Here is a 57671-nt window from a genome sequence, read left to right as displayed (position 1 = left end):
GACATGCAAGACCTATCTTCTCCAGCAGGGAAAATTCCTCATACTGCTTGAAGTCTTCATAGGCGCGTGCATACTTTTCTATTTCGGATTCCTTGTTCATATGCCGGCGGGCAATGTCGCAATAGTACTTATTGCTTCCGTCCTCGGTATATTGGGATCTTACAGTGTTGCATGGTTCGGCATCAGGATGAACACCCTTGCCAACAGCCGTATGGCCTTTGCATCCCTTGAAGGCAAACCCAGCAAACTTCTCAACATACCCCTTAATGCAGGAATGTCCATAGGCGTTCTTCTCATATGCGTTGAGCTTATCATGATGCTCATAATCCTTCTTTTCCTCCCAAGCGATGTTGCAGGACCTGCTTTCATCGGTTTCGCAATCGGCGAATCACTCGGCGCAAGCGTTCTCAGGATCTGCGGCGGTATATTCACAAAAATTGCCGATATCGGTTCCGACCTCATGAAAATATTCTTCACAATCAAGGAAGACGACCCGAGAAACCCCGGTGTTATTGCTGACTGTACAGGCGACAATGCCGGCGACAGCGTTGGTCCAACCGCCGACGGTTTTGAAACATACGGCGTTACAGGCGTTGCGCTTATCAGCTTTATACTGCTCTCAGTTCTGCCCGACTATCAGGCTGAAATGCTTATCTGGATATTCATTATGCGTGTTCTCATGATCATAACCTCTATCGGATCCTTCCTGATCAACAAGATCCCCACCAATGCAATCATGAAGGATAACCAGGAAGAGGCCGATTTCGAAAAACCCCTTACAGTTCTCGTATGGATTACATCAATAGTTTCCATATTAGTAACATTCGCAGTAAGCAACTGGCAGCTCAGCAAATATGGGAGCGGACTGTGGTGGAAGCTTTCCATCATCATCAGCTGCGGAACACTTGCTGCTGCTATCATTCCCGAACTTGTCAAGGTCTTTACAAGCTCCAAGTCAAAACATTGCGACGAAGTAGTTACGGCAGCCCGCGAAGGCGGAGCGGCACTCGATATCCTTTCCGGTTTTGTCGCAGGTAATTTCGCTGCATTCTGGCTTGGCTTGGCCATCACCGTTCTGATGTTCATTGCATACATAACAAGTACTGCTGGTCTTGCTGATTTTATGAGCTATCCTTCAGTCTTTGCATTCGGCCTTGTCGCATTCGGCATGCTAGGTATGGGCCCGGTAACGATAGCCGTTGACTCATACGGCCCGGTTACCGACAATGCACAGTCTGTTTATGAACTTTCTTTGATCGAATCAATTCCGAATATAGAAAAAGAGATCGAGAAAGACTTCGGCTTCAAACCGGTCATGGAAACAGCGAAGCATCACCTCGAAGCAAACGACAGTGCAGGTAACACATTCAAGGCAACGGCAAAGCCGGTTCTTATCGGCACGGCTGTTGTCGGTGCAACAACGATGATTTTCTCACTCATCCTTCTTCTCAAGAAGGCTCTCGGAGTTGAGCCGGAGATGATACTCAACCTCCTCAATCCTTATACGCTTATCGGACTTCTCTGTGGCGGTTGCGTAATTTACTGGTTCACCGGCGCCTCCACCCAGGCTGTTACGACCGGAGCATACAGAGCTGTTATCTACATCAAAGACAATATCAATCTTGATGAAAATGCTTCATTAAGCGCTTCCACTGAAAACTCAAAGGAAGTTGTCAAGATATGCACGCAGTATGCACAGAAGGGCATGATCAATATCTTTATTGCGATCTTCTGCTTTGCACTTGCCTTTGCATTCCTTTCAGCACCGACCGCAACCGATAACAATACGGTCAGCTTATTTGTCAGCTACCTGATATCGATTGCCATTTTCGGTCTGTTCCAGGCAATATTCATGGCCAATGCCGGCGGATGCTGGGACAACGCAAAGAAGGTCGTTGAAGTCGATCTCAAGGAAAAGGGAACAGAGCTTCACAAGGCAGCTGTTGTCGGCGACACGGTTGGCGACCCGTTCAAAGATACATCTTCTGTTGCTCTTAACCCGATCATCAAGTTCACAACACTGTTCGGGCTTCTTGCAATGGAAATAGCCATTGTTCCGACCCTTCAGGGTACGGCTCAGTACATCGGCGTTGCCTTCCTCGCCATAGCGGTAATCTTTGTTCTTAGGTCATTCTACGGAATGAGAATTCCGAAGGATGTCAAGTAATCAGAATTACTGAAAGAACAAAAAAAGGCGGGCAAATGCCCGCCTTTTTTTATCCCTAAAAAATTTGTTTTATTTCTTAATTGCTATTGCCTCGATCTCAACAGGATAATCTCCTGGTATTGCCTTTACCGCAATGCAGCTTCTTGCAGGCGGTGCAACAGGAAAGAAGGTCTTATATGCTTCATTCATTTCATTAAAATCCGCCATGTCCTTCAAAAAGACTGTCGTTTTAACAATCTGATCTATCGAACTCCCGCACTCGGCAAGGGCCTTCTTTATATTATTAAGAATAAGTTCGGTTGCCTTTGAAACGTTTTCTTTTACAGAAATATTATTTATCGTATCAACTGGAAGGGTTCCTGACACAAACAGAAAACCTCCTGCCTCAACAACATTCGAATACGGACCGACATGAGGCAGTCCTTCAATCATATAGGTTTTTTTCTCCATACTCTCTCTCCCGTGGCTATTTTTTCTTCTTGTTCATGGCTGCCTGAAGCTTTGCCGCAAGCGGGCTCATAATTTTTGTTTCGGACGTATATTGCTTCCAGTCCTCATCAGATTCACCCGCAGGCGCTAACGTTATCTTCCTCTCGCTTGCATTTATCTCTTCCGCCCTGACAATAATCTTCTCTCCTGCGGAAAGCTTCTCTATCACTGACGGGTCCGGCGCCTTGTCTATCCTCGATTTAGGCATAAGACCCGTAATACCTGGTTCAAGCTGAATGAACCATCCGAATCTTTCCTTTTTCTCGACAATGCCCGTAAAAGGCTTGCCAATAGGATATTTATCGTCGATACCTATCCAGGGGTCACCCTCGGCGTCTTTGATGCTGAGTGATATCTTCCGGTTTTCTCCATCGATTTCCTTGATCATTACATCGATGATATCACCCGGTTTGACAATTTCGGAAGGATCGTTTACCCGCTTCAGATAGCTCATCTCGCTTATGTGAACCAGTCCTTCAATTCCGGGTTCCAGTTCGACAAACGCACCGAATTTTGCAAGCCTTGTAACCTTGCCCTTTAACTTCTGTCCGTCTGAAAATCGTTCAGAAACACTGTCCCACGGATCAGCAGATACCTGTTTGACCGATAGTGTGATCTTTTCCGGTGTTAGGGTAATTATCCTTGCAGTAACCATATCGCCTTCATGAAGCAGATCTTCCACCTTATCGACACGTGCCCAACCGAGTTCGGAGATGGGAATCAGCCCCTCTATCCCAGGGGTGAGTTCTACGAAAGCACCGAACGGCATAACCCTGACCACGCGGCCGGTGACAGAACTTCCTTCGGCCAGATCCTGCCTGTAAGCGGCCTTCGTTTTCTCCTGTTCCTGCTCGAGCAGGGCCCTTCTTGAAAGAATTATATTTCTGCCTTCCTCGGCAAACTCGGTAATAAGGAAATTGAAGGATTTTCCGACAAAATCCTCAAGCTTCCCGGCATATTTTATATCGATCTGACTTGCCGGACAAAAGGTGCGTCTCTTCATCACCTCGACCTCGAGGCCACCCTTTACTACAGACTTCACTTTGCCCTCGACAGGAATGCCGTTCTCATAGGCCTCTTCCAGCATGTTGAGACCGCCTATACCGGAAAGGGCGCGGGAAAGGACTATGCCCCTCGAACGTATGGACATTACATAAAGCTCAAGCATATCACCAACACTGTAAGGCAGGTTGCCGTTTTCATCCAGAAGCTCCGCAATCTCCACCGTACCGTCTATCTTCATGCCTGTATCGACAAATACCGTGTCCTTGCTGATAGAGATGATCTCCACCTTTACCTTGTCACCTACGTTAAGCCTTTTTTTCTCTTTTCTGTCATATTCCTTCAAGAGATCCGCCATTGTTGTGCTGTTGTTCTCGTCCGACATATTCCCTCCTGTCAGCAGGGATATATATTCAAAGAATTCTCTTGGCAATACGGGAATATAAAAAAACCCGGCGAATTGATATATCCACCGGGTTTTTTATATCTACAGATATTCTTCTTTATTTAAAAATCGTACTGGAAATGTACACCCGCAAGGGTGGTATTTCCGAGGTTGCTGCGGTCCACATCATACCCGTTGTTCATGAACACTATTTCCGGTGCTATCGAGAAGTTTTTCACAAGCATATATGTATAATTTGCAAACATTCCCCAGGTATATATGTGCTCCGTATATCCGTGATCGGTGACACCAGTCTGCGCCCTCTGCCCGCCTAAACCCAGTCTCAGGAGACCGGGGCCTGCATTCACAGCCGCCTGAACCCAGCCGCCAAAGCTCTGATTATTCTTTATGCCCGTCGATAACGTACCATCGGCATAATGATTTCCGACAGGCGCCCCAAATACAGTGGAATCACCTGAGAGATTAAATCTTCTATCATTTCCGAATATTCCAAGGTTGACTCCCCACCAGATCCCGCCGGTCAGTTCCACAATGTTGATTTTGGCATCGGCATTTACGCAAAGACCGAATGTTGTGACATCAATGTCATCATTCACTTCAGAAGAATTGGCCTTGAATTTATAATACTGAAAATAGAAGTTGGGTATAATGGAAATATCATTGTTAATTTTATATGTAATGCTTCCTGCAATAGCGGGAAGTATCTCATTTGCCTCATAAATACCTTCATTGGGTTCTGAAGCCAGTTTGAAATCATCAGGGTCGTTTACCAATGGCTGCTGAATGGCCACCTGTGCAATAATCCTGTTCTGCTTATAGGTATAACGTATCTGAGGATACCTGTCGGACATCACTACGCCGAATCCCTGCATCCCGTTGTCATCATAAAGATACTGCTTGGGCGTAAGCTGGCTGAACAGGCAGTCAGTCTGACCTATCAATATTTCGTTATTTATGTTGAATGTATATTGACCATAGGCATACCTTATCCTTACCGCACCTTTGTCCTGGGGATAGTCGAGGTCCGAGTTATAAACATTTAAATGGGAATTGGAAAGGCCCAGTTCCACATAACCGAGAAGGTTTTCGCTTTTCGCTCTTAAATATATGTTTGTATCAGATGGTATGGTCACGAACATCTTGGTATTGTTGCCTGCCTCTCCGTCACCTACATCCCCCTTGTCGTTATATTGCCATCCCGCATCGAGCCGCGCGCTTCCACCGACACTCAAATCGGTACCACCAAGCCTGAAGTCCACTGCTTGAGAAGATACGGCAAAAACAAGCACCATAAGAAATGCGGCCGGAATAATCGATATCTTTTTCATGTATACCCCCTCTTTGATAAATGGTTTTTTCAGGATTTATTTAAATTCAGATTATAAATCGTGCTGCAATTGGATACTAACCCAACTGCTGTGTTGTTTCAATTATCAAAATAAAATTTCATGCAACAAATTTTAAGTGCCTATTCAACCTCTATACCTATGGGACAATGATCGGAACCCATGACATCCCGCAGAATAAATGCATTTTTTATCTTTGAAGAAAAGGCCTTGTCAGAAAAAAAATAGTCTATTCTCCATCCGACATTTCTGGCCCTTGCCCCGCTTTTCAGATCCCACCAGGTATAGTTACCACCGCTGCTGTTAAATATCCTGAACGTATCAACAAATCCGGTGGCAAGAAATTTATCAATCCATGCCCTTTCCATCGGAAGGAAACCTGATACCTTTTCGTTTTCCCTGGGTCTTGCCAGATCGATTTCAGTATGCGCGGTGTTAACGTCCCCGCAGACAATAATACCTTTTCCTATAGCAAGATAGCTTTTCATTGTTTCAAGAAAGGCATCATAGAATTCCATCTTATAGTCGAGCCTCTCCTGTGACTGCTTTCCGTTAGGGAAATAGACATTGAATATGAAAAATTCATCATATTCCGCGATAATCATCCGGCCTTCGGAATCAAACCTGGGGACACCCATCCCGAAGCCAACGGTAACGGGCAGGGTTTTAGTATAAAGCGCAACCCCGCTGTAGCCTTTTTTTTCAGCCGAAGAAAAATAGCTCGAATATCCAGGTATCTCCCGGATTGCTTTTTCAAGCTGTCCGGGCTCCGCTTTTGTTTCCTGAAGGCATAGGATATCAGGCTGTCCAGAATTAATCCATTCAATGAGACCTTTCTTTGCGGCAGACCTTATCCCGTTAACATTCCATGATATTATTTTCATGAACCCCTCCGTCAGAACATGTGTCCCAGATAAAAATAAAATGCACTCTGTCCACCTTCCGCCCTGCCATAAGCGAGATATATTGGCCCTATCAATGTCTCCAGACCGGCAAATAAGCTGCCTGCTCCTATAAGATCATTCAAGGAGCTGTCGCTCGCATCTTTCCATACATTTCCGGCCTCCAGCGTAAAGCCTGCATAAATATTTCTGCCTATGATCTTGGGCAGATGCCATATCCTGTATAAATACTGGAGTTCGCTGAAAAGCATCTGATTTCCCTGTATCTGATCCGGGTACATACCTGACAGATTCTGGAATCCCCCGAGCGAAAAGAATACGACCCCATCGAGTTCTACATCAAGACTGCGGCAGCTTCCTCCTTTAACAAGCGGCATTATCGTGCTTTTGCCGAATGTCAGCGGAACCGCTATCTTCCCCTCATACATGCCGTAGGAATATTCAGCGCCAAGGTTAGTATCGGATAAAAAGCCGTCGGCCTCGAAATATAGACCGTATCTCGGGAAATTAAGGTTATCTATGGTATCGATCACCAGCTTGCATGAGTACCCTGCATCGGCAATCTGATCATCCGGCCAGTCAAAAGGGGCAATCTTGGGAGTGATATGATAATTTCCCCGGCCTATCCCTATTCTTATTTCACCGAAACGGCCGAACTGGAAACCCAGATCGAATTCTCCGGTAATTTCCCGTGTACGGTATTCAGCAACCTTTTGCGTTTCATCATATATGTAGACCGACGTGTTTTTTGCCTCGAACCAGGGCGCGGCAAAAGGCGTCCACAACTTTGGGCTGAAGGGCTGATAGAACTCGGTGAAAAAACGGTTAGTCAGTCCGAACTGGGCCTCATTCTTCCAGTCGGCGCCAAAGCGGTTAATGGAGTTCATTGTATAGCCGAACATGACATTATAATTGTCGTTTCCCTCGATGTCGTCTTCGGCCTCGAAACCGAATTTTAAAACATCAGGCTCCCATTCCGTGGTTTCTGATTTTAAAAGCAACCCTTTTTTGCCGTCTTCCTCAATGACCGAAAAATCCACGGTGCTGAATTCCCTGTTCTTGAAAATGATGCGGTTGACCATTCTGGTGTCAATGATTGTCTGGATATCGGTGCTTTTTACTTCTATATCTTCCCTGAAATTCCCGAAAGGGGTTTCCACTTCAATAAATTCGAAAGGAGCCTCGACTGGCCTCCGTTGATTCTTTATATAATTGCTGAAAACACCTTCGGACACGGAATATCTGATTAGTTCGTCCCTGACGTTCAGTGCAGCCTGCTCGCCCCGTTCTATCTCCTGTGAGGTCTTTGAAAAATCCATGTTAGTAAACCCCATGAGATCGGGCACGATCAGGATGTCATCTTTTCCCAGCAGTTCTTTGGCATCGAAAACAGTCCTGTTGGTAAGTATTCTGGAGAGCTGATCGGTGACATCGATTATTGAATTGATCTCGGAGGCCTTCTTGAGTTGAGTACCGACATTGACGGCGATGATGATATCAGCTCCCATCTTCTTTGCGACATCCACCGGAAGCTGGTCGGACACCCCTCCGTCTACAAGTACCTTGCCCTCTATTTCAACAGGATTGAACACTCCAGGAACCGCCATGCTAGCCCTAAGGGATTTTGCAAGGTCTCCATGGGAAAGGACGACGGTTCTGCCGGTTTCTATATCGGTTGCCACCGCTCTGAAAGGTATCCTGAAACTGTTGAAATCTTCAGGGGCCCCGGCAGTCCAGGCTCTCAGCCTGAATTCAAACTTTTTAGCAGGTATCAATGCCTTTGGCATTATGAGGCCCTGCTTATAGTCTATGCCCAGATTCACGAAATAGTTCTTTTCATCGGGTTTTTTCCTGTAAGGAAGTTCAGCCCTCGACTTGTCATTGGAGAAGAGTGTATCCCAAGGAGTATGAAGCACCATTTCCTCAAGCTGCGCCGGGGAATATCCGTTAGCGTAAAGGCCTCCTGCGATTGATCCCATGCTCGTGCCGACTATCATATCGACGGGAACCCTTAAATCTTCAAGGACTTTAAGTACGCCTATATGGGCAAGGCCCCTCGCACCTCCGCCGCTCAATACGAGAGCTACCTTTGGTCTGGAAGGTTTCTGCAGGTCTTCTTCCGCTTCAGCACAAAAAGGCGAGGTGTTTATCAATATAAGAATTAATACAAGAATTCTTGATAAATTCTTGAATAATCCGGCGTTCATTTCTGCCCTGCAAGCGTGAAATACTCATAGCTGTACCAGAGGTCCTCGGTCATGGCTATCGAGTTCCAGAATGAGAAATTGGCCTGGGTCACATGGGAATACAGTGCTAGTTTCTTGAGCTTTTTCTCCCTGCTTATATCAACACGGATTGTCGGCTTTGATTTTTCGGCCTTTGAATCCGACAGGGCGAAGATCATGTTATACTTGTACCTGCAAGGCGTCATGGTGACGTAATAAAGCCTCTGCGCAGCCGACTCATCAAACGCCTTTTTTGTGATATCATTACAGACGATATGGTCCGAATGCCCAGAAAGTCCGAAAGGATCATGAGTAATAATAATTGCCGCATTATTCCTGTTGATCTCATCCAGAACTCGTCCGAGCATAATACCTTTGTCGGCGGGCTCAAGCCCCTGGTCATCATAATCGAGACACACCACACTGTCCGCGCCTAGCACCAGACCTGCAAGATTGAGTTCCTCTTTCCTGAACTTTCCAAGCTGGTCCTTCGTAATGCCGAGATTCTCCTTGGCCTCATCCATGTTGCCGTTTGTAAGGCATACAATATGAAGCTTGACTCTCGGGTCTTTCTTCATCTTGATGAGCGTACCGCCCGTGTAGAATGTCTCGTCATCAGGATGGCTGAAAACCGTAACAACATTTATCCTTCCGTCAGGCCCCGGTTTTACCCCGTCAAGGAGGCTGCCCGTGGGGACATGGGAACATCCCGAAAGTGCAGCCAGCCCTGCTAACACAGCAACAGCGGAAATAATTTTTTTCATTTTTCTCTCCATATGCGGGAATCAGAAAACATTGCCGACCTTCTTAACCCTCGCCGGATGATCGATATCAAGCCCCAGCATCAGACTCGCTTCAATCAGCAGATTCCAGGCTGCGGCCATTTGAACATAACACTCAAAACCCGGCGCTAAAGAAACCGGTATGGTCGGGAAAATGGTCTCTCTATCCGAGATTGCAATGACATTTACACCGATATTTTCTTCAAGCCTTTCTTTGATTACGACCTCTTCCTCTTCGAACGGGTCAATAAGAACGACGAGTTCACCCTTGTCCATTATTTCTTCAATCCCGTGCAGCAGCAGAGAGCCGTTAAGGTACCTGGTCTTTTTACGCAGAATCTCGCCTGCCTTCAGGGAAAGTTCCTCGGCAACCCCATTACTCCACCCGGCAAAATATATAAAAGAAGCCCCGGCCGTCAGTTTGACAATTTCAGGAGATATGTCACGCGAAAGTGTTTCATCAAAAGCGCTTGCAGTTTCCTCGAGACCGTCCAGAGAAACCCCGGCCATTTCAAAAAGCAGGGCATGGTAAAACAAAGCCTGCTCTATAAGACTCTTTGTGGCAGGTATTGCCTTTTCCATACCGCAGGAAAGCATATATGACATGCACGCTGCATCAATGACAGGAGTACCACGGGAATTTGTGATTGCAAAAAGCCCTTTGTGCCCAACTGACCCGAGCATTTTCAGAAGCCTTACTGTCTCTTTTGTCCTGCCTGAATTTGTCGCTGCAAATACGGCGAAATCTTTGAGGTCATAAAAAAGGGCCTCAGTCGAGCCTGCCGAAAAGACCCTGGCCAGACCTTCATATCTCATGGAAAGCCATACCGCATGGCCTGCAGGAAACATTCTGCTGCTGCCCTCGCCTGTAAGAAAGAGCGCGTCATATTTCTCGGCAAGCTTTGCAAAAGGTTTGACGGCTTCCGGATCAAAATTCCTTATGGTCACGGATGCCTCAAACATTTCCTTGATCACGTTAAAAGCCGGGGCATCCTTTTTCATCAGGCGCCCCCGAGCTTTTCTATACGGTTAATGACGTCATCTTTGAACCTGTCGATGAACCTTCTCACAAATACGACGACATCAAGGCCGGGATTGTCTATGAGAGGTTTCAGGTCAATTGCATATGTAAGGGCTTCGGTTGAATCAGGTTTTACTGCATTGTCAAAAGTCGCATTTGCAAGCCTTCTGCCCAGCACGGCAAGATCATACCGCTTGCCAGAACCGATCTGAGATTCGAATATGCCCAGAAGATTCCTGGCAAGCTCCGGCCTGAGCGAAACATCAATCGGTATGCGGTCTTCCGGCAGCAGCCAGTCCAGGCTCCTCCATACTTCGCAGCCATAGATCTCTTCCGGTACGTATTCATCAGAAAGTTGTCTTAGTGCATCAATTGTCCTCAGCATGACAGCAACATGCGTATCATGCATGTCAAATGGATTGTGTGTATAAATGTAATCCGGCTTTGCCCATTTCAGAATATTCGTCAATTCATCCGTTACACCCGAATAGCCTGGCCCTTTAACTTTGCTGCTCGGATGACCCATCAAGACAAGGGCCCCGTAGTCCCCAACCCTGGCCGCCTCTTTCTGTTCTTTGTTCCGTATGTCTACAAGCTCTGCAGGTGATATTCCTGAATATTTACCCTTTCTGGAACTGCCTGCGCCATCTGAAACGATTACACAGGTAAACCACTTGAAAGGATTGTCAAAGCATTGCGATATTATGTCATGCGCAATTATTTCGGCATCGTCCTGATGCGCAACTATCGCCATATGGGTTGTACGGGCAAGGGCAACCCCAGGCTCGATACCGTCCGGAACGTAGATAATAGATTTTTCTGAGATATCCATTTTGAGAATTATATAAAAAAAATAAGTCAGTTAACAGCGGATTGTAATTTTAGTGGTCTTGGCCGGTTCAAACCTTATCGGAAACCGGAATTGATAACAGCATTTCGATGCCGGATTCCCATGATAAGGCATTGAGGCTCCCGCCGTTGTTTTCGGCAATTTTCCGGGCTATGGTAAGACCAAGCCCGGTTCCCTGCTGTGTGCTGCCGGGAACCCTGTAAAAAGGGATAAATATTTTGTTAAGATCATCTTCAGAAAGTTTGCCGCATGTGTTCCTTATCCTTATCTGGATACTGTCAATATCCAATTCGAGCCTTACCGAAACAGGCTCTTTCTTGTCCGAGAACTTGATTGCATTTGCAATCAGGTTGTCAAGAGCGCGGCCTATGTCGTCCCTGATTGCATGAATCATCACAGGAGTTTCGGGAATATCGGAATCAAGCTCTATGCCGGAATGTTCGGCCGATGCATTCCAGCGTCCGAGGAGATCTCTCAATACTTCCGCAATATCAAAATATTCCTTCTGTGCGCTTGCGGCATTCATGTCTAGTTTGCTCAGCCTTAAGATATCTCCTATCATCCTGTCTATCTCGGCGGTCTCTTCCCTGATGCTTTCCAGATAGTACTTAACGTTTTCGGCCTGTCCCAGTTTTTCCTCAAGCAGTTCTTCTGCAACCAGAATGCGCGCAAGTGGCGAGCGCAGTTCATGCGAGATGTTTGCAGTGAGCTCGCGGGTGGATTTTACCATGCGCTCCACATTGTCTGCCATTTTATTAAATGCGTTGGCCAGATCTCCTATCTCGTCGCTGCTATCAACATTTACACGTGCCGAGAGATTTCCTCCCGCAATACCTATTGCAGCAGCTTTCAGTTCAGAAAGGGGTTTTGCAATAAACCTGTAGAGTGGAAACAGCATTATAGCGATTATCGCGCCTATTGCCGAAAGACCGATGGCGAATGTGATGTCATGAGGCCTTCTGTGCGGCTGTTTCATCGACATGTGAAGAACTCCTACACTGCCGTTAGGCAGATTGATGGGTGTCGAAAAGAGCAGCTTCAGAGAAGAACCCTGTTGGTCTCTGATCATATAGCGAATGCCGTAAATACTGCCGGGACGGCTGAACGGGACATCGGAGGAACTGCATATTACACGGCCGCCATGCGTGATCCAGAGTTTCGCGTTATAAACTCTGCCTAGCTCAAAGAACAGTCTCCTGAGTTCAGGATTATCTTCAACAGGAATCCCGGGCGATCTCATGAAACGGCCTTCTATGAGGTTTGTAAGTGTATAGCGGTTTATGTTGGCTATACGTTCATCCATGTTGCGGCTGATAATGAAATGGAAAAAAGAGAATATCAGCATTTCAGTGACTAAAAGGATGGCAACAAACGTCAGGAAAAATTTAAGATACAGCTTTCCGGTTTTCATAGCACCTTTGTAAAGAGGTATCCTGAACCCCAGTGTGTCTTTATCCAGTCCCTGCTGCCTGTCAACTCTTCCAGTTTGGCCCTTAATCTGCTCACGTGAACGTCAATGCTCCTATCAAAAGCCATGAAATCCCTTCCACGCGCCAGGTTCATCAGTTCATCCCTGGAAAGCACGGAGCCCGGCCTTTGAATGAACGCCTCCATTATCTTGAATTCAGTCGTGGACAGTTCCGATTCGTCCCCTTCAAATATTATCTTCTGTCTCTGTCTGTCAAGGGTAAGGCCTCCGGCCCTCAGGATATCTGAAGTTTCAGCAGTATTATCGCTTTCAGTGCGCCTTAGCACAGCCTTTATCCTTGCCAGAAGTTCCCTGGGATTGAAGGGTTTCGGCAGATAATCATCCGCACCCAGTTCAAGCCCGATTATCCTGTCAGAATCCTCACCCCGGGCTGTAAGCATTACAACCGGCACGGTAAATTTCGTACGAATCTTCCTGAGCACCTCAATCCCGTCATCACCCGGCATCATAATATCGAGTATTACGATATCCGGCGAGAAATCTCTGATTGTATCCAGGGCCCTGCTCCCGTCAGGAAGCCAGTTTACATTAAAGCCGAACCCTTCGAGATATTCCCTTAAAAGATCCCGGAGCTTTACGTCATCATCTATAATAAGGACTTTCTTTTCCATATCTACCCATGCTTTTTGCTACGCTTTCATTTGTCATGCAAGAAAATTTACCGGTCTTTGCATATGTTTACAATTTTTTACAATCCCGACATACGTCCTTTACATATCGGGTTTAAACAGTTCCCAACAAAGAGAAAAGGAGACGACTGATGAAAAGGACATTGTTCATCGCTTTGAGCATACTGATAGCGGTATCGTTTCTGACGTTTGCAGGCTGCAGGCAGGGCTTTGGTCCAGGGTGCGGAGGAAAGGGCAATTTCACTGCAATAATCGATAAAGAGCTGAAAGACCTCAACCTTACACCCGCCCAAAAAACAACCCTCGACGGTATCAAAGCCAGCATAGAAAAGGACATGACCGCCCACAGGGAACGCATGCAGGCAATGCATGCCGAAGTTGACAAGGAACTGGCCAAGGCCAGCCCTGATCTAAATGCCGTAGCAGCGGACATAAGGCAAAAGCTCTCGGCAGATGTGAATCCGGGCGTCAAGATGGTCGACTATTTCACCCAGTTTTATAACACGCTGGATGCCAAACAGCAGAAGCAGCTTATTGAAAAGATGAAAGCATGGAGCAAAGACTTCCCGGGCAGATGCATGGGCGGCAAAAAAGGATGTTTCAAACCAGGCAAATGCCCCATGACTGAAAAGTAAAACATGACAGAGACAAACACATAAGCCCAAAACTCAAAACCCCTATAAAAGACTCCTCATTTTATTCGCCCCTTCCGCAAAGGAAGGGGCTTTTTTTTGTCTGAAATCTCATTCATGCCGGTCCTTCTTCAAGAGTTCCAGTCTGTTGCATGCGTCCTCAAGGACATCGTCTTCCTTGGCAAAGCAGAAGCGGGCAAGGTTTTCACCGCTGTCATCGTGGTAGAATGCGCTGCCGGGAACGCATGCCACTCCTGTCTTTTCCAGGAGATACATGGCCCTTTCCCTGCTGGTCGCACCGGGAAGGGATCCTATATCCGCAAAGACATAGTAAGCACCCTGAGGCGGATACGGATTTATGCCAGAGGCTGACAGGGCTTCGCACAGCATCGAGCGCTTTTTTGCGAATTTATTCCTGAGCCCTGTGTAGTAGTCTTCGCCGAAACCTGTAATGCCCGCCGCAACACCCGCCTGGAACGGTGAAGGCGCACATATATAGGCCACATCGTTGAAAAGGCCTATGGCCCGGGCCCATGATTCGTCGCAGAGGCACCAGCCTATACGCCAGCCCGTTACGCTGAACATTTTCGACGCACCGCCGATCATAACCGTTCGCTCCCTCATCCCGGGCAAAGTGATGGGAGGAACGTGGTTGAACCCTTCATAAAGAAAGTGCTCGTATATCTCGTCTGTGAATACGAACAGGTCGTATTTTGCGGCAATACCGGATACCATCTCGAGTTCTTCCCTCAAAAACACCTTTCCCGTGGGGTTGGCGGGCGTGTTTATGAGAATGCCCTTAGTCTTATCCGTAATCGCACTATCCAGTTCATCATAAGAAAATCTCCAGTCCGGGGGCTGCATTCTCACAAAAACCGACACCACATCGAGTGCCTTCAGGGTATTAACATGGTATCCGTAGAAAGGTTCGAATACGATCACCTCGTCACCCGGATTCAGAAGAGAATAGGCTGCGCAGAAAAATGCCCCGGTTGCGCCAGCCGTGACCACTATCCCGGTATCCGGGTCAGCTTCTATCCCGTAGCGTTTACTGTACATCCCGGCAATGGCCGCTCTCAAAAGAGGAAGGCCCGAGTAGCTGGAATATATATTGAAACCGTCGTCCATGGCCTTCTTGACTGCCTCAATCACCGGTTTCGGAGGCATGAGGTCGGAAAGGCCCTGCGAGAGGTTGATGCCCCCGATACGGCTGCATTGAATGGTCATGTTCCTGATCTCGGACTGCATTGCACAGCTGTTTCTTCTGCTCATTTCAAGCGGCATATTGACTTCTCCTGCGGTGTTTTTTATCTCTTGCCATACTTAAGCATACTTGATAAGCCCTTTTTCAGTAATTCCCTTAGGAGAAAAGCCATGTCATTTTCATCTGTGGAAAACGTCAGCAGCGAACTGGAGTCGGTTGGATACATCCCTTCAAGGCGGATATCGACGGTGGTCTATCTGGCCCAGGCAACCAACAAACCCATGCTCGTCGAGGGGCCGGCAGGCGTCGGAAAGACCGAACTTGCAAAGTCTGTCGCCCTTTGTCTCGGCCGCGAACTCATAAGGCTCCAGTGCTATGAGGGACTCGATGAGGCGAAGGCCCTGTATGAATGGGAATATGCAAAGCAGCTGCTGTATACTCAGATGGTAAAGGAAAAGATAGGCGAGGTCATCGAGGGCGCAAAAACATTATCCGAAGCGGTTGACAGGATCGCAGGCGAAGAAGACGCATTTTTCTCAGAGCGCTTCATCTGTTCGAGGCCGCTCTTAAAAGCGATAAGCTCGGAGGAGCCCACCGTCCTGCTCATAGACGAGGTGGACAAGAGCGACCCCGAGTTCGAGGCCTTCCTGCTCGAGCTTTTAAGCGATTTTCAGGTAACCATACCGGAAATAGGGACAAGAAAGGCCAAAAATATCCCGTTTGTCGTACTGACATCGAATAATTACCGGGACATGAGTGATGCACTCAAAAGGCGCTGCCTGCATATCTGGATAGACTACCCCGACCGCGAGATCGAGAAGCTCATTGTTAAGACCCGTATACCGGGCATCGAGGAAAGGCTGCTTAACAGTATGATCGATGCCGTAAGGGAGATCCGTAAACTTGAGCTGAGAAAACGGCCGTGCATATCGGAAACCCTCGACTGGGCAAGGGCTCTCATCGCGCTTCAGGTGGAAGACCTTTCCGCAGACCTCGTGGCCGACACGCTTGGCGCGCTCATAAAGTACAAGACCGACGCGGACAAAGTGAATGAAAACATCACAAAAATTTTAAAGTAATGGATTAGTAAAAAAATAAGTTAATATGGCAAAAGTTAATTATTGACCACGAAGAGCACGAAGGTCACGAAGAAAGAATGAAATTTGATAAGCTGTCAAACAAAGTTATCGGGTGTGCGATAGAGGTTCATAAGAATTTGGGACCCGGGTTGCTTGAAACAACTTATGAACAATGCCTTGCCTATGAGTTACAAATAAATGGTATTGAGTTTAAGTTACAATATCCTTTTCCAGTTGTTTATAAAGACATCAAGCTTGATTGTGGATATAGGGCTGATATTTTAATAGAACATGAACTTATTCTTGAAATCAAAAGTGTTGAACGTTTGATTGGAATTCATGAAGCACAATTATTAACATATATGAAGCTGTCAAATATAAGTAAGGGTTTGCTGATAAACTTTAATGTCAGAGTTTTAAGAGAAGGCATTAAGCGATATGTTCTATAAGTTACAATACAGATTACAAGTTTTAACCTGGCTAAAACTTGTAATAATTCATGATCTTCGTGTCCTTCGTGGTGAATATTTTCTTCTTGTTGTAAGACAACCAATGGCTGGTGACTCTTGCTGAACCTCCTGCTCGATTTCATTTCATGTCTTAAGGCCGGCGAACTCAAGGTTTCCACCGCCGAGGCGCTGGACTGTTCGAGGCATCTGGAGATCATAGATTATCTCGACGAGGAAATGTTCAGGACCACCCTTAAATGCAACTTCGTCAAGACTCACCGTGATTCGAGAAAATTCGACAGGCTCTATGATCTCTTTTTTCACGGACTCCCCGACGAATCCGACAAGTCCAATCCTTTTGATGAAATGCGTGATGTGCTCTCGCATCTCAAGGAAGATGCAGGGGAAAAGGAAAAGACCATAGTCGATTTCGTATCCGGCAATCCCCTTCCCTATCTGGAAGTTCTCAAGAGAATGAAGGAGAATGAACCCCCGTCATTCATGAGGTTCAATTTCGGTCCTCTCGCCAACCGCCTGGAGATACTGCTGATGCTCAACAGGGTTCGTGACCTTGCCCTGAACAGCGCGTATCAGCGTGGCCAGGACGAGTATGCCGACCTCATAAACTCGCGCATCGAGCGCGCATACAGGCTCATGGTCGAAGATCAGGGGCCCGTTGCGGACGGACTTAAGAAGCTGAAGGCCCATGACGAAAAGAAGGGTGCCGGCTCAAAACCTTTCGGAAGCCTGACTGAAAAGGAGATCCAGGAGGTAAGGGAAACTATCGACCACCTTGTGAGAAAGCTCAAGGACATCGTGACCAGGAGATGGGCATCGACGTCCTCAGGCGTAATCGACGTGAAGAAAACATTGAGGGCCGCCCAGAAATATCACGGGGTTCCGATTGAGATCCGAATGCGCCACAAGCCGAAAAGAAAGGCTCGCATCGTAACATTGTGCGATGTGTCCAGTTCGGTCTGGGCTTCCGCCCGATTCATGCTGAATGTCCTTTATTCACTTCAGGAATGCTTCGCTGATGTAAAGAGCTTCATATTTGTAGCAGGACTAGCAGACGTGACGAAAACACTCAAGGAGCATGAGATAAATCACGCCATAGACCTTGTCCTCAAGGAATCCCCGCTTGAATTCAATCAGCCCACCGACTACGGCAGGACCCTTATCGAGTTCAAGGACAAGCACATGGATACACTCGACAAGAAGACGACTCTTATCGTCATGGGAGATGCAAGGACGAATTACCAGAACCCCAGGGACGATATCTTCGAAGAGATGAGGGAAAGGGCGCGCCGCGTTATATGGCTCAACCCGGAGCCGCACTACGTATGGAATACAGGTGACAGCGAGATGAGTACATATGAACCCTATTGCAATGAGCTGAGGCAGGTTAGAACATTGAACGAATTGATGGAGTTCGTGGAGGAACTGGTATTATAGCTGTCGAGCTGATAAGCTCTTTAGCTTGAAAAGGAGAGAAGACAGTTGAAAACCCCCTGCAATGAAAAGATGAGGCGATTTGCCAGTGAACATATAGCGGGACGAAACCTGTGCGAAGGGCCTTTTCCCAGTGATATCTGGGAGATGATGCGCTCGGAGGGCCTTCTTGAACCTTTCATGAGCTATTCTGAAATAAGTTCGGCCGGCGAAGCACTGGTAAAGCACGGTGGCAATATCGGAATTGCGCTGTCCTGGATGCTTCATCAGCTTGCCTGCCGTTTCGTATTCGAGAGGCTGGGCACCGATAAACAGAAGGCCATGCTTGCCGGCGGCAAAACCGTCAGCCTCGCCATGAGCGAACCCAAAACAGGGGCCCATCCGAAGCACATGAAAACCCGGGCTGAATTGACACGGGACGGCTATGTCATCACCGGTGAAAAGGCCTTTATAACCAATGCGCCCATTGCGGACATACTTGTCGTCATAGCAGTCACGGATGAGAAGGAAGGCCGTAAAGAATTCAGCGCGTTGATTGTGCCTGAATCATCCGAAGGACTGAAAGTAGCAGACATGGATCTGCCCTTTCTCAGACCTTCGCCCCATGGAACATTAAAAATTGATTCCTGCACCGTGCCTGAAAAAAATCTCATCGGCAAAGAAGGTAAGGCGTATGAGGAAATCGTCCTTCCATTCAGAGAGGTCGAGGATATCATGATGATGGGACCTCTTGCCGGGGCCATGGGTTTTATCATGGACGGTATCGTAAAAATACTGCGACATACAGGAATCAATGACGAAGACCTGCTCATGCTCGGCAGGATGAAGGCAATAAGCGGGACTGCAGCCTTCATCGCTGAAAAGACAGCTGCTGAGCTTAATGAAAATATTAAAAGCAAACTTCTGCCAGTCATACTTGTTTCTCGGACAATGGCCGCAGAATTTCAGGAACTCGCAGGCAGGATAATTTCAGACTCCAACGATGGGAGCAAACAGCTTTCAATCATGATCGATGATTTCGGTAAAATTATAAGGATCGCCGACGGGGTATCAAAGATCAAGCAGAGAAGACTCGGAAAGTCACTGATCGGACAAGACGGCAGTTGAGTCTTTCAAGTATGAAAAGGTCTTCTAGGCCAGGAAAGAGCTGGCCTCGTCCATTACCTGCCTGTACGCCTCGTTGACAAGGTCCTTATACTTCTCGGTTAAAGGGAAAGGCGTCGCGTGGTTGTATGGAAATTCAAAATCGAGCACGTCCACTTTTGTATTTATATCCCTGAAACCGCCCTTGAGCGTATTCAGTACTTCATGAGGCGGGACGATCTCATCCTTAACCAGAGTTATGGCACGTATGCGTTCAGAAATCTCTTTCAGCCTGTTTTCACGCAATTCCCTGAAATGCCTGTAAGTCAGCATGGCCTTGAAATAGCTCTGCTCGAAATGCAGTCCGCTTAAATAGTGTCCGAGCCTTTTCTTTCCTGCAAAGTTATTATTGAGCTGCTCCTCGTAAAAATTCTGCACGGCTATGCAGGCCTTCATATCCATGATGTATCTTGATATGGGATACATCCTGTCGAGCGTAGCCCCCCCGCAGAATATGAACAGCCGTGATTCGTCAAGGTCTGAACCTGCATCTGCCATCAGAAGGATCAGGGTCAGTATTGAACCTATGGAATAGCTGAAAAAGTCGATCCCTGCATTACCAGAGATACCCTCTACCAGACCTTTTCTTATCATGCGCAAAAGATCAGAAAAGTCCATATATGTCTGAAAACCCGACCAGAAGATCCTTTCGGGATTGGCCTGAAGCCTTTCGCTGATGGCGGCGTTCACAAAGGAGCTCTGAGCATTGTCAGGCTTTAATGATCTTTCTGTCGCGACCTTTCTCATCAGACGGAAATCCGACCAGGCGCTCTGTGCCCGTTCCATATGAAATGCAATGGGAAACATGATTACGGCCTTGCGGGTCTTCTTTACCATCTCATACGACCATGGCAGGTATTTGTCCCAGTTCTTTTCATTCAGCCCGTGAAAGAGAAAGATGACGCCTTTTGAGTCTTCTGAATCCGCATTCCTCATTATATAGTAAGGAAAGCTGATGTTGCTGCTGATATTATAATCATCGATAGCTATTGCAGGGTGGTTGACGGTAATGTCCTGCACGGACTGTTCCTCATCAAACTCCTCACCATGCATCTTACAGAAATAAGAAGGTGCCCCTGGAAGCAGCTTTGCATATGCTGAGACAAAATCCTTTTTCCTGATTGTTATGGACAGATCATCACAGAGGGATTCATCCTCAATCATGCCGAAAGCTTTCTTAAGTTTTTCGTGGAGATAGATATATGACATTTCCTTCACCCCATTATATGCACTTGACAGGTTTGTAAACAGATCAATCCATATCGGTCAGGATGTGATGCTTTAAAAAATTCAGGGCTTTCTCTTGAAATATCCCTCAGTGTATGGCTATCCTGGGTAATGATCAGAATAGGCGCTATTTCGGATACCCATATCATCAGGCCCGAACAAATCATCGATGAAATAATAGAAAAGCATTTTCAGTCAGTCGATATGTTCATTCATACAGGTGATATGGTATGGCCTGGAGTACTGGACGCTCTTTACGCGACCGGCAAACCGGTTCATGCGGTATCTGGCAATATGGACCCCTTAGAGGTTAAAAGCAGGTATCCTGTTAAAAAGGTCATCGAGGTTGAAGGCATGAGGATAGGAATGATCCACGGATGGGGTTCACCTGACGGCATCAGAAAGCGCATCAGGGGTGAATTTTCAGATATCGATGCAATCGTTTATGGCCACACACATCAGCCTTTTTCCGCCTTCGAAGCGGGTATATTCTTTTTCAACCCCGGCTCCCCGACCGACTCAAGATTTACAAAAGAGGGTTCAGCCGGTATAATCGAAGTCGACACGGGAAATATCAGGGGAGAGATAATAAAATTATGAATAATATCTGGGCACCTTGCAGGGGAGAATATATCCTGGCACCGAAGCATGAGGGCTGCCTTTTCTGCAACGCACTGAAAGAGGGTCACAACCTGCTTATCAAAAAAAACTCTTCATCATTTGCCATTATGAACCGCTTCCCCTATAACGCCGGCCACTGCATGGTAGCACCTGCCAGGCATACAGGTGACATTAATGACCTCGATGACAAGGAAGGCGCCGACATGTTCAGGCTTGTAAAAGAGCTTACGGCTGCAATAAAAAAATCCATGCGGCCCGAGGGTTTTAACATAGGAATAAATATGGGTGCAGCTGCCGGTGCCGGGATAGCAGATCATATCCACGTGCATATCGTACCCAGATGGAACGGGGATACGAACTTCATGCCAGTACTCTCGGAAGTGCATATAGTATCCGAACATATTGAGAAGACACTTGCCAAAATCAAAGGAGCCCTCTCTTGATATATATTAAGGTAGCCATCGTTATCGCAATAATTGTAGCCGGCATACTTTTCGGGGTTTCAAATCAGCAGGGGGCAAGCCTTCACTTCTTTTCGCTCACATCAAAAGAATTTCCACTGTACCTTATACTCTTTGTTTCGTTCATAACAGGTACGCTGGTAGCTTTCATATACAATATCCTCTCAGGATCCGAACTCAAAACAAGAGAGAAAAATACCGCAAGAGAGGTCGAACTGCTTGAAAAAAACCTCAGGGAAAAAGAGGCCTTTTTCAAGACAGAGAAAGCCAGAGCTGAGAAAGAAAGGACCACAGCCGATGGAGAGGCTTCCGGCATGGCTCAGAAACCACAGGGAACCCTCTAGCCTCAGAGACGTCAAGCTCAGGCTGAGAAAAGGCGGCCTGTCAACGGTTTGCGAGGAAGCCCGCTGTCCCAATATTTCCGAATGCTTTTCAAAAAAAGACGCGACTTTTCTCATTCTGGGAGACATCTGCACCAGGAACTGCCGCTTCTGCTCAGTGAGTAGCGGCAGACCAGAAGCACCAGATCCGGATGAACCTGCTCTTCTTTCAGAAGCCGCACTGGAACTTGGTCTCAAGCATGTTGTAATAACATCGGTAACCAGAGATGACCTGGCCGATAAAGGCGCCGGCCATTTTGCCGCATGCATCAGTGAAGTGAACAAAAAAATGCCCGGGATCTCAGTTGAAGTTCTTACCCCTGATTTTTCCGGTGATACCAGTCTTCTCGATATCGTACTTGAGGCAAAACCGGACGTGTTCGGGCATAATGTTGAAACCGTAAGTACCCTCTTCAGTGAAATAAAGCCAGGGGCAGACCTCGATACAAGTCTGGCTGTTCTTGATGCCGCAGGAAGGCATGGCGGTGTCCTAGTCAAGACAGGTTTCATGGTAGGACTGGGGGAGAGTAGTGCTGAAATAGAGGATTTGATCCGCTCGGTAAAAGAGGCAGGAGTGGATATTCTGACAATCGGACAGTATTTGAGACCCACTAGAAATCAAGTGCCGGTCTCTAAATACTGGGAACCTGAAGCGTTCGAGACTTGGGCCATGCTTGCAAAAGGCATTGGCATAAGTTATGTTGTCGCAGGCCCCTTTGTCAGAAGCTCTTACAGGGCAGGGGACATACTTAAAGAGATCAGGGTACAAAACCAGAGGAGAAAGGATGCAGTTTGTAAGGATTGACAGGCTTCCACCATATGTTTTCGCTGAAGTCGACGTGCTCAAGATGAAGGCAAGGCGCGACGGCAGGGATATTATAGACATGGGAATGGGAAACCCGGACATCCCAACACCTGAACATATCATAGAGAAGATGGTGGAGGCTTCCCGCAATCCCAGGAATCACAGATATTCAGCATCAAAGGGAATATACAAACTGAGGTCAGCCATCTCCAACTGGTATAAACGCCGATTCGATGTGGACATAGACCCTGACACCGAGGCTATAACCACCATGGGGGTCAAGGAAGGCTTCGCGCACATGATATTCTCCATGATCACTTCAGGAGACGTCGTGTTCGTACCCAACCCGACTTACCCTATACACACTTACGCAACGGTTCTTGCCGGCGGAAATGTAAGAGGCATCCCTCTGCTAAGGGACAGGGATTTTTTCGCCGACCTGCTCACCGCAACCAAACTCACATGGCCGCAGCCGAAACTCATGATACTTTCATTTCCTCATAATCCCACCACCGCTGTGGTCGATCTCGACTTCTTCACCAAGGTGGTCGAGTTTGCAAAGGAACATGACATATTCATCATCCATGACTTTGCCTATGCTGACCTGTGCTTTGACGGCTATGTCGCACCCAGCATCCTCCAGGTGCCGGGCGCCAAGGATATCGCGGTTGAATTCTTCTCGCTTTCAAAAAGCTACAGCATGGCGGGTTGGCGCGTGGGTTTCGCAGTGGGCAACAAGGAGGCTGTGTATGCCCTGGGAAGGATAAAGAGTTATCTTGACTATGGCGTGTTCCAGCCTATTCAGATCGCATCCATCATCGCCCTTAACGAAGACCAGTCCTGTGTAAATGAAATAAATGTCAGGTATCAGAGCAGGAGGGATGTCCTGTGTGACGGGCTTGCAAAATCAGGCTGGGAAATTCCGAAACCAAAGGGTACGATGTTTGTCTGGGCTCAGATTCCTGAAGAATTCAGAAAGATGGGCTCTCTTGAATTTTCAAAGCAGCTGCTCGAATATGGTGAGGTGGCAGTTTCGCCTGGGATCGGTTTCGGAAGATACGGAGATGATCATGTAAGGTTTGCTCTGGTTGAAAACGAGCACAGGATCAGACAGGCGGTAAGAGGCATAAGAAAAGCTCTGGGGTATAATGTATGATGAGAGAGATCAAGATTGGGATTATCGGATTCGGAACAATCGGCGCGGGCGTTGCAAAGACCCTCATCCAGAATATGGGTCTTTTGGAGGAAAGGCTCGGCTTTCCTTTGACGCTCAAAAAGGTGGCCGACATAGACATCGCCAGGGAAAGGGAAATTATACTTCCTGAAGCAATCCTTACAACAGATGCAAACGAGATCATCAATGATCCGGAGATTGATATCGTGGTTGAGCTGATCGGGGGAATTGAACCTGCAAAGACGTTCATAACGAACGCGCTCAAGGCTGGGAAACACGTTGTGACGGCCAATAAGGCCCTGCTCGCGGCAAAGGGAAAATCCCTGTTCGATACTGCGCAATCCTGCGGCAGAGACCTTTATTTCGAGGCGGCAGTCGGCGGCGGCATCCCAATAATCAAAACCTTGAGGGAAGCCCTGATCGCCAATAACTATATATTCATACACGGTATAATGAACGGAACCTGCAACTACATACTGACGGAGATGACCGAAAAGGGCGTATGCTTCAATGATGTCCTGAAAACTGCCCAGAAACTCGGCTATGCCGAGGCTGACCCTACGCTGGACATCGAAGGTCACGATGCCGCACACAAGCTTGCAATCCTGTGCAGCCTTGCCTACGGGACCGCACCCGATCTAAAAGGCATGTATGTGGAAGGCATCTCCAAGCTGGACAGCATTGACATAACCTATGCCAAAGAACTCGGATACAAGGTGAAGCTACTCGGCATAGCCATAGACAGAGGCGCCAGAGTAGAGGCCCGTGTCCATCCCGTATTGATTCCCTTTTCATATCAGCTTGCCCGCGTTGACGGCGTATTCAATGCATTCTATGTCAAGGGCGACATCGTCGACACGACCCTTTTCTACGGCAGGGGAGCGGGTATGATGCCCACCGCTTCTGCAGTAATGAGCGATATTGCCGACATCGCCAGGAACATACAGGCAGGTGTTGCAGGCAGAATTCCCCATCTCGGATACAGAAAAGACCAGAGTCTGAAAAAGAGCTTCATGCCTATCGAGGAGATAAGCACAAACTACTATCTGAGAATAAAAGTGGCGGACAAACCCGGCGTGCTTGCTAAAATTGCAGGGATACTCGGAGAAAAAGACATAAGCATTCTCTCCGTCATACAGAAGCCGGCGCCTGAAGACAAATTCGTGCAGGTGGTCATGATGACACACGAGGCCAGGGAAGCAGACATGATGGAGGCTATAAAAACGCTTTCCCTTATCAAGGAAGTCGGTGGAAAACCCATTGTCTTAAGGGTCGAAGACAATTCCATCAAGAAGAAATGAAGAAAATGCTTTAACGGAGGCGGATGTGAAATATATTGTTATACTTGGCGATGGAATGGCCGACTATCCCATAGACTCGCTCGGCGGGAAAACACCTCTTGAGGCGGCGTCCACTCCGAATATAGACAAGCTTGCATCAAAATCGACGCTCGGCATGGCGAGAACGGTAAAGCCGGGATTTCCTCCGGGCAGTGACATCGCAAACATGGCAGTTCTTGGTCTTGATCCCACACTCTATTATACCGGGAGGGCTCCGATCGAAGCGGTAAGCATAGGGGTAACACTTGCGGAGGACGACACCGCATTCAGGATAAATTTCGTGACCCTTGGCAAGGGTGAAGACGGTCCTGTCATGGAAGACTATTCCGCTGGCCATATCTCTACCGAAGAGGCAGGCGTTCTGATCGACTATCTGAGGCCGGTAATCACAAAACATTCCGGGGTCAGTGTTTACCGCGGCGTTGAATACAGGCACCTGATGGTTATAAACGGATTTAACAACAGCGGCTTGAAGGCAACCCCTCCTCATGACATCACAGGAAAGGCTGTCATGCCTTATCTGCCCAATGACAAGCTTTTAAAAAACATCATTGACGAGTCGATATCAGCCCTCAAAGACCACCCTGTAAATCGTGCTCGCAGGGCAAAAAGCAAGCGAGAGGCAAGCGCGCTATGGCCATGGGGTGAGGGAAAAGGCATGAGGTGCCCCACTCTTATGGATGAATTCGGAATAAACGGGGCCATGATATCGGCAGTTGACCTGCTGAAGGGGCTCGGAAAACTCAGAGGCATGGAGGTGGTAAATGTCCCCGGGGCAACCGGATGGATAGATACCGACTATGAGGCAAAGGCTAATGCCGCGATAGATGCCTTGACCAGACATGATTTTGTATATGTCCATATCGAAGCACCTGATGAGGCCGGCCACGGCGGATATCTGAAGGAGAAGATAAAGGCGATTGAAGATATCGATTCAAGGGTAATGCCGATTGTCCTTGATGGCCTCAACGCAATGAAAGAACCTTACAGACTTCTTTTCATGCCGGACCACCCGACCCCTATAGCAAAGAAAACCCATACGCCTGAGCCTGTGCCGTTTCTCCTCTACGACAGCAGAAAGAACATGTCTGCGCCTAAAAGGTTTACAGAGAAAGACGCGCTGGCATCAGGCCTGTTCATGGAAGACGGATATACTATCCTTAAAATGCTTCTCGGGGTTGCAAGTTAGAAAAGTCTGCGGGTCATACTTTTAATCCCTCTTTTTCAGTCCCGTAAGTAAAGCCTTGCCTAGGATATGGCCTGACATGGCCTTTTGAAGATATTCCCTGCTGACCCCTGTTTGCAGATTAATTTCCGAATCAAGGGCATAAAGCGTTAAGATATACCTGTGGGTTCTGCCGTCGGAAGGCGGGCAGGGACCGGCATATCCAATGCCTCCAAAGCTGTTTGCACCTTTAAGCCCTGCATCAGGACCGCCCTTCGCCTCATCAAGTCTCATTACACCGGGCGGGATATTGAACTGAACCCAGTGCGTCCAGTCGCCTCCGTCAGGGTCATGCATAATAATGGCAAGGCTCTTAGTCCCGGCAGGCACACCTTTCCAGACAAGGGTCGGCGAATAGTTATCTCCCGAACACTGTGGCTTCATGTTATATGAGTACTTTTCCGGAATTGTCTGTGAATTCCCGAAAGAGAGGCTGCTCAGGCTGAAACCCGGTTTACCTTCTATTGTCCGAGGTTTGTTCGGCTCCCGGCTGACCTGCCCGCAATAAGCATCAGTATGCCATGTAATAAGAAAAGCAAGGCAGAGAACAAACAGACTCAATATATTGTTTCTGATCATAGAGTCCTTCTCCTTTCATCTTAACGCCGCATAAAACGGCCTCAACCTCTCGACCTCTATATCCATCCTGTCGGCCAGATACACCATGTCCTTTGCACCAAAATCCTTTTTCACATCCTGAACAGGCAAAAGCAATTCCTGTTCTGCCATAGGAAAAGTGAGCCCCTTGAACGGCGTAAGACCTTTTATATTGCAGATAATATCGGCGATATGGATTATGGAGGCCAGCAAAGGGGCCTGCCCCTTCTCAGGACTTTTATGATGATATAAAACCGCATTTATGGTGTTAACATCGAAACCTGCCCTTTCTAGAACCGCTGCGCCGGTTTCCGAATGCGTTACTTCAAAGATAATGGCTTCAAGCCTATGGTATCCCAGAAGATTCTCCGGATCGTTCAGCTCCCGGATGAACTTTTCAAAAGTGTCAGTCATGAATAATGACATGAACACCTTGCCGATATCGTGAACAAGTCCTGCAAGAAATATTTCAGCACTCAGCTTCATTTTCAGATGCATGGAAATAAGGACAGCGGCCGTTCCCACCGCACTTCCGTGGGCAATAACCTTTTCAGAAAGACTTGACCTGTCCGATGCGAACATCTCATATACGGCATGACATCTTGCAACAGCCATTACCTCTTTAAATCCGATGGCCTGAACCGCCTGAATAGTACTGGCTGCCCTTTTCGAAAGATTGTAAAAAGGAGAATTAGCCGCATTAATTATGACACCGGACAAATCGGGGCTACTGTCGATAATCTCGCATAAATCCCGGGCTGATGCTTTAGGGTCGGCAATAAGGCCTTCAATTCCGGATATATATTCAGGCATTTGAAGGTTATTTCCGGCTTCATCAATTGTGTTATAAACAGTCTGCCTTGATTTATCGATATTCATGGCTATTTTATACCAGTTTTTCTGGCATCTCTCAGCCTGAACAGCCACTTCTCAAATTCGACGGCAAAAAAGATTACAGTACTCAGCAACAGGCTTACCAGCAGATCAACCGGCCCCAGGGCAACCGTCTTGAATATATTCTGAAGGAAAGGCACATATATAAGAACAAGCTGTAGAAGAATCGTAGCCATCACTGCTGCAAGCAGAGGCTTGTTTGACATGAGCCCTATCGTAAACAGCGATTTCCTTTCAGACCGGATCGCCAAGACATGCGCCATCTGTGTAAGGGTCAGGGTAGTAAAGACCATTGTCTGCCATTCAGGATTGTTTGTGCTGAATCCCCAATAGCCCATTCCCACGCATATTATCGCCATTAATACGCCTACCCATAATATATGAAAGCCGATGCCACGCGCAAAAATGCTCTCATTCGATGGATAAGGCGGCCGCTTCATGATATCGGAATCAGCAGGTTCGACACCCAGTGCAAGTGCAGGCAAACCATCGGTTACCAGATTCATCCAGAGTATCTGCAGAGGAAGCAGCGGGAGCGGCATTCCAAAAAAAGGTGCGGAAATCATTACCATCAGCTCACCGGAATTGGTTGCCATAAGATATTTGAAAAATTTTCTTATATTATCATAAATGGCACGGCCTTCTTCGGCTGCGGCCACGATCGTGGCGAAATTATCATCCAGCAGCACCATGTCCGAGGCCTCTTTAGAGACATCGGTCCCGGTAATGCCCATCGCCACCCCGATATCCGCCTTTTTGAGCGCAGGTGCATCGTTTACCCCATCGCCGGTCATGGCCACTATATGACCCTTGTCCTGAAGCGCCTTTACTATATTAAGCTTGTGTTCAGGAGATACCCTTGCATAGACCGAGACATCCTCGACAACGTTTTCCAGATCCTCAATCGACATGCCTGCAAGTTCCCGGCCCGTAATAATCCTGCCGCCATCATAGATTCCCAGTTCCCTGGCAATATGAGCCGCTGTCAGAGGATGGTCGCCTGTTATCATCACAGGCCTTATTCCCGCGGTCTTGCAGGTATGAACAGATTCCTTAACCTCCTGCCTCGGCGGGTCGATCATCCCGATCATACCCACGAAAACCAGGTCTTTTTCAAGCTGATCCGGAGCAGGTTTTGCATCAAATGTTCTGTAGGCAACACCCAGAACCCTCATGCCTTTACCCGCCATATTATTGTTTGCCGCCAGAATGCTTTCTCTGATTTTGGCATCGGCCGGCTCAACAACCCCATCGTTCAATACTGATGTGGTTCCGCCGAGAAGCTGGTCAACTGCTCCTTTCGTGAATGCGACAAATGAAGGCGCCCCTGCATTCGCATGCCAGTTTCTTAGCTCATCCATGATGGTATCTTTTGATGCAGCATGTACAGTTGTCATGCATTTGCGTTCCGAATCAAACGGCAGTTCAAGAACCCTCTGCATGTCTTTCTCCATCTCGGTCTTTGAAAGCCCGGCCTTCATCGCGGCAACGACAATTGCACCTTCTGTAGGGTCGCCGATTGCGCTTATATTGCCAGTAGATTTATCAATCCTCAGTTCCGCATCATTGCACAACGTCCCACCTGCTAGAAGAAGCGCCATGTTATGCACTTTTTCCATTGGTATATCCGGATCATCGAAATCAAGAATAGGGCCTGTTTTCTTCAGGTGTTCTGTAAAGTCAAGAGTGTGCCCGGCTACATCCAGCATGGTTACAGTCATGACATTTTCAGTAAGGGTTCCAGTTTTGTCGGAACATATGACAGTCACCGAGCCAAGCGTTTCAACAGCCGGCAGTTTACGGATGAGAGCCCTTCGCCTGAGCATGCGCTGCGCCCCTAGAGCAAGGGCTATCGTGACCACGGCGGGAAGCCCTTCCGGAACCGCCGCGACAGCCATGCTGACCGCGGTCAGGAACAGCTCCTTTATTGCACCTCTGCCCTCGGTAATCAGCCCTTCAATAAAAATTATACATACAAGGATGGCGGCCAGAAGCGCAAGTTTCTTGCCGATTTGGTCCAGTCTTTTCTGAAGAGGAGTCTGTTCACCGCCTACCTTCTGCAACATCGATGCAATATTGCCCAGCTCCGTTGACATGCCGGTGGCTGTCACAACCATCTGGCCCCGGCCGTATGTTACCACCGTGCCCATATATGCCATGTTTTTTCTGTCACCCAGAGGGATATTATCGCCTTCAACAATGTCTTCGTGCTTTTCAACTGGCTCGCTTTCTCCAGTAAGCGCAGCCTCTTGTACTCGCAGATTGGCTGATTCGATCAGCCTGCCGTCGGCTGGAATGAGATTGCCCGCCTCCAGAAGAACAATATCCCCGTGAACGATCTCAATAGATGGAATCTCTATCACATTTCCTTCGCGTTTGACTTTGATAGTGGGAACAGACATTCTTTTCAGGGCGGCCATGGCTTTTTCCGCCTTAAATTCCTGCTGAAAACCCAGTATCCCGTTCACGATGACGATAACCATTATGGCTATCGCATCAACATGCTCTCCAAGGAAAAAGGAAATGATAGCAGCTGCAATAAGAATCAGAACCATGAACGCCGTGAACTGTTCCCAAAGTATGACAAAGGGACTTTTTGTCCCCTGTTCTTTAAGTTCATTCGGACCGTCTTCTTGAAGACGCCTTGCAGCATCATCCGTGGACAGGCCGTTTATTGTAGTTTTCAGCTCATCAAGCACCGATGGTGTCTTTAATGAATACCAGTTTGTCAAAAAGCACCTCCCGACGGCTTATAATTAATTATTTTATATGCATTTGCTGTACGGCTTCATTAAAGTCAATCTTTTAAAGATTCACATTCTTGACACCATGTCATGACAGAATGAAAGCATGCTCAGGCCGATTGACAAATTGTCACATACTCAAAGCAAGAGTACCAGATATTTTGTCATTGTGGCATCAAACGTTTTTTACTCCTATTATTATCCCTGTAATAACAGTATGTTATGGGCACCCGAAATCTGGCACGATCGTTGCTGCATAATGATCAATCAAACAAAAGAAAGGAGATTCAAGATGCTTACACTTTGGATAGTAATCGGATGCTTATTCATGACGGGGATCGGAATCAGGTTCACATACAAGGTTCTCGGACTCAAGCCGGCGGAAGCTGCAGCAGTATATGCGCTTATCATCATGCTGATTGCTGTAAACACAGCCCCTGCAAGACAGCTTATCGCATTTCTCTTCTAAAGGACAATATGGATTAAGAGGGTGTCATGAAAAAGAATAAAAAAGAAAAGATCCCAAGGGAACTGATGCAGAAGATAACAAGAATCAGCGCGCACGGTCTGGTACTGGTTGTTGTGACTTTTCTCGGGCTTTATCTGGGAATGTACATTGACAAGGTAACCGGTCTGACACCCAACTTCACTTTCCTTTTCCTTATAGTCGGTATAATTCTGGGTTTCAAAGGCTTCATTCAGGAGGCTATTACGGAAAGGAGGGCAAAAAGATGATATTCACAGCGATAGGAATAATAGCCTTTCTGGCAATCACTGTACGGTTCGCTTTCAGACAGAATCAAGTCATGCACGGTGAAATACAGCATCGCAAATCATATAGGATGCCTTAAAAAGATATCCGCCGTCATTTAATTCAAATCACCGATAAAGACTTATCACTTGTACTGACCTCTTTTCTCTGACATAAATATCTCGTCTTTTATACCTGTAATCAAATATACACATGGAGGAAACATGGGCGGATTCTTCGGAGTTGCTTCAAAAGACGATTGCGTTAAAGAATTGTTCTATGGAACCGATTATCATTCTCATCTTGGAACAATGAGGGGCGGCATGGCAGTCCTGAAAGGCCGCTCATTCAAAAGATCCATCCACAACATCGAAAATGCCTATTTCAGAAACAAGTTCGAACCGGACTTGTCAGAATTTGAGGGTAACATGGGAATCGGTGTCATAAGCGATACTGATGCCCAGCCTCTGGTGCTGAATTCTCATCTGGGAAGGTTCGGTATTGTGACGGTATCGAAGATTAACAATACGACGGAACTCTCCGAACTGGCTTTCAAACACAAAAACTATTTCACCGAAACATCAGGCGATGACATAAACCCGACCGAGCTTATAGCCGTAACCATATGCGAGCAAGGCTCATATGCGGAGGGACTTGCCTATGCGCAGGAGATGGTTAAAGGTTCATGCTCAATTCTTCTGCTTACTGAACATGGTATCTATGCCTCGCGTGATAAACTTGGGCGCACCCCGATTATAGTTGGCAGAAAAGATGGCGCCTATGCCGTCAGTTCTGAATCCAGCGCCTTTCTCAACCTTGGCTATATTGAGGAATACTGCCTCGGCCCCGGCGAGATCGTGCTTATAACTCCGGACGGCATTGAGCAAATAAAAGTACCGGGCGAAAAGATGCAGGTCTGCTCGTTTTTATGGGTTTATTATGGTTATCCGACTTCCAATTATGAAGGCATCAACGTGGAATATGTACGTTACCGTTGCGGGAATGCGCTGGGGCGAAATGACAGCATGCCGGCTGACATCGTTTCGGGAATACCCGATTCGGGAATCGGCCATGCAATAGGCTATGCAAACGAACGCCATATCGCATACATGAGACCTTATGTAAAATACACACCCACCTGGCCCAGGAGCTTTATGCCCCAAAATCAGGAAATGCGAGATCTGGTGGCCAGGATGAAGCTTATTCCAAACAGGGCGCTTATTGAAGGCAAACGGCTTGTATTCTGCGATGATTCGATCGTGAGGGGCACACAGCTTAAAGACAATGTCCAGATACTTTACAGCTGCGGCGCGTCCGAGATTCATATGCGTGTTGCCTGTCCGCCTCTTGTCTATCCCTGTGAATTTCTGAATTTCTCTCGTTCGCGTTCCTCTCTTGATCTAGCCAGCAGAACTGCAATGAAAGAACTTGGAATCGATCCCGAAAAATGCGACTGCCTTGATCAATATGCTGATGCGGATTCAGAGAAATATGCGGAAATGGTTGAATGCATTAGAAAGAGACTCAAGCTGACTACCTTAAAATATCAGCGTCTTGACGATCTGGTTGATGCAATTGGATTGCCCAAAGATAAACTCTGCACGCATTGCTGGGATGGCTCCAGCTACATGTAGACTACCTTATGGACATGAAGCGAATGAAAATTATTAACAACAATTCAGTTGAAAGACTTGCCAGATATCACAAAGTCTGGATCAGGCTTGCACAAGACAGCTGATTTCAGGGAAGAGATAAAAACTAGTATCAAATTCAATCACAAGGTTTGGTCATTAAGACCAAACCTTGTGATATTTTATCAGGTTGTTATTTTGAAGGAGATGGTGACTGCTGAGGTGATGCTGGCTGTGCTGGCTTTGCCTGCTGAGCGGGTGATGCAGTAGCAGCAGGAACAGCCGGCTTCCCTGCAGGAGCCGGTACAGTCTGTGCAGCTTTTGGTTTTGGAGATGAGGTCATAACGCTTGTAGAAGGCTTTGCTTTAACAACATAGCCAAGAAGCAGTGAGTTCACCATAAAAAGAACCACAAGAACTATGGTGGCCTTCTTGATAAAATCCATTGGCCCGGCAGTTCCAAAAAGTGCCTGTGAACCGCTCCCTCCGAATACCGCCCCGAGATCGGAACCTTTTCCCGCCTGAAGCAGAATCGAGATGATTAAAAAAACTGCGACCAGAATGTGTATTGTCAATAAAACTCCATACATAATAGTTAACTCCTGTATTTTACTATGCGCACGAAAGAATCAGCCTTCAGGCTTGCACCACCCACAAGCGCACCGTCAATATCTTTTTGTGCCATCAGCATGTCTATATTTTCAGGCTTCACACTGCCGCCATACAGAATAGGAATGCTTCCAGATGCCTCACTTCCAAACATATCTGACAGGATTGACCTGATATATGAATGTACTTCCTGTGCAATCTCTGGTGTGGCAGTCTTTCCGGTCCCTATTGCCCATACAGGCTCATAGGCAACAACAAGCCTTAGAACATCTCCACCGGCAAGCCCCTTTAGCCCATTTTTTACCTGTGTGTCAATAACATTGAATGTAGATCCGCTTTCACGCTGATTGAGTGTCTCACCAATGCATACAATCGGCATGAGCCCGCTCTTCAGCGCAGCAAAAAGTCTTTTATTGACTGTCTCGTCTGTTTCACAAAAATACTGCCTTCTCTCGGAGTGGCCTATAATGACATAGCTTGCCCCTGCAGATTTAAGCATGGGACCGCTTATTTCTGCAGTGAAAGCACCTTCATCTTCCCAGAAAAGATTCTGTCCGCCTATTTTTACTGGCGACCCTGCAAATAACTCAACCAGGGTTCTGATATGTATGAACGGGGGACATATGACTATTTCTCTGTCATCTATTGCCGTAACCATATCTTTGAATTCTGATGCAAAGGTTTTCACTTCACTCAGTGATTTATACATCTTCCAGTTGCCGGCAATCACCTTTTTTCTCATATCTTTTCCCTCCGGGAATAATGTTTATTTGTCCAGAACCGCTACACCAGGCAGCACTTTTCCTTCAAGCATTTCGAGAAATGCCCCACCAGCAGTGGAAACAAAACCGACCTTGTCATAGTTGCCGCTTTTATGCAATGCAGCATCAGTATCTCCGCCGCCTACTATTGTAAATCCCTTTGACGAACCAATTGCCTGCGCGATTTTCATGGTTCCTTCAGAAAATTCTTTTATTTCAAAGACTCCCATAGGACCATTCCAGACAATTGTCTGGCAGTCAGCCATTGCCTCACAGTAGAGAAGCCGGGAGGCCGGCCCGATATCAAGACCCATAAGGTCTTCGGGATGCTCTTGAGCTGTCTTTATATAAACCGGGATGCCTTGCTTTAATTCCGCTGCACACACACTATCCACAGGCAGATAAATCTTAACGCCCTTGGATCCCGCTTTTTCAATAATAGATTTAGCCGTATCAATCAGATCCTGCTCGACAATGGATTTGCCGACATTGAAACCAACAGCCTTAAGAAAAGTATAAGCCATTCCTCCCCCGATTATAAGCTTGTCAACCTTGTCCAGTAGGTTTTCAAGCACCTCGAGTTTGCCGGAAACCTTTGCACCTCCGATTACCGCTGCAAAAGGTCTTTTTATATCTTTGAGAACCCTGTTTATATAATTGACTTCATCAAGCATTAAAAATCCTGCCGCAGTATCGTTTATGTAACTGCAGACACCAGAGTTGGATGCATGCGCCCTGTGTGCAGTTGCAAAGGCATCATTGACATAGCAGTCCGCAAAACTGGCAAGCTGTTTCGAGAATTCAGGATCATTCTTCTCTTCCTCCGGGTGAAAGCGCAGATTCTCAAGCAGCAGCACCTCGCCAGGTTTCAACACCTCAACCATCTCCCTGACATTCGGTCCTATACAGTCAGGCGCCATATTCACGCTTATTCCAAGGAGCTCGGATAGCCTCCTGGCCACAGGCATAAGACTTTGAGATTTAACAACCTTTCCCTTAGGTCTCCCGAGATGCGACATCACAATAACTTTTGCTCCGGAATCAACTGCGTACTTGATTGTTGGTATAGCAGCCCTGATACGGGAATCATCAGTAATTTTACATGTTTCATCCAGCGGTACATTAAAATCAACCCTGATAAGAACTCTTTTGCCTTTAATCTCAATATCCTTTATGGACTTGATTGCCATTAACATACCTCCTTGGCAGGATGAGCGTTTGATTTAAAACAGGTTTGTTTTTTTCTTATCATAAAAATTAACGAAAATACAGGCTGGACAGCTGTTGACAAAGCGTTTTCCCGTCCCCTTTACTATTGAATATTATCGTGTATATAATCAGCGATACTATAAGTCAACGGTATTTCAGGCTGGTGGGATAATATGTCAACAATAAATGTAGTTTCAGGGAAATTCGGTCTGCTTGTTCATAATCTTATCAAAGGAAACTTGAACAGGGCCCATAAACTCTCGAAGCGGGCATTGGAAAATTCCGGAAGATACGGCATGAATATATGCATGCAGGATGTTATTGAAGAGCTGGCTAATGAACAGGCCTTCAAAAGCGGTATCGTAAATTCACCTTCAATTTTTCCCGGTATGGGGACATTGATATCTTTTCTTCTGCTGGGAACTGAAAACTTCCTTATCCTTGAGCAAGGCGTAAAACTCTCCCTGATTCTGCTTTTGATGAACGGATATGAGAAAGGTGATGACAATCTTGAGGAAGAGATCTTAAGGATTCTCGGCAATGCATATGAACTGGCGGATGATATAGATACGGCAGATATTTCAACAATAACGGAACAATATGTAACCCGCGTTCTGCCTCCAAAATATCTTAGCAAGGGATTCAACAAATTGGTCTCAAAAATTTTTCCGACAAAAAACAGGTTTCTGAAACTTCTGCCTGTTTTCGGAATCTTCTATGCTGCATACGAAGGATACTCGATGACCGTAAAGGTTGGACAGGTAGCTCTTAAAAGAATAAAAAAAGGGGACTTATAATGTCCTTGCCAGATATATCGCTTCCTGTGGGCAGGCATCACTGCAAATGCCGCACCCGACACAGTTTTTTTCATCAGCCAGTTGTGCACTTGACTTGATTGTTTTTGGAAAGTCCTCGGGTTCGGTCAGGACAAGGCAATCAAACGGGCACATATCAACACAAATACTGCAGGCAGAACATATGGAGCGAATAACAACAGGTTTGGGCCATTCAGATCTTTTAAGCTTTTCGCAGTATCTGCCTTTCGAATCCTGAACAGTTTCTGCGGTAGGGCATATTCTTCCGCAAACGCCGCATTCAATACACTTGTTCTTATCTATTGTATGCTGCAGTTTTTTTTCACCTGAAATCGCTTCAGTAGGACAAAGCTTTTTACACGCCCCGCAACCTTTACAGTTTTCAGTTATCGTGTATGCCATTAAACATTCCCGTTAAGATATTAAAGCTTATAGACGCTTTTATCCCAGACCTTGACCCAGTTATGATTTAGAACATCTGTCGCTTTCTTGATATGGTCAACTTCCATAATCATGATCGGATTGGCGGCCCTGCCTATATACGGGTATGCAGTTATGACATTAATACTCGCATCCCTCAGCGGTTTGAGAACTGCATTCATGCCGCCAGGGTGGTCAGGCATTTCAACAGCCAGAATCTCATGTTCGGTGTATTCAATACCTCTTGCTTTCAGGGCATCCTTCGCCCTCTTGGGATCATCGACAACAATGCAAATGTTGCTGGCATCGCTTGCCATATGACTTACACTGATAGCTCTAATATTAACACCCTGTTCACCGAGAATTTCACTGAGGTTTGAAAGCATTCCGGATTTATTTTCCATTTTTATTCGAAACTGTTTTACTGACATTCTTAGTTCCCCTTTGAAAATAAATTATTTCCGGTCTTTATGGCATCGATATTTTTATCTTTAAACCTCGCTTTTCCCTTTCCAAGGATATCGGCCATATTATCAATGATTGACGATATCTTGATTATATGCGTATGCCCTACGAATGCGCCAAGCATGATCATATTTGAATATCTGAGTCCGACAGATGACAATGCAATATCATTAACTGGGACATCAACAACCTCGATATCGTTCCTGATCGGCCTGTCCGTAACCATATTACTGTTAAGGAACAGAATTCCTCCCGGTACGATCCGGTTCTGAAGCCTGAATAATGATTGATTGTCCATTATTACCAGGTAATCGGGTTCGGAGGAAACAGGAGAAGCTATTTCTTCATCATTGGAAATGGCTATGGTACAGGATGCTATTCCTCCCCTCATTTCCGCGCCATAAGAAGGTAGATAAGTAACATGCTGCCCTTCCTCCATTGCGGCCCATGCGAGGCAGATACCTGAGAATAATATGCCTTGTCCCCCAATACCGCTCATGATGGTCTTGGTAATCATATCAGTTGTTTTAAGCCTTCCTGCTTTTAGTAATATCCTTCAATACCCCGGGATTAAATTCCTTTTCCATAACATCTTCGAGATACTTAAACGCCTCAAGGGCATTAACCTTCCAGTTGGTCGGGCATGGTGAAAGAATTTCCACGAGAGAAAAACCAATACCCTGCTGCTGGATTTCCAAAGCCTTTTTAATCGATTTTTTAGTAGCATTGACCTTCGCGGGAGTGGCTAATGAATTCCTTGCCACATAAGCGGCACCGTCAAGCTGTGCTATAAGTTCGGTTATTTTCAAGGGATACCCTTCAACTCTGGCGCTTCTGCCTGCAGGAGACGTCGTGGTCTTCTGCCCTAGTATTGTCGTGGGCGCCATCTGGCCTCCGGTCATACCGTAAACGGCATTGTTGACAAATATGCTTGTTATAAGCTCGCCCCTGTTTGCCGCATGCAGCGTTTCAGCAGTACCTATTGCCGATATGTCGCCGTCTCCCTGATATGTAAAAACCATTAGAGAAGGATTTGCCCTTTTAAGGCCTGTTGCGACAGCACACCCTCTTCCATGTGCAGCTTCCACCATGTCGATATCAAAATAATCATAGGCAAGAACCGCACATCCGCATGGCGGCACGCAGACGATGTTCTCCCTCAAGTTCATTTCGTCGATCAGTTCACCAATGAGTCTGTGAATTATCGAATGCCCGCACCCCGGACAATAATGGAATGGCGCCGGTTTCATGCAAGCTGGCCTTGAAAATATCTTCTCCACCTACAGCTCCTTCTGCAGCCACAACCTCTCGATGATTCTCTCTATCTCCTTAGGTTGCGGTATTACACCACCCGGCCTGCCGTAGAACTCACATTCAATCCTGTTTCCGACAGCCAGTTTCACGTCATCAATCATCTGCCCGGTGCTCATCTCAAATACAAGGAACAGTTTTGCTTTTTTAGCGACCTCAAGCAATGCGCTGTCAGGAAACGGCCATAATGTCACCGGCCTGAAAATACCTACCTGCAGCCCTCCTGCCCTTGCCCTTTTAACCGCGCCCTTTGCAATCCTGGCAGCTGTTCCATATGCAACTACTACAAGCTTTGCATCGTCTGTCATGTATTCTTCACAACGAGGAAGTTCCTGCCTCATCAGGTCGTATTTCCGCTTCAATTTCCAATTCTGCTCTTCCATGCCTCTTGCATTAAGGATGAGCGATTTAAGCACCCTCCCGTGTCTTCCTCTGGCGCCATCGAGTATATAGTCTTTTTCAGGAAGTTCCACTTCGGGCTTTTCATGAATGACAATTGGCTCCATCATCTGTCCCATCATCCCGTCTCCAAGTATCAGCACCGGAGATCGGAATTTATCGGCAATATCAAAAGCATCCATGGTAAGATCGTACAGTTCCTGAATTGAGCCCGGGGCAATTACAGGCATTCTGTAGTCGCCATGGCCTCCCCCGCGGGTTGCCTGATAATAGTCACCCTGGTTTGGTGCAATGTTGCCCAGGCCAGGGCCACCCCGCATTATGTTCACAATGACCGCCGGCAATTCCTGCGTGGCAAGAAATGACAGACATTCCTGCTTCAGGCTTATTCCCGGAGAAGATGAAGATGTCATTGTCCTGACCCCTGCAGCTACAGCTCCATGAACCATATTTATCGAGGCAATCTCGCTCTCACCCTGAAGAAAAACACCGCCGACCTCGGGCATTCTTCTTGCCATGTATTCAGGTATTTCGTTCTGAGGGGTAATCGGATAGCCGAAATAACATCTGCAACCCGCTCTTATTGCAGCTTCGGCAATCGCATCCGTACCTTTCATCAGCACCTTATCGCTCACGGTAAACCTCGATAGCTATTTCAGGGCACATGATCGCACATAAACCGCATCCCCGGCAGGTCTTATTCTTGAATTCAGCCGGATGATAACCTTTGTAATTCATCTCAGCTGATATGATTATGGCCTTTTCAGGGCATACTGACATGCATAGCTCGCATTCTTTGCACAATGATCTGTCAATTTCTATTTTTCCAACTGCCGCCATTCTTTAAATCCGTCCTTATTTCACTTCAGAAAGAGTTTTTTATCATCAAAGATTAAATATGTACAGGCAGATTTTGGTTTTTTTATAATTGCAATTCCAAGATTGTCTTATAATTAAGTTTCATTCTATAATGAAAACGTTTTTGAGATGGATTGAAAGGAACCAGTGAAAGAATCGACGGGAGGACATCAGCATGAACAATGTCGAGAGAAGGGCATATGCAAGGAAAAACATGGACGACATTGCACTTGTTCATATCAACACGCCGAAAGGTTCCATCGAAAAATCCGCAAGAATTGATAATATAAGTCTTGGCGGAATCTGCTTGAAGAATATTTATACTGTTGAAAATGAAGACAAAGGACCCTATCTAGAAGGTGAACTTGCGGCTGTTTATTTTCGTTCAATCCCCATATCGGTATTTGGCACCGTATCAAGACAGGAGGCTGGTGGAAAGCTGATAGTAAAAATAAAACAGTCAACAGATGATAGCCTCTGGGAAAAAATTAATGTCTCATAATCTCTTGACATATAAATAGTTAGCTATTAATAAGAATTATTACTAATAAAAAACCAAGGAGGTGTCAAATGGCAAAAAGACTTGAGATCTACAAGTGTGAATTGTGCGGAAATATTGTTGAGGTTTTGCATGAAGGCAAAGGAGAACTCGTTTGCTGCCATCAGTCCATGAAACTCATTACTGAGAATACAGTTGATGCGGCAAAAGAAAAGCATGTACCCGTAATAGAAGTACTGGAACACGGGATCAAGGTGAAAGTAGGATCGGTTGCACATCCGATGGAAGAAAAACATTATATCGAATGGATCGAACTCATTGCAGATGGAAAAGCATACAGAGAATTCTTGAAGCCTGGAGATGCACCCGAAGCAGTATTCTGCATAGATGCAAAAGAGATTACCGCAAGGGAATACTGTAATCTTCACGGTCTCTGGAAAGCATAAGCACCTAAACAACGGGTGACGACATGATAAGTGAAAAGATGCAGGCTGCAATAAACTCTCAAATTAATGCCGAGTTGTACTCGGCATATCTTTACATTTCGATGAGCGCCCAGTTCCAGGCTATGAATTTAAAAGGCTTTGCCAACTGGATGAGAGTTCAGGCGCTGGAAGAGTTCACACATGCCGACAAATTCTACAATTTCCTTATCGACAGAGGAGGCAGGGTTGAACTCAAGGCTATTTCCGGTCCGCCTGTAAAGTGGGCATCGGCTCTTGCGATCTTTCAGGATACTTACAAACATGAACAGAAAGTGACAGGACTTATCAATAAACTGGTTGATCTTGCGATCAGGGAGAAAGACCATGCGACAAATACTTTCCTGCAATGGTTCGTCAACGAGCAGGTTGAGGAAGAGGCAAATGCAGACGGAATAGCACAGGAACTCCGCCTGATAGGCGATAATGGACACGGTATTCTTATGCTTGACCGCGAGCTTGCCCAAAGGGTATTTGTACCGCCTGTACAAGGGCAAAACACACAGGCTTAGCTGCAAAAATATTATTAAGAGGGGTAACCATGAAACTTTACTTTAACGCGGATGAAGTTTTCGAAATGGCTGAAGACATCGAAAGGCAGGGTGCGGCATTTTACTCAAAGGCAGCAGGTCTTTTCTCAGATTCGGATATAAAGAATATGCTTGAAGGCCTTTCCAAAATGGAAGTCGCTCATGAAAAGAAATTCAAGAAAATGCGCTCTGAGATACTGAGTGATGCATTCAAAGGCTATGACCCTGATGAGATGGCCACAGCATACATCCATGCCTTTACCGAAGGAAAGGTCTTTGCAAAAGGTTCGGATATGTGTGACGCATTGAGTGCAAAGTCAACTCTTTCCGAAATACTCAGGATGGCGATCGAGGCGGAGAAAAACTCAATTCTTTTTTACACTGGCATAAGAAAGGCTCTACCGGAAGCAAAATCAAAGAATGCAATAGAAGACATTATAGATGAAGAAATGAAACACATAGTCATGTTGAGCGACAAGCTCAAGTCAATAGCATAATCAAAAAAGCTGCAAAGAAAAGGGGATTTGACAATGCCTGGATTCAAGGCTGTTAAGATTACTGAAGATGTTTTCTGGGTGGGCGCCATCGACTGGAACATAAGAGACTTTCACGGGTACTCCACTCACAGGGGAAGCACATACAATGCCTACCTGATACTTGCGGACAAGATAACACTTGTTGATACCGTAAAAGCGCCTTTTAAAGAAGAGCTAATGAGCCGCATTTCTTCAGTAATCGATCCGAAAAAGATTGACATAATCATATCCAACCACACCGAAATGGATCACTCCGGATGCCTTTCGGAAATAATCAGGGAAACTGAGCCGGATAAGGTCTACGCCTCTGTAATGGGGGTAAAGGGATTAAATGAGCATTTCTCGATAGAAAAGGAAATAATCCCTCTCAAAAGCGGGGATGAACTAAGCCTCGGTAACATGACGCTTGCATTCACCGAAACACGAATGCTCCACTGGCCAGATTCCATGTTCAGCTATTTAAAGGAAAGAAAGCTCCTCTTTTCCCAGGATGCATTCGGTATGCATATGGCCAGCGATGAGCGCTTCGCGGATGAACTGCCTGCAGACCTGCTCGAATTCGAAGGGGCCACTTATTATGCAAATATTCTGCTTCCCTATTCGCAGCTTGTACTCAATCTGATTGAAAAACTAAAGGCGAGCGGGATGCAGCTTGAAACAGTTGCGCCCGATCACGGTCCCGTATGGAGAGGCCAGGGTATTTCACATATCATCGGCAGATATCAGGATTGGGCAACGCAGAAACCAACAATGAAGGCTGTCATCGTTTATGATACCATGTGGAAATCAACGGAAAAAATGGCCCGTGCAATAGAAGAAGGTCTTCTGGAAGGCGGAGCAAAGGTGAAATCGATTCACATGGGCGCATCGCATAGAAGCGATGTAGCCTTTGAACTGCTTGAGTCAGGGGCCTTTGTCGCAGGCGCCCCTACTTTGAACAACAACCTCTTCCCGTCCATGGCGGACGTTCTTACATATATTAAGGGTCTGAAGCCAAAAAATCTTGTTGGCGCGGCATTCGGCTCATACGGATGGAGCGGCGAGTCTGCTGCACAGGTTGATGCATACCTTAAAGAAATAGGCGTTGAAACAGTTGCAGAACCTCTGAAAATCAAGTGGGTGCCGAATGCTGAGGCAATTGAGAAATGCAGACAGCTCGGACTGGCAATCGCATCTAAAATGAAGGAGAAAATGTAATGGGTGAGATTAATTCAAAGGCACTCTGGGATATAAGCTATGGTCTGTATATTGTCACCAGCATATCCGGCGATAAGGCAAACGGTCAGATTGCAAACACCGCCTTCCAGGTAAGCAACAAGCCTGCAAAGGTCGCCGTAAGCATAAACAAGGAAAACCTTACGCATGAATACATCAAGGCAAGCGGTGTACTGGCCATATCAACACTTGAAGAGGACACACCTCTGCCTTTTATAGGCACATTCGGATTCAAGTCTGGCAGAGACATCGATAAATTGTCTCAGGCGAAATACTTCAAAGGCGAAACAGGCTGCCCCATTGTTACAGAAAACTGCCTCTCATGGATGGAAGGCAAGGTCATCGGTGAAGCCGATGCCGGCACTCACACGGTTTTCATTGTAGAAATTATTGGTTGCGATGTGCTGAAAAAAGGCAAACCACTTACATATGCCGTTTATCAGGATGTCAAGAAGGGAAAGGCGCCAAAGACGGCTCCTACATACAAGGGAGATGTCGCCAGGGAAGAAGAAAAACAAGAAATTAAAAAAGGAGAGAATATGCAGAAATACGTATGCGGAGTTTGCGGATATATCTATGACCCGGAAAAGGGAGATTCGGAAGGCGGAATCCCTGCAGGAACCCCGTTCGATAAACTGCCTGAAAGCTGGACCTGCCCTGTATGCGGTGCAAGCAAGGACGAATTTTCACCTGAATAGCAATCAAGAAGTAGGAAGTAAAATAATGCCCGGATGCAGCCCCCCTTCAAAGGAATTCTTCGAAGGATTGTATCGGGCATATAACCATTACGAATACATACATCCCGATCCCCTTGAATTTGTCTATCGATACCCCGAAGGGCCTGACAGGGAAGTAGTTGGACTTATTGTATCATGCCTTGCATACGGCAGGGTTGCTCAGATCCTTAAAAGCGCGGGGACCGTGCTCGATACAATGGGAAAAAGTCCGAGGCTTTTCATAGAAAGATCGAACGGCAAAACATTGCAGGAGACCTTTTCTTCCTTCAAGCACAGGTTTACAAATGGCAGAGAGACGGCCTTTCTTATTGAAGGCATAAGAAATGTTATTTCAAGTCATGGTTCAATTGAGGCATGCATTGCTTCAAACATTAAATCAGATGATACAACTATACTTCCCGCTCTTGAAAAAATGGTTGAAAGATTGTCCGGGGACTATGAATTCAAGAGCCTGCTACCTAGGCCTTCGGCAAAAAGCGCATGCAAGAGACTCAATCTCTTTCTTAAATGGATGATCAGGAAAGATAACGTGGATCCGGGCTGCTGGAAAAGCATCAGCCCCAGACTTCTTGTCATGCCCATTGATACTCATATATTCAGAGTATGTTCAAACCTGGGCATAACAAATAGAAAATCGGCGGATATCAAAACCGCACTTGAAATCACCGGATTTTTCAGAGAGATGAATCCTGATGATCCGGTGAAATACGATTTTGCCCTGACGCGTCCGGGGATATGGAACGGACGCATCCCTGACAAATGCAGGGAAAAATTACATCAGGAGGCTGTTTATGGATGATGTTATAAAAAAGGCGATTCATGATGCATATACCGGCGAATCAAAGGCGTCCCTCAGGCTCAAGGTTTTTGCCGAAAAAGCTGATGCCGAGGGTTATCCACAGCTGGCCAAACTCTTCAGGGTTATATCATTATCCGAAGAAATTCACGGTAAACGCGCTTTAAGACTGCTGAAAGAGGTGGGAAGCACGGAAGAAAACCTCAAACAAAGCTTCGAAAGCGAAAGCAGAGTGGCCGAAGTGGCCTATGATGATTTCATAAAGAAGGCCGAAGAGTCAGGAGACAGGGCCTCATCACTCTATTTCAGCCAGTCCCGCGACGTGGAGGAAATCCACGCAAAACTATATAAAGAGGCTATGGACCATGTGATGGAAGATCGCGAAACCCAATATTATGTTTGCGAGGTTTGCGGATATGTTTCTGACGGCGTTCTTCCAGATGTATGTCCGATCTGTAATGCCACGAAAGATCGTTTCATAACCTTCAGCTGACTAGAATCCCGGCCAAAAGAAAGAGAATCTCCGGGCAGATATTTTCTCGCAGATTATCGGGACAGCTTTTCAAGAGCACCGATAATATTTTCGAGCTCCGGCCGGGTATTGATATCGTGCACATCGATGTATCTTATGAAACCTTTTTTATCGATAATGAATATGGCCCTCTCGGAGGTCCCGTTCGTTCTCAAAACTCCGTAACTCCGGGCAACAGCTCCGTGTGGCCAGAAGTCGGAAAGGACCGGGAACCAGAGCGACCCCATCTGTTTTGTCCAGGCATAAAGGGTGGGAATACTGTCAACGCTGATGCCTATGAGAATTGTATCATTTGCATCAAAGAGTTCCTTGACGATATTATATCCCGGCCACTGGTCAGAACATACGGGTGTCCATGCAGCAGGCACAAAAGATATGACCACATTCTTCTTCCCTCTGAAATCGGAAAGTTTTATATGTCCCCCGGAAACCGCAGGTAAATCGAAATCCGGGGCGGCATCTCCAGTCTTAAGGGTTGTCTGGCTGTCGACCGGCTTAAGGCTTCCCGGATTATAGATATTATCTTTAAAGGCTTCAGACGCCGAAAAAGCCGGAACAGACAAAAACAGGACAAGAAAAATCATCGGAAAAAACCGCTTCATGAACGCCTCCTATTTTATACCGGAAGTAAGCTTGAGCAGGCTGTTTAAAAACTCGTCGGCATTTTCAAACCCGCCGTTCTGTGAATAAAAAACCCTGTAGCCGCCTTTTCCATCAAGGATCATGCCAAAGAAATGAGGAGTCAGAACTCCTTCCAGTTTGTTTGCTACACTGTACGCTTTGTCATCGAACAATGGAAAGGCTACATCATACTTCTTCCTGAAAATATTCACTTCGAACGGAGAATTACCCACACCTATGCCAAGCATCATCACACGGCCTTTTGTATCAGCTCTTGCATTTATCCTTGTATAAAGTTCATTGACCTTCGGTGCATAGTGCTGGCAATGAGGGCAGTACATGTTGAATATTTCGACAATCAATATTCCCTGCCTGATTTCAGGAATGCTAAACTGACCTTCTTTCTGCTTTATTCCCAGATAATTTCTTAAAATCTTATCTTCCGGAACATTCAGTTTAATGCTTCCGATTTCTTTTGAATATTTCAGTACATCCGCGTTCAACAAACCTGCCGATACAAACAAGAACAAAGCAGTAAGAAAGATTCCTTTCTTCATGCGAACCTCTTTTCAGGACTGCCTTCCGGCAGTCCTGATTTATTTGTCTTACCAGTTTTCTCCGAGCACCTCGAAATATGCCTGCGGATGGGCGCATGCAGGGCATGATGCAGGAGCCTCGGTACCTTCGTGGAGGTATCCGCAGTTTCTGCATCGCCATACAATCTTGCCGTCTTTCTTGAAAACCTTTCCTGCTTCTATGTTTGCAGCCAGATCCTTATAGCGTTTTTCATGCTGCTTCTCGGCAATTGAAACCGCTTCCCAGACTTTGGCTATGGCTTCGAAACCCTCTTCTCGGGCAATTTTCGCAAATCCCGGATACATGTCGCTCCACTCGTGATATTCGCCTGCCGCTGCCGCCTTCAGGTTTTCGAGTGTGGTCCCAACGACACCTGCCGGAAATGCTGCAGTTATCTCGACATCACCGCCTTCGAGGAATTTAAAGAACCTTTTTGCGTGTTCTTTTTCCTGATTCGCCGTCTCTTCAAAGATATCAGCTATCTGAACATAACCCTCTTTCCTGGCCTGACTTGCAAAATATGTATAGCGGTTTCTGGCCTGTGATTCCCCGGCAAAAGAACCGAGAAGATTTTTTTCCGTTTTCGTTCCCTTTAAGTTTGCCATAAAACACTCCTTTTATTTTGAATTTATTTTTTCTTTTCTACAATCAGCACATATTCCGAAAAGCTCTATGCTGTAATCAGTAATTTCATACCCGCAGACTTCTGTAATGGAATGAATGATCTTTTCATTTATATCCATATTTTCCGGAAGATCGTCCACCTTTCCGCATACCTTGCAGCATATATGCGGATGATTATTCGGGTTGCCGTCATAACGCCTCTTGCCTGAATGAAAGGCAAGCCTTTGTATATCCCCTTTATCAGAAAGCATCTCAAGATTTCTGTAGACCGTGCCAAGACTGATATTCGGCAGCAGCCTGCGAACCATTGCATATACGTCCTGAGCTGTAGGATGAGTTTTTACTTTTCTTAATTCATCCACTATCATGAGTTTTTGTTTGGTTATTCTTTGTGAATTTTTATTCATTTAATGATAATTATTACTAATAGAGTTGGATGTCAATAACTTTTTTTATAAAAAAATAATACGAAATATCCGATAATATCGTTCTATGATACCTACAAAATTGGTATCCTGACAGTACGAACTATTTTATGAGTTAAAATACCGACCGGCATCCTGAAATGAGCAAATAATCCACTTGCTGCCCCGGAGGCATATATGAAAAAAAATCATTATCACCCTCGACTGGACAATTTGTTGACGGCGTTTTGCGTAATGTTTCTAGTCTTTACTCTGGGTGCATCCGAGACTCCATCCGTCAAGACATTCAACCCCGAGGGTACACTGAAAGACCTGCGTCAGGTCAGTGTGACCTTCTCCGAACCAATGGTCGCATTGGGAAACCCGGCTGATCTTGTCCCCTTTGATATTTATTGCCAGCCGCCGGGCAAGGGGAGATGGGTCGACAGTACAACATGGGTGTATGACTTCGGAACAAACCTCCCCGGAGGATGCAGTTGCGGTTTTGTTCTCAGGGAAGGCCTTAAATCGCTGTCCGGTAAAACACTCACTGGCAAAAAAAGATTTACATTCTCGACCGGCGGGCCTTCGATCATAAAGGTGCTTCCCGAATCCGGCAACAGCGGAATCGAGAACAGGCAGATTTTCATAATCCAGCTTGATGCAGTTCCCGATGAGGCAAGCGTTATTTCGAAAACATGGTTCGCCGTAAAAGGCCTCCGGGAGAAAATCGGCATCAATATAATTAAGGGCCAGGACAGGAAGGTGCTGCTGAAATCTGCCAGATATAACGGACCAGATGAGAACGCCATAGTCTTTCAGGCAAAACAGACATTCCCTGATATGGCTGATGTAAGTCTTATATGGGGCAAGGGCATCAAATCCTTATCGGGAGTTGCAACTCCAAGTGAGATGGTAATGAACTATAAGACCAGGGAACAGTTCCGGGCAAAGTTTATATGTTCCAGAGAAAGGCCGGATGCGCCTTGCATACCTTTAAGCCCCATGGAACTCGAATTCACAGCGGATTTTCCCGACATATATAAAGATAAAATTCTACTTAAAGGAAAGAACGGCCGAATCTACCGGCCTGAAAAACAGGCTGGATTGTTGAGATTTAACGGTCCTTTTGAAGAGAATTCCGAATACCTTATCGATGTTCCTAAAATCATAAGAGACCTCGATGGCCGCAGACTCGCCAACTCTTCTAAATTCCCGATGCGGGTCAAGACAGGCGGCATGCCGGCGTTGGCCAAATTCTCAAGCCGTTTCGGTATACTGGAAAAATCAGATGCCATGCTTCCCCTAACTGTAAGAAATATCGAGACCTCGACAATATCAGACATTTCTCAATCAAAAAAAACCGTGGCAGGGCTTAAAATAAGGAGTCTGTCCGTTCCAATAGACAATGACAAGCTGATGATAGACTGGCTCAAGAGTGTTGCACAGGCCAAACGAGAAGTTTCTGTCTTCAGGAAGAATTCCACAGCACAAGACATGAGAATCGACTTCAAAGGTCGGAAGACAGATTTCAGGGTAGTCGGAATCCCTGTCCGGACAGGTGGCCTGAACATCATCGAAGTCGAAAGCCGAATGCTTGGAACAAGGCTGAACATAAAATCCTCCGCCGCCTTTGTCCCTGCTGCCGCACTTGTCACAAACATGGGCGTGCATTTCAAAAAAGGCCTTGAAAATTCTCTCGTATGGGTTACATCGCTCGACACCGCCAAGCCCGTTAAAGATGCGCAGATTACCCTCAGGAACTGCAACGGAGACCTTCTCTGGCAGGGAACAACCGATAGAAAAGGCATTCTGATGATAAACAGCAGGCTACCTGAACCCTCATCCCTTCCTGACTGCAAGTGCGATATCAACTACCGGGAGTCGAGCCATGCGCTCACAGAAATATGCGGCGGCATATTCGTTTTCGCCCGTAAGGAAAGCGACGTTTCATTCACACATTCGTCCTGGAACGAAGGGATTGAACCCTGGCGTTTCCAGCTTTCACAAACAGACTACGGTGACGGCAGTTTGTTGTCTGCACATACTGTACTTGACAGGGCTCTGTTCAAACCGGGTGAAACAGTCCACATGAAGCATTACATCAGGCAGAGATCCGTAAACGGCTTCAAGATAGCCTCAAAAAAGGATTTCCCGGATGAGATTGCCATTACTCACACCGGTTCATACCAGCAGTACAAGCTTCCCCTTGTCTTAAACGATGCAGGTTCAGGGGAAACAGACTGGAAAATTCCCGAAGCCGCAAAACTGGGCTCATATGAGATAGTCCTGGGCAAGAAAGGCAAGGCAATTCCCGGTTCAAACGAAGAAGCTTCATATGAGAGCACAATTACTTCAGGCATGTTTAAAATTGGCTCTTTCAAGATCCCCCTGATGAAGGCGACCATCCAGGGGCCGAAAGAGCTTCAGGTAAAGCCTGTTGATTTAGACCTGGACATCACCCTTTCATATCTCTCGGGCGGTCCTGCAGCCGGCAGAAGCGTGAAGCTGCGTTCTGAGATGAGGGACCGGGTCATTTATCCGAAAGGATATGAATCATTCACCTTCAATGCGGGTCAGATAAAAACTGGCATAACCGAAGACGATACCGATTTCGGCTACGGCGTTTTCTCATGGGATGAGCCGTCTCAGGAAGCACCGGCAAATGGATTCCTCAAGACGCTTGATATTACTCTGGATAAGAACGGCTGTGCCAGGGCGGAATTGAAAGGATTGCCGGTTTCATCATCATACAAAACCCTTCACACCGAACTTGAATACCGTGATCCCAACGGTGAGGTTCAGACCACATCAAACAACACCGCCGTATATCCTTCCTCTTTGCTTCTGGGCATAAGCCAGGACTACTGGAACCAGAACCAGGAGAGATTCAAATATAATATAGTTGCACTTGACCTTAATGAAAGGCCTGTCGCAGACCAGAAGATTGCGGTCGATTACTACCAGGAAACATACAACACGCACAGGGTGCGCATGGCCGGCGGATATTATGCCTATAAGAACGTCCGTGAGATAAAATATATGGGACGACTTTATGATGGCTCGACCGACAGCAGGGGCATGATGAACTGCACCGGGAAATCGGCAGTATCCGGAAATATAATCCTTTATGCCCATTCAACGGATAAGAACGGCAACACGGCATCGACAAGCACCAGCATGTGGCTTGCCGGAAAAGATGACTGGTGGTTCGAACAGTCTAACGACGACAGGATCGACGTTATCCCGGAGAAAACCGCTTATGAACCGGGCGATACTGCCCGTTTTCAGGTCAGGATGCCTTTCAGGGAGGCCACGGCGCTTGTAACCATGGAGCGCGAAGGCATAATCGACGCCCGCGTAATTGACATCTCCGGCAAAAGCCCTCTTGTGGAACTGCCGGTAAAAGACGAGTATGCGCCGAATGTCTTCGTCTCCGTTCTTGCTGTTCGCGGCAGGATACCCGGTACGAAACCTACTTCGATGTTCGATCCCGGTAAGCCCTCATACAAGCTTGGAATATCCGGGATACTCGTTGGATGGAAGGCACATGAGCTTACAGTCGATGTGATACCAGACAAGACCGTATATAAGATAAGGGATGTAATGGATGTAAAGATCAAAGTCAGGAATGCATCCAGCCTCTCCCCTGCAAAAGGCGGAGAGGTGTCAATAGCAGCCGTCGATGAAGGACTCCTTGAACTCATGCCGAATGACAGCTGGGATATTCTCTCCTCCATGATGAAGACAAGGGGCTACGGGGTGGAAACGTCAACGGCGCAGTCAATGGTCGTGGGAAGACGGCATTTCGGCCTTAAAGCGCTTCCCCACGGCGGAGGGGGTGGAAGACAGCTTACGCGCGATCTCTTCGACACATTGCTCTTGTGGAAAGGGACACTGAAACTTGACGATTCCGGTGAAGCATCGATCAGAATACCCCTGAACGATTCACTGACTGCATTCAGGATAGCGGCAATCGCCGTGGGCGGCGCCGGTCTTTTCGGCACAGGCAGCGCAAGCGTCAGGACAAGCCAGGACCTGATGCTCATTTCAGGCCTTCCACTGATAGCCCGTGAAGGAGACAGTTTACGGGCGGTCTTTACCGCCAGAAATGCAACTCAGAGAAAAATGGATATCCGGGTAAATCTGTCAACCGGTGCGAAGAACGACGGTAAATATAAGGAGATAACACTTAAGAATATTCAGCCGGGCCAATCTGCTGAGGCCGCATGGGACATAAAAGTGCCCTTCGGTTCATCCGGAATTGAATACACTGTTTCGGCAGCAGAAAAAGGGGGACCTGCCTCAGACAGGATGAAAATCACACAGAAAGTGCTGCCTACAGTCCCTGTAAGAACTGTTCAGGCGGTGCTTGCAAGACTTGCCCCTTCAGCGGACATCGACATTAAAATGCCTGAGGGTGCCCTCACAGGCAAAAGCCATGTGAAAATCGATTTAAAACCTTCGATCACGGCAGGGCTTTCAGGCGTTAGAGAGTACATGTCCCGGTACCCCTACTCATGTCTCGAGCAGAATGTATCAAAGGCTGTTTCACTCGGGGATAAAGCAGCCTGGGATGAGATATTGAAAAAACTGCCTTCATATATGGACAGGGATTTTCTCCTGAAATATTTCCCGTGCGGCTCGTGCGAAGGAAGCGATGTCCTTACTTCATATTTCCTGAACGTTTCACATGAGGGGGGTTATGCCATACCCGGATATCTGAAAGAACAGCTCATTACAGGCCTTAAAGCGTTCACCGAAGGAAGGATATCAAAAAAAGGCCCTCTTCTGACGTCCGACCTCACCATAAGAAAGATCGCAGCAATCGACGCGATAAGCAGGTATGAAAACATCGATCCGCAGCTCATCAGTACGATAAGGACAGATCCGGTCTTCTGGCCCACTTCGACCATCATCAGCTGGATAAACATACTGAACAGGATGACCTTGCAGGAAAAGGACAAACGCCTCGCTGAAGCCAATAGAGTCCTCAGGGCAAGACTGGTACTGAGCGGAACACAGATGAATGTGCCGGAAGATTCCATGGACAATCTCTGGTGGCTTATGGTGACAGGCGACGTAAACGCCTCCCGCCTTATCCTTGCCGTCTTGAATGACAAGGCCTGGAACAATGACATACCCAGACTTGCGGCAGGGCTTTCAGCCCGCATGAAAAACGGCAGATGGGATACCACGACTGCAAATGCATGGGGCACCCTGGCCTTTAATGCGTTTTCCGGAAAATACGAAAAAGCCTTACCCGCCGGTGTTACCAAAGTAACACTGAACGGTAAGGAGTTTTCTGTTGACTGGAAGACAAAGCCCGACGGTGACAATCTTGTTTTTTCATTGCCGGAAAATATATCCAGACTCATACTCACGCATGAGGGAACAGGCTCGCCATGGGCGTCAGTACTGCTTCAGGCCGCTGTTTCACCTAAGTCACCGGTATATGCTGGTTACAGCCTGAAAAAAACTATAACCCCTGTCGAACAGAAATATAAAGACAGATACTCAATCGGGGATGTCCTGAGGATAAGGCTTGAAATTGAAGCGACAACCGACATGACGTGGGTGGTCGTAAACGACCCGGTGCCTGCGGGTGCATCGATTATTCAGCCCGATCTCGGAGCTTCATTCCTGACCGGTTCGGAAAAGGCCGCCGGTTTTGTATTCGAGGCATTCACCGAAAGGTCAGCTGATTCCATCAAAAAATATTTCGAGTACGTTCCCAGAGGAAATTTCTCCACCGAATACACTATACGGCTTAACTGTGGAGGCGTGTTCAACATTCCGCCAGCCAGGGTCGAGGCCCTTTATTCACCCGATATCTATGGTGAAATACCGGGCGGCATCATGGAGATAAATAAGTGAAAAATTTCCTGAAAGCCGGAACCGCAGCAATCGCTGCCGCAGCAGCCCTTTTTATTATCTTCCTTGCAGGAAAGCCTCTCATGCCTGCCTTTGAAAAGGTGAGGTCCGGCTACACCACTTCAGAGGCAAGGTTGTATGACAGGAACGGCATTCTCATTCACGAGATCAGGAGAGATGAAAAAGTCAGGAAGCTTGACTGGGTCAAACTGGAATCAATTTCAGAGGCAATGAAAAACACTGTCATTCTGGCGGAAGACAGAAGATTTTATTCGCACTCGGGAATAGACTGGCTTGCCGTTGCAGGTTCAGCCTTGAAAGGGGGATCAAGGGGGGCGAGTACAATATCGATGCAGGTTGCATCATTTATACTCCCTGAAAAGGGTAAAAAAAGCTTCAGGAGAGGCCTTCCCCAGAAATTAAGACAGATGAGGGCTGCCGTCGGTCTTGAAAGGTCATGGACCAAGGATCAGATACTGGAGGCATATCTCAATCTTGCAGGCTTTCGTGGAGAGCTCAAGGGAATTCGAGCCGCATCGGAAGGGATCTTCCAGAAAGACCCTTCAGGAATTAATATGAAGGAGGCGGCTGTTCTTTGTGCCATGCTGCCGGGAAACAGATCAGGCCCCGGCACTATCGCCGACAGGGCATGGAGGATAATAAAGTTATCCGGCATCTCAGTTCATGAGGAAGAGATCAGGGAATTCGCCTTTCAGGCCGTTTCCAGGCCCTATTATATCAGAGCGGAAATCGCCCTGGCCCCGCATGTCGCAAGACAGGTCCTGAAAAATGGCATCACCTCTACAAGATGCAGCCTGAACAAAAACATCCAGGAATTTGCGCTCTCCTCGCTACAGAACAGATTAAACGAGCTCTTGGGCAGAAATGTCCGGGACGGCGCCGTAATCGTTGCCGATAATAAAACAGGCGAAATCCTGGCTTATGTCGGAAACAGCGGTATCAATTCATCCGCCGTGTATGTCGACGGGATAAAGGCAAAAAGGCAGGCAGGCTCCACGTTGAAACCTTTCCTATACGGACTCGCCATAGAAAAAAGAATAATTACAGCGGCGTCACTGCTAAACGACACGCCTTATGACATACCAACCGAGGCCGGGATGTATATCCCTGAAAACTATTCCAGCAGGTACATGGGAGATGTATCTGCAAGGACGGCCCTCGCTTCATCGCTCAATATCCCGGCGGTCAGGGTGCTCGAACTTGCAGGAAAAGAAGATTTTCTTGAGAGGCTCAAGCTATCAGGTTTTTCAACCCTTAACGACGATCCGGAATATTACGGCTATTCGATTGCACTGGGTTCAGCCGACGTGACGCTTTTCGACCTTACAGCCGCTTATATGGCCATAGCAAATGCAGGTATTTACCTGCCCCTTAAATTAACCCCAGGGGAACCCTCAGCTGCAGGCAGAAGGATAATGGATGAGAAGGCATCTTACATCATCACTGACATCCTTTCTGACAGGCAGGCCAGAAGCCCCACCTTTGCGATGGAAAACGTTCTGGCCACAAGGTTTTTCAGCGCCGTGAAGACAGGTACCAGCAAAGATATGCGGGATAACTGGTGCATAGGTTTTACGAAAAAATATACGGTGGGTGTCTGGGTAGGCAATTTTTCAGGCGAACCCATGTGGAATGTCTCGGGCATGAGCGGTGCCGCCCCTATCTGGCTGGATGTGATGAACTATCTACATTCTACGGATAACCGGGCCGATAACATCAGGCCGGACGGGGTCATGGAAAAAGACATATCATATGGCAGACATGTGGAACCTGATAGAAAAGAGGTCTTCATCGAGGGAACAGAACCTCTTGGAACTATATCAGCAGCAAACAAACATGCCAAACCCGCCATCGCTTACCCCACCGACGGCGCAGTGCTGGCAATCGACCCTGATATCCCCGAAGAATTCCAGAAGGTACTTTTCAAGGCTGAACCGGAATCAATATATAAATGGAAACTGAACGGCCGGATAATAGGAAAAGGCAGTTACATGTTATGGAAACCTGCTAAAGGACAATACAGCCTCGCCCTTATTAATAATATGGCTGAAACACATAGCATTCACTTTGTAGTGAGATGACAGATTTGAATTTATCAATATAAGCTATTGATATTATGCTGCTATTGTTTTATAAATAATCAGTCTCTGTGCAGGTCTTTTTATAGGCAAAGGGGGCTTAAAAAGAGGTAGGTTGTTACTGCGCTATTGATTGATTTTTAAAAAAATGGGTATGGTTCAGAGAACAGGGTTGTACAGGGACTAAAAATAAAAGAAAACCCGCTTTCCGGCGGGTTTTCTTTTGTGGCAATTTTTCATTGTTTATATTAAATCAAATTTCATGAAACAACTTACAGATAAACCTTATTTAAGCGTCATAATACCGATGTTCAATGAAGAAGCAAATGTCTGGTCAACCATTGACAGGGTAGAAACCACATTGGCTGGTCTCGGTAAATCCTTTGAAATTCTGCCTGTAAATGACGGCAGTACCGACTCAACCCTTGAAAAACTTCACGAGATTGCAGATAAAAATCCAAGGGTAAGAGTAGTCTCATACGAGAAAAATGGAGGAAGGGGCAAGGCATTAAGGTATGGTTTCAAAGCGTCAAGGGGTGAACTGATCGCATCCATCGATGCCGACCTTTCCTATGAGCCTGAATATATACTTGAAATGGTGCGCACCCTTCAAAATGATCAAGAAACCGATATTGTTCTGGCAAGCGCCTACATGCCGGGAGGCTCAACCGTTGGCGTGCCCAGAGACAGGCTTTTCATAAGCAAGCTCGGAAACAGAATTCTCAGGCTTTCCATCTCAGAGGACATACACACCGTTACCTGTATAGTGAGATGCTACAGAAGGGAAGTAATAGAAAGCCTCGACCTTGAATCCGACGACAAGGAAATACACCTTGAAATCCTTTCCAAGGCTATCGCAATGGGTTTCAGGATAAAAGAGATTCCGGCTGTTCTGAAAGCAAGGAAAAAAGGATCTTCAAAGTTCAAATTCAGATCGACAGCGGCCACGCACCTTATCTTCACGGCATTCGAAAGGCCTGTTCTGCTTTTTGGAATCATAGGAATCATGTTGACCCTTATAGGATTGGGCATCGGCGTATATATCCTAGCCCTTTATCTGAATCATACATTAACCCCGGGAAGGCCTCTCCTGATGTTCATGGCCATATTCATACTGGGCGGTATGCAGATACTCTCTTTCGGGTTTCTTGCCTCACAGATCAATTATTTGCGAAATGAAGTTTTAAGAATAAGAAGGGCTATTTCCCCTCTGCTGGAACAGGATAAACTGCTTGAAGAGACAAAAACAATTGGTCTTGACAACATCAAGTAGAATGCATAGATATATCCGACGTTCCTCAGTAGCTCAATGGCAGAGCATGCGGCTGTTAACCGCAGGGTTGTAGGTTCGAGTCCTACCTGGGGAGCCAAAATTCAATCCGTCGATTTCGACGGTCATTTGTTAGCACAAAACCCCGTGGGTTCGCCCCCTCGGGGTTTTGTCTTTTCCGGCGTCTTCACGCCGAGTTACGTTCACCCGCACATTTACCCTGATTCTCCGTTTCGAAGCCCGCAGTCCGGGGGTCGGGTGCAACCCTGGGGGTTACGGGCGCTCACTGAAAATGTCCTTTCCGAATTCTCCCGTTCTCCGTTTTTTGACCCGCCTTGTTTAACAGCCCCGTTGCATCCTTGCACCCTCTTCGACATTTCGAACTCCCCTCCGGTAGGTATCTGCCGAAAGCCGGACCAGTGGGTCCGGTGCAAGCGGATTACCAGACAGCGGAAACAGCCGTGAGATCGGAGACCGTTGTGGGTGCCGGCGACATCGCCTTCAGGCGGTGTCGAACGGGCTCCAACGGCATTCTCGATGACCGGCCTATCCAGTCCCGCGGCATCCATGACGGAACCCTTCCTCGGCCTCCCGCAAAAGGAGGACCGGATGCCGGACAACGAACACGTCCCCACCTCACTTGAAGAGGTGATATCGGAGATCGCCGCGATCCTGGCCCGGGGTTACATGCGCCATCGAAACGGACGCCGAATCGCCCCAGATTCCGGCAGTGGGGCAGAGCATGTAGCGCAAGTTGAAGAATCTGAGGCGTTTACTTCGATTCGCCTTGATATTCCGGGCCACCGAAGCCTTCATTCATTCACGAGTTAACGCCCTGAGATTGCGGTGCGGACGGGCCGTCCGCCGGGGCGAAGCCCATGAAGCAAAGGAGGTTTCGGGTGGAAGCAACAAC

General features: G+C 46.8%; 56 protein-coding genes and 1 tRNA gene (1 of these 57 running past the window's edge). 29 read left to right on the top strand and 28 right to left on the bottom strand.

Annotated elements, in window-relative coordinates; all coding sequences use genetic code 11:
• Positions 1-2167: the 3' portion of a sodium-translocating pyrophosphatase gene (locus tag VIS94_04300; protein ID HEY9160292.1), read on the top strand. Its footprint begins 215 nt before the window's first position; 2167 of the gene's 2382 nt are visible here — the last part of the coding sequence; the start codon falls outside the window, past its left edge; the stop codon is at positions 2165-2167.
• Between the two features lie 69 nt (positions 2168-2236).
• Here the strand turns inward: VIS94_04300 and VIS94_04295 are convergent, their stop codons facing one another.
• The 10 genes from VIS94_04295 to VIS94_04250 form a co-directional block, all read right to left on the bottom strand.
• Positions 2237-2617 (bottom strand): RidA family protein, encoded by a 381-nt coding sequence (locus tag VIS94_04295; GenBank protein ID HEY9160291.1) that lies wholly within the window; start codon positions 2615-2617, stop codon positions 2237-2239.
• 16 nt (positions 2618-2633) lie between these two features.
• On the bottom strand, positions 2634-4043 hold the full coding sequence (locus VIS94_04290) for a S1 RNA-binding domain-containing protein (protein ID HEY9160290.1): 1410 nt from the start codon (positions 4041-4043) through the stop codon (positions 2634-2636).
• A 122-nt stretch (positions 4044-4165) separates the two neighbouring features.
• On the bottom strand, positions 4166-5392 hold the full coding sequence (locus tag VIS94_04285; protein HEY9160289.1) for a hypothetical protein: 1227 nt from the start codon (positions 5390-5392) through the stop codon (positions 4166-4168).
• Positions 5393-5532: 140 nt separating this feature from the next.
• Entirely contained in the window at positions 5533-6294 is a 762-nt protein-coding gene (locus VIS94_04280; protein HEY9160288.1) for an exodeoxyribonuclease III, read from the bottom strand.
• A gap of 11 nt (positions 6295-6305) precedes the next feature.
• A complete protein-coding gene (locus VIS94_04275; protein HEY9160287.1) occupies positions 6306-8519 on the bottom strand; it encodes a patatin-like phospholipase family protein in 2214 nt (737 codons plus the stop codon).
• Positions 8516-9301 (bottom strand): PIG-L family deacetylase, encoded by a 786-nt coding sequence (locus VIS94_04270; protein ID HEY9160286.1) that lies wholly within the window; start codon positions 9299-9301, stop codon positions 8516-8518. Before VIS94_04270 ends, VIS94_04275 begins: the two co-directional genes overlap by 4 nt.
• A gap of 21 nt (positions 9302-9322) precedes the next feature.
• A complete protein-coding gene (locus VIS94_04265) occupies positions 9323-10321 on the bottom strand; it encodes a sugar isomerase (protein ID HEY9160285.1) in 999 nt (332 codons plus the stop codon).
• Positions 10321-11172: a PIG-L family deacetylase gene (locus tag VIS94_04260; GenBank protein HEY9160284.1), complete on the bottom strand. Its 852-nt coding sequence runs from the start codon at positions 11170-11172 to the stop codon at positions 10321-10323. Before VIS94_04260 ends, VIS94_04265 begins: the two co-directional genes overlap by 1 nt.
• Before the next feature lie 67 nt (positions 11173-11239).
• Positions 11240-12601 carry a HAMP domain-containing sensor histidine kinase gene (locus tag VIS94_04255; GenBank protein ID HEY9160283.1) on the bottom strand — a complete coding sequence of 454 codons (1362 nt, stop codon included), beginning with the start codon at positions 12599-12601 and terminating at the stop codon, positions 11240-11242.
• Entirely contained in the window at positions 12598-13290 is a 693-nt protein-coding gene (locus VIS94_04250; GenBank protein ID HEY9160282.1) for a response regulator transcription factor, read from the bottom strand. Before VIS94_04250 ends, VIS94_04255 begins: the two co-directional genes overlap by 4 nt.
• A gap of 149 nt (positions 13291-13439) precedes the next feature.
• On the opposite strand from VIS94_04250, the gene VIS94_04245 reads away from it, so the two are divergent.
• On the top strand, positions 13440-13943 hold the full coding sequence (locus VIS94_04245) for a Spy/CpxP family protein refolding chaperone (protein HEY9160281.1): 504 nt from the start codon (positions 13440-13442) through the stop codon (positions 13941-13943).
• Between the two features lie 108 nt (positions 13944-14051).
• Here VIS94_04245 and VIS94_04240 read toward each other — a convergent pair whose 3' ends face one another.
• Positions 14052-15224: a pyridoxal phosphate-dependent aminotransferase gene (locus VIS94_04240; GenBank protein HEY9160280.1), complete on the bottom strand. Its 1173-nt coding sequence runs from the start codon at positions 15222-15224 to the stop codon at positions 14052-14054.
• Positions 15225-15314: 90 nt separating this feature from the next.
• On the opposite strand from VIS94_04240, the gene VIS94_04235 reads away from it, so the two are divergent.
• The 4 genes from VIS94_04235 (at position 15315) to VIS94_04220 (ending at position 19231) form a co-directional block, all read left to right on the top strand.
• On the top strand, positions 15315-16223 hold the full coding sequence (locus tag VIS94_04235) for a MoxR family ATPase (protein ID HEY9160279.1): 909 nt from the start codon (positions 15315-15317) through the stop codon (positions 16221-16223).
• Positions 16224-16300: 77 nt separating this feature from the next.
• Positions 16301-16672 (top strand): GxxExxY protein, encoded by a 372-nt coding sequence (locus VIS94_04230; protein HEY9160278.1) that lies wholly within the window; start codon positions 16301-16303, stop codon positions 16670-16672.
• 117 nt (positions 16673-16789) lie between these two features.
• Complete coding sequence (locus VIS94_04225; protein HEY9160277.1) at positions 16790-18127, top strand: VWA domain-containing protein; 1338 nt, start codon at positions 16790-16792, stop codon at positions 18125-18127.
• Between the two features lie 45 nt (positions 18128-18172).
• The gene (locus VIS94_04220) at positions 18173-19231 is read left to right on the top strand and encodes an acyl-CoA dehydrogenase (protein ID HEY9160276.1); all 1059 of its coding nucleotides are present in this window, start codon (positions 18173-18175) and stop codon (positions 19229-19231) included.
• Positions 19232-19255: 24 nt separating this feature from the next.
• Here the strand turns inward: VIS94_04220 and VIS94_04215 are convergent, their stop codons facing one another.
• On the bottom strand, positions 19256-20476 hold the full coding sequence (locus VIS94_04215; GenBank protein ID HEY9160275.1) for a DUF6051 family protein: 1221 nt from the start codon (positions 20474-20476) through the stop codon (positions 19256-19258).
• A 129-nt stretch (positions 20477-20605) separates the two neighbouring features.
• Between VIS94_04215 and VIS94_04210 the strand changes: the two genes are divergently transcribed.
• The 7 genes from VIS94_04210 to VIS94_04180 are packed head-to-tail and all read left to right on the top strand — an operon-like array spanning position 20606 to position 26464.
• Positions 20606-21094: a metallophosphoesterase family protein gene (locus tag VIS94_04210; GenBank protein ID HEY9160274.1), complete on the top strand. Its 489-nt coding sequence runs from the start codon at positions 20606-20608 to the stop codon at positions 21092-21094.
• On the top strand, positions 21091-21558 hold the full coding sequence (locus VIS94_04205; GenBank protein ID HEY9160273.1) for an HIT domain-containing protein: 468 nt from the start codon (positions 21091-21093) through the stop codon (positions 21556-21558). The genes VIS94_04210 and VIS94_04205 overlap by 4 nt, the downstream gene beginning before the upstream one ends.
• Positions 21555-21920: a LapA family protein gene (locus VIS94_04200; GenBank protein HEY9160272.1), complete on the top strand. Its 366-nt coding sequence runs from the start codon at positions 21555-21557 to the stop codon at positions 21918-21920. The genes VIS94_04205 and VIS94_04200 overlap by 4 nt, the downstream gene beginning before the upstream one ends.
• Positions 21874-22761: a lipoyl synthase gene (lipA, locus tag VIS94_04195; GenBank protein ID HEY9160271.1), complete on the top strand. Its 888-nt coding sequence runs from the start codon at positions 21874-21876 to the stop codon at positions 22759-22761. The genes VIS94_04200 and lipA overlap by 47 nt, the downstream gene beginning before the upstream one ends.
• On the top strand, positions 22742-23917 hold the full coding sequence (locus tag VIS94_04190; protein ID HEY9160270.1) for an aminotransferase class I/II-fold pyridoxal phosphate-dependent enzyme: 1176 nt from the start codon (positions 22742-22744) through the stop codon (positions 23915-23917). The genes lipA and VIS94_04190 overlap by 20 nt, the downstream gene beginning before the upstream one ends.
• Positions 23914-25236 (top strand): homoserine dehydrogenase, encoded by a 1323-nt coding sequence (locus VIS94_04185; GenBank protein ID HEY9160269.1) that lies wholly within the window; start codon positions 23914-23916, stop codon positions 25234-25236. The genes VIS94_04190 and VIS94_04185 overlap by 4 nt, the downstream gene beginning before the upstream one ends.
• Before the next feature lie 25 nt (positions 25237-25261).
• Entirely contained in the window at positions 25262-26464 is a 1203-nt protein-coding gene (locus VIS94_04180) for a cofactor-independent phosphoglycerate mutase (protein ID HEY9160268.1), read from the top strand.
• 21 nt (positions 26465-26485) lie between these two features.
• Here VIS94_04180 and VIS94_04175 read toward each other — a convergent pair whose 3' ends face one another.
• The 3 genes from VIS94_04175 to VIS94_04165 all read right to left on the bottom strand — a co-directional run bounded on the left by VIS94_04175 (position 26486) and on the right by VIS94_04165 (position 30723).
• Positions 26486-27079, bottom strand: coding sequence for a YbhB/YbcL family Raf kinase inhibitor-like protein (locus VIS94_04175; protein ID HEY9160267.1), 594 nt, complete (start codon positions 27077-27079; stop codon positions 26486-26488).
• Positions 27080-27094: 15 nt separating this feature from the next.
• Positions 27095-27910: an HDOD domain-containing protein gene (locus VIS94_04170; protein ID HEY9160266.1), complete on the bottom strand. Its 816-nt coding sequence runs from the start codon at positions 27908-27910 to the stop codon at positions 27095-27097.
• Positions 27911-27978: 68 nt separating this feature from the next.
• The gene (locus VIS94_04165; protein ID HEY9160265.1) at positions 27979-30723 is read right to left on the bottom strand and encodes a cation-translocating P-type ATPase; all 2745 of its coding nucleotides are present in this window, start codon (positions 30721-30723) and stop codon (positions 27979-27981) included.
• 304 nt (positions 30724-31027) lie between these two features.
• Here VIS94_04165 and VIS94_04160 point away from each other — a divergent pair, with 304 nt between their 5' ends.
• The 3 genes from VIS94_04160 to VIS94_04150 all read left to right on the top strand — a co-directional run bounded on the left by VIS94_04160 (position 31028) and on the right by VIS94_04150 (position 33120).
• Positions 31028-31204, top strand: coding sequence for a hypothetical protein (locus tag VIS94_04160; protein ID HEY9160264.1), 177 nt, complete (start codon positions 31028-31030; stop codon positions 31202-31204).
• A gap of 26 nt (positions 31205-31230) precedes the next feature.
• A complete protein-coding gene (locus tag VIS94_04155) occupies positions 31231-31470 on the top strand; it encodes an AtpZ/AtpI family protein (GenBank protein HEY9160263.1) in 240 nt (79 codons plus the stop codon).
• Positions 31471-31710: 240 nt separating this feature from the next.
• Positions 31711-33120, top strand: coding sequence for an amidophosphoribosyltransferase (locus tag VIS94_04150; protein ID HEY9160262.1), 1410 nt, complete (start codon positions 31711-31713; stop codon positions 33118-33120).
• Positions 33121-33310: 190 nt separating this feature from the next.
• Here VIS94_04150 and secG read toward each other — a convergent pair whose 3' ends face one another.
• Genes secG through VIS94_04135 form a run of 3 tightly spaced genes read right to left on the bottom strand, consistent with a single transcriptional unit; the run spans position 33311 to position 35676 of the window.
• The gene (secG, locus tag VIS94_04145; GenBank protein HEY9160261.1) at positions 33311-33691 is read right to left on the bottom strand and encodes a preprotein translocase subunit SecG; all 381 of its coding nucleotides are present in this window, start codon (positions 33689-33691) and stop codon (positions 33311-33313) included.
• A 20-nt stretch (positions 33692-33711) separates the two neighbouring features.
• Positions 33712-34467 carry a triose-phosphate isomerase gene (tpiA, locus tag VIS94_04140; GenBank protein ID HEY9160260.1) on the bottom strand — a complete coding sequence of 252 codons (756 nt, stop codon included), beginning with the start codon at positions 34465-34467 and terminating at the stop codon, positions 33712-33714.
• 24 nt (positions 34468-34491) lie between these two features.
• On the bottom strand, positions 34492-35676 hold the full coding sequence (locus tag VIS94_04135; GenBank protein ID HEY9160259.1) for a phosphoglycerate kinase: 1185 nt from the start codon (positions 35674-35676) through the stop codon (positions 34492-34494).
• 192 nt (positions 35677-35868) lie between these two features.
• On the opposite strand from VIS94_04135, the gene VIS94_04130 reads away from it, so the two are divergent.
• Complete coding sequence (locus tag VIS94_04130) at positions 35869-36492, top strand: hypothetical protein (GenBank protein ID HEY9160258.1); 624 nt, start codon at positions 35869-35871, stop codon at positions 36490-36492.
• Here VIS94_04130 and VIS94_04125 read toward each other — a convergent pair.
• Genes VIS94_04125 through VIS94_04100 form a run of 6 tightly spaced genes read right to left on the bottom strand, consistent with a single transcriptional unit; the run spans position 36487 to position 39945 of the window.
• Complete coding sequence (locus tag VIS94_04125; protein ID HEY9160257.1) at positions 36487-36912, bottom strand: 4Fe-4S binding protein; 426 nt, start codon at positions 36910-36912, stop codon at positions 36487-36489. The genes VIS94_04130 and VIS94_04125 overlap by 6 nt on opposite strands.
• Before the next feature lie 20 nt (positions 36913-36932).
• Positions 36933-37361, bottom strand: a complete 429-nt coding sequence (locus VIS94_04120; protein HEY9160256.1) for an ACT domain-containing protein — start codon at positions 37359-37361, stop codon at positions 36933-36935.
• A 2-nt stretch (positions 37362-37363) separates the two neighbouring features.
• Complete coding sequence (locus VIS94_04115) at positions 37364-37894, bottom strand: 2-oxoacid:acceptor oxidoreductase family protein (GenBank protein HEY9160255.1); 531 nt, start codon at positions 37892-37894, stop codon at positions 37364-37366.
• Positions 37895-37922: 28 nt separating this feature from the next.
• Positions 37923-38675 (bottom strand): thiamine pyrophosphate-dependent enzyme, encoded by a 753-nt coding sequence (locus VIS94_04110; protein HEY9160254.1) that lies wholly within the window; start codon positions 38673-38675, stop codon positions 37923-37925.
• Positions 38676-39740: a 3-methyl-2-oxobutanoate dehydrogenase subunit VorB gene (locus VIS94_04105; GenBank protein HEY9160253.1), complete on the bottom strand. Its 1065-nt coding sequence runs from the start codon at positions 39738-39740 to the stop codon at positions 38676-38678. It lies immediately after the preceding gene.
• Positions 39730-39945, bottom strand: a complete 216-nt coding sequence (locus tag VIS94_04100; protein HEY9160252.1) for a 4Fe-4S binding protein — start codon at positions 39943-39945, stop codon at positions 39730-39732. The genes VIS94_04105 and VIS94_04100 overlap by 11 nt, the downstream gene beginning before the upstream one ends.
• A gap of 193 nt (positions 39946-40138) precedes the next feature.
• On the opposite strand from VIS94_04100, the gene VIS94_04095 reads away from it, so the two are divergent.
• The 8 genes from VIS94_04095 (at position 40139) to VIS94_04060 (ending at position 45251) form a co-directional block, all read left to right on the top strand.
• Complete coding sequence (locus VIS94_04095; protein ID HEY9160251.1) at positions 40139-40465, top strand: hypothetical protein; 327 nt, start codon at positions 40139-40141, stop codon at positions 40463-40465.
• Positions 40466-40533: 68 nt separating this feature from the next.
• Entirely contained in the window at positions 40534-40908 is a 375-nt protein-coding gene (locus VIS94_04090) for a desulfoferrodoxin (GenBank protein HEY9160250.1), read from the top strand.
• 23 nt (positions 40909-40931) lie between these two features.
• Positions 40932-41456, top strand: a complete 525-nt coding sequence (locus VIS94_04085) for a ferritin (protein HEY9160249.1) — start codon at positions 40932-40934, stop codon at positions 41454-41456.
• Positions 41457-41485: 29 nt separating this feature from the next.
• Positions 41486-41971 (top strand): ferritin family protein, encoded by a 486-nt coding sequence (locus VIS94_04080; protein HEY9160248.1) that lies wholly within the window; start codon positions 41486-41488, stop codon positions 41969-41971.
• 33 nt (positions 41972-42004) lie between these two features.
• Positions 42005-43207, top strand: a complete 1203-nt coding sequence (locus VIS94_04075) for an FprA family A-type flavoprotein (protein ID HEY9160247.1) — start codon at positions 42005-42007, stop codon at positions 43205-43207.
• Complete coding sequence (locus tag VIS94_04070; GenBank protein ID HEY9160246.1) at positions 43207-43923, top strand: flavin reductase; 717 nt, start codon at positions 43207-43209, stop codon at positions 43921-43923. Before VIS94_04075 ends, VIS94_04070 begins: the two co-directional genes overlap by 1 nt.
• A gap of 25 nt (positions 43924-43948) precedes the next feature.
• The gene (locus VIS94_04065; protein HEY9160245.1) at positions 43949-44761 is read left to right on the top strand and encodes a TIGR02757 family protein; all 813 of its coding nucleotides are present in this window, start codon (positions 43949-43951) and stop codon (positions 44759-44761) included.
• Complete coding sequence (locus tag VIS94_04060) at positions 44754-45251, top strand: rubrerythrin family protein (GenBank protein ID HEY9160244.1); 498 nt, start codon at positions 44754-44756, stop codon at positions 45249-45251. The genes VIS94_04065 and VIS94_04060 overlap by 8 nt, the downstream gene beginning before the upstream one ends.
• Positions 45252-45304: 53 nt before the next feature.
• Here VIS94_04060 and VIS94_04055 read toward each other — a convergent pair whose 3' ends face one another.
• Genes VIS94_04055 through VIS94_04040 form a run of 4 tightly spaced genes read right to left on the bottom strand, consistent with a single transcriptional unit; the run spans position 45305 to position 47518 of the window.
• Positions 45305-45892 carry a peroxiredoxin gene (locus VIS94_04055; GenBank protein ID HEY9160243.1) on the bottom strand — a complete coding sequence of 196 codons (588 nt, stop codon included), beginning with the start codon at positions 45890-45892 and terminating at the stop codon, positions 45305-45307.
• Between the two features lie 9 nt (positions 45893-45901).
• A complete protein-coding gene (locus tag VIS94_04050) occupies positions 45902-46468 on the bottom strand; it encodes a redoxin domain-containing protein (protein ID HEY9160242.1) in 567 nt (188 codons plus the stop codon).
• Between the two features lie 48 nt (positions 46469-46516).
• The gene (locus VIS94_04045; protein HEY9160241.1) at positions 46517-47092 is read right to left on the bottom strand and encodes a rubrerythrin family protein; all 576 of its coding nucleotides are present in this window, start codon (positions 47090-47092) and stop codon (positions 46517-46519) included.
• 12 nt (positions 47093-47104) lie between these two features.
• Positions 47105-47518: a transcriptional repressor gene (locus tag VIS94_04040; GenBank protein HEY9160240.1), complete on the bottom strand. Its 414-nt coding sequence runs from the start codon at positions 47516-47518 to the stop codon at positions 47105-47107.
• A 195-nt stretch (positions 47519-47713) separates the two neighbouring features.
• Between VIS94_04040 and VIS94_04035 the strand changes: the two genes are divergently transcribed.
• The 4 genes from VIS94_04035 (at position 47714) to VIS94_04020 (ending at position 56858) form a co-directional block, all read left to right on the top strand.
• Positions 47714-53392 carry an MG2 domain-containing protein gene (locus VIS94_04035; protein HEY9160239.1) on the top strand — a complete coding sequence of 1893 codons (5679 nt, stop codon included), beginning with the start codon at positions 47714-47716 and terminating at the stop codon, positions 53390-53392.
• On the top strand, positions 53389-55491 hold the full coding sequence (gene pbpC / locus VIS94_04030) for a penicillin-binding protein 1C (GenBank protein HEY9160238.1): 2103 nt from the start codon (positions 53389-53391) through the stop codon (positions 55489-55491). Before VIS94_04035 ends, pbpC begins: the two co-directional genes overlap by 4 nt.
• Positions 55492-55750: 259 nt before the next feature.
• The gene (locus VIS94_04025) at positions 55751-56761 is read left to right on the top strand and encodes a glycosyltransferase (GenBank protein HEY9160237.1); all 1011 of its coding nucleotides are present in this window, start codon (positions 55751-55753) and stop codon (positions 56759-56761) included.
• A 22-nt stretch (positions 56762-56783) separates the two neighbouring features.
• Positions 56784-56858, top strand: a tRNA-Asn gene (locus VIS94_04020).
• The last annotated feature ends 813 nt before the right edge of the window (positions 56859-57671 follow it).

Source organism: Desulfomonilia bacterium, assembly GCA_036567785.1.
GTDB lineage: Bacteria > Desulfobacterota > Desulfomonilia > UBA1062 > UBA1062 > DATCTV01.
The sequence above is the reverse complement of the archived record's forward strand: the minus strand, read 5'-3'. Positions and strand labels throughout refer to the sequence as shown.

What these genes read in the sequence shown, in the direction of transcription:
- VIS94_04275 (HEY9160287.1), bottom strand. Translation starts at nt 8,519, where the DNA reads ATGAACGCCGGATTATTCAAGAATTTATCAAGAATTCTTGTATTAATT.
- VIS94_04125 (HEY9160257.1), bottom strand. Translation starts at nt 36,912, where the DNA reads ATGGCATACACGATAACTGAAAACTGTAAAGGTTGCGGGGCGTGTAAA.
- VIS94_04070 (HEY9160246.1), top strand. Translation starts at nt 43,207, where the DNA reads ATGGGTGAGATTAATTCAAAGGCACTCTGGGATATAAGCTATGGTCTG.
- VIS94_04255 (HEY9160283.1), bottom strand. Translation starts at nt 12,601, where the DNA reads ATGAAAACCGGAAAGCTGTATCTTAAATTTTTCCTGACGTTTGTTGCC.
- VIS94_04185 (HEY9160269.1), top strand. Translation starts at nt 23,914, where the DNA reads ATGATGAGAGAGATCAAGATTGGGATTATCGGATTCGGAACAATCGGC.
- VIS94_04065 (HEY9160245.1), top strand. Translation starts at nt 43,949, where the DNA reads ATGCCCGGATGCAGCCCCCCTTCAAAGGAATTCTTCGAAGGATTGTAT.
- VIS94_04260 (HEY9160284.1), bottom strand. Translation starts at nt 11,172, where the DNA reads ATGGATATCTCAGAAAAATCTATTATCTACGTTCCGGACGGTATCGAG.
- VIS94_04080 (HEY9160248.1), top strand. Translation starts at nt 41,486, where the DNA reads ATGAAACTTTACTTTAACGCGGATGAAGTTTTCGAAATGGCTGAAGAC.
- VIS94_04170 (HEY9160266.1), bottom strand. Translation starts at nt 27,910, where the DNA reads ATGCCTGAATATATATCCGGAATTGAAGGCCTTATTGCCGACCCTAAA.
- VIS94_04075 (HEY9160247.1), top strand. Translation starts at nt 42,005, where the DNA reads ATGCCTGGATTCAAGGCTGTTAAGATTACTGAAGATGTTTTCTGGGTG.
- VIS94_04240 (HEY9160280.1), bottom strand. Translation starts at nt 15,224, where the DNA reads ATGCCGCTTGAAATGAGCAGAAGAAACAGCTGTGCAATGCAGTCCGAG.
- VIS94_04250 (HEY9160282.1), bottom strand. Translation starts at nt 13,290, where the DNA reads ATGGAAAAGAAAGTCCTTATTATAGATGATGACGTAAAGCTCCGGGAT.
- VIS94_04115 (HEY9160255.1), bottom strand. Translation starts at nt 37,894, where the DNA reads ATGAGCGGTATTGGGGGACAAGGCATATTATTCTCAGGTATCTGCCTC.
- VIS94_04025 (HEY9160237.1), top strand. Translation starts at nt 55,751, where the DNA reads ATGAAACAACTTACAGATAAACCTTATTTAAGCGTCATAATACCGATG.
- VIS94_04215 (HEY9160275.1), bottom strand. Translation starts at nt 20,476, where the DNA reads ATGTCATATATCTATCTCCACGAAAAACTTAAGAAAGCTTTCGGCATG.
- VIS94_04150 (HEY9160262.1), top strand. Translation starts at nt 31,711, where the DNA reads ATGGGCGGATTCTTCGGAGTTGCTTCAAAAGACGATTGCGTTAAAGAA.
- VIS94_04190 (HEY9160270.1), top strand. Translation starts at nt 22,742, where the DNA reads ATGCAGTTTGTAAGGATTGACAGGCTTCCACCATATGTTTTCGCTGAA.
- VIS94_04120 (HEY9160256.1), bottom strand. Translation starts at nt 37,361, where the DNA reads ATGTCAGTAAAACAGTTTCGAATAAAAATGGAAAATAAATCCGGAATG.
- VIS94_04085 (HEY9160249.1), top strand. Translation starts at nt 40,932, where the DNA reads ATGATAAGTGAAAAGATGCAGGCTGCAATAAACTCTCAAATTAATGCC.
- lipA (HEY9160271.1), top strand. Translation starts at nt 21,874, where the DNA reads ATGGAGAGGCTTCCGGCATGGCTCAGAAACCACAGGGAACCCTCTAGC.
- VIS94_04285 (HEY9160289.1), bottom strand. Translation starts at nt 5,392, where the DNA reads ATGAAAAAGATATCGATTATTCCGGCCGCATTTCTTATGGTGCTTGTT.
- VIS94_04045 (HEY9160241.1), bottom strand. Translation starts at nt 47,092, where the DNA reads ATGGCAAACTTAAAGGGAACGAAAACGGAAAAAAATCTTCTCGGTTCT.
- VIS94_04130 (HEY9160258.1), top strand. Translation starts at nt 35,869, where the DNA reads ATGTCAACAATAAATGTAGTTTCAGGGAAATTCGGTCTGCTTGTTCAT.
- VIS94_04100 (HEY9160252.1), bottom strand. Translation starts at nt 39,945, where the DNA reads ATGGCGGCAGTTGGAAAAATAGAAATTGACAGATCATTGTGCAAAGAA.
- VIS94_04265 (HEY9160285.1), bottom strand. Translation starts at nt 10,321, where the DNA reads ATGAAAAAGGATGCCCCGGCTTTTAACGTGATCAAGGAAATGTTTGAG.
- VIS94_04230 (HEY9160278.1), top strand. Translation starts at nt 16,301, where the DNA reads ATGAAATTTGATAAGCTGTCAAACAAAGTTATCGGGTGTGCGATAGAG.
- tpiA (HEY9160260.1), bottom strand. Translation starts at nt 34,467, where the DNA reads ATGAGAAAAAAGGTGATTGCCGGCAACTGGAAGATGTATAAATCACTG.
- VIS94_04055 (HEY9160243.1), bottom strand. Translation starts at nt 45,892, where the DNA reads ATGAAGCGGTTTTTTCCGATGATTTTTCTTGTCCTGTTTTTGTCTGTT.
- VIS94_04090 (HEY9160250.1), top strand. Translation starts at nt 40,534, where the DNA reads ATGGCAAAAAGACTTGAGATCTACAAGTGTGAATTGTGCGGAAATATT.
- VIS94_04235 (HEY9160279.1), top strand. Translation starts at nt 15,315, where the DNA reads ATGTCATTTTCATCTGTGGAAAACGTCAGCAGCGAACTGGAGTCGGTT.
- VIS94_04290 (HEY9160290.1), bottom strand. Translation starts at nt 4,043, where the DNA reads ATGTCGGACGAGAACAACAGCACAACAATGGCGGATCTCTTGAAGGAA.
- VIS94_04270 (HEY9160286.1), bottom strand. Translation starts at nt 9,301, where the DNA reads ATGAAAAAAATTATTTCCGCTGTTGCTGTGTTAGCAGGGCTGGCTGCA.
- VIS94_04295 (HEY9160291.1), bottom strand. Translation starts at nt 2,617, where the DNA reads ATGGAGAAAAAAACCTATATGATTGAAGGACTGCCTCATGTCGGTCCG.
- VIS94_04035 (HEY9160239.1), top strand. Translation starts at nt 47,714, where the DNA reads ATGAAAAAAAATCATTATCACCCTCGACTGGACAATTTGTTGACGGCG.
- VIS94_04155 (HEY9160263.1), top strand. Translation starts at nt 31,231, where the DNA reads ATGAAAAAGAATAAAAAAGAAAAGATCCCAAGGGAACTGATGCAGAAG.
- VIS94_04040 (HEY9160240.1), bottom strand. Translation starts at nt 47,518, where the DNA reads ATGAATAAAAATTCACAAAGAATAACCAAACAAAAACTCATGATAGTG.
- VIS94_04135 (HEY9160259.1), bottom strand. Translation starts at nt 35,676, where the DNA reads ATGGCAATCAAGTCCATAAAGGATATTGAGATTAAAGGCAAAAGAGTT.
- VIS94_04205 (HEY9160273.1), top strand. Translation starts at nt 21,091, where the DNA reads ATGAATAATATCTGGGCACCTTGCAGGGGAGAATATATCCTGGCACCG.
- VIS94_04050 (HEY9160242.1), bottom strand. Translation starts at nt 46,468, where the DNA reads ATGAAGAAAGGAATCTTTCTTACTGCTTTGTTCTTGTTTGTATCGGCA.
- VIS94_04280 (HEY9160288.1), bottom strand. Translation starts at nt 6,294, where the DNA reads ATGAAAATAATATCATGGAATGTTAACGGGATAAGGTCTGCCGCAAAG.
- VIS94_04210 (HEY9160274.1), top strand. Translation starts at nt 20,606, where the DNA reads ATGATCAGAATAGGCGCTATTTCGGATACCCATATCATCAGGCCCGAA.
- VIS94_04160 (HEY9160264.1), top strand. Translation starts at nt 31,028, where the DNA reads ATGCTTACACTTTGGATAGTAATCGGATGCTTATTCATGACGGGGATC.
- VIS94_04175 (HEY9160267.1), bottom strand. Translation starts at nt 27,079, where the DNA reads ATGATCAGAAACAATATATTGAGTCTGTTTGTTCTCTGCCTTGCTTTT.
- VIS94_04245 (HEY9160281.1), top strand. Translation starts at nt 13,440, where the DNA reads ATGAAAAGGACATTGTTCATCGCTTTGAGCATACTGATAGCGGTATCG.
- VIS94_04060 (HEY9160244.1), top strand. Translation starts at nt 44,754, where the DNA reads ATGGATGATGTTATAAAAAAGGCGATTCATGATGCATATACCGGCGAA.
- VIS94_04095 (HEY9160251.1), top strand. Translation starts at nt 40,139, where the DNA reads ATGAACAATGTCGAGAGAAGGGCATATGCAAGGAAAAACATGGACGAC.